This window comes from Vulcanibacillus modesticaldus, assembly GCF_001730235.1.
Classification (GTDB): domain Bacteria; phylum Bacillota; class Bacilli; order Tepidibacillales; family Tepidibacillaceae; genus Vulcanibacillus; species Vulcanibacillus modesticaldus.
This window is the reverse complement of the sequence record NZ_MIJF01000078.1, coordinates 1-57,671: the sequence shown is the minus strand read 5'-3', so window position 1 is coordinate 57,671 and position 57,671 is coordinate 1. Positions and strand designations below refer to the sequence as shown.

50 protein-coding genes and 1 other annotated feature (1 of these 51 running past the window's edge) are annotated in these 57,671 nt (G+C 34.3%); of the genes, 4 read left to right on the top strand and 46 right to left on the bottom strand.

The features are described 5' to 3' along the window. The 11 genes from prmA to gpr form a co-directional block, all read right to left on the bottom strand. Nucleotides 1-211: the start of a 50S ribosomal protein L11 methyltransferase gene (prmA, locus tag BHF71_RS10435; protein ID WP_069657575.1), read on the bottom strand. It extends 725 nt beyond the left edge of the window; 211 of the gene's 936 nt are visible here — the first part of the coding sequence; the start codon lies at nucleotides 209-211; the stop codon falls past the left edge of the window. A 79-nt stretch (nucleotides 212-290) separates the two neighbouring features. Next, nucleotides 291-1,421, bottom strand: coding sequence for a molecular chaperone DnaJ (dnaJ, locus tag BHF71_RS10430; RefSeq protein WP_069657574.1), 1,131 nt, complete (start codon nucleotides 1,419-1,421; stop codon nucleotides 291-293). Nucleotides 1,422-1,561: 140 nt separating this feature from the next. Then, entirely contained in the window at nucleotides 1,562-3,397 is a 1,836-nt protein-coding gene (gene dnaK / locus BHF71_RS10425; RefSeq protein ID WP_069657573.1) for a molecular chaperone DnaK, read from the bottom strand. Between the two features lie 69 nt (nucleotides 3,398-3,466). After that, nucleotides 3,467-4,051 (bottom strand): nucleotide exchange factor GrpE, encoded by a 585-nt coding sequence (grpE, locus tag BHF71_RS10420; RefSeq protein WP_069657572.1) that lies wholly within the window; start codon nucleotides 4,049-4,051, stop codon nucleotides 3,467-3,469. A gap of 11 nt (nucleotides 4,052-4,062) precedes the next feature. After that, nucleotides 4,063-5,610 (bottom strand): TCP-1/cpn60 chaperonin family protein, encoded by a 1,548-nt coding sequence (locus BHF71_RS10415; protein WP_069657571.1) that lies wholly within the window; start codon nucleotides 5,608-5,610, stop codon nucleotides 4,063-4,065. 80 nt (nucleotides 5,611-5,690) lie between these two features. Next, nucleotides 5,691-6,731, bottom strand: coding sequence for a heat-inducible transcriptional repressor HrcA (hrcA, locus tag BHF71_RS10410; protein ID WP_069657570.1), 1,041 nt, complete (start codon nucleotides 6,729-6,731; stop codon nucleotides 5,691-5,693). Nucleotides 6,732-6,863: 132 nt separating this feature from the next. Then, complete coding sequence (gene hemW / locus BHF71_RS10405) at nucleotides 6,864-8,006, bottom strand: radical SAM family heme chaperone HemW (RefSeq protein ID WP_069657569.1); 1,143 nt, start codon at nucleotides 8,004-8,006, stop codon at nucleotides 6,864-6,866. 195 nt (nucleotides 8,007-8,201) lie between these two features. Next, on the bottom strand, nucleotides 8,202-10,013 hold the full coding sequence (lepA, locus tag BHF71_RS10400) for a translation elongation factor 4 (protein WP_069657568.1): 1,812 nt from the start codon (nucleotides 10,011-10,013) through the stop codon (nucleotides 8,202-8,204). 197 nt (nucleotides 10,014-10,210) lie between these two features. After that, nucleotides 10,211-10,555 (bottom strand): DUF3679 domain-containing protein, encoded by a 345-nt coding sequence (locus BHF71_RS10395; protein ID WP_069657567.1) that lies wholly within the window; start codon nucleotides 10,553-10,555, stop codon nucleotides 10,211-10,213. Nucleotides 10,556-10,584: 29 nt separating this feature from the next. Next, complete coding sequence (locus BHF71_RS10390; RefSeq protein ID WP_069657566.1) at nucleotides 10,585-11,739, bottom strand: stage II sporulation protein P; 1,155 nt, start codon at nucleotides 11,737-11,739, stop codon at nucleotides 10,585-10,587. A 78-nt stretch (nucleotides 11,740-11,817) separates the two neighbouring features. Beyond that, entirely contained in the window at nucleotides 11,818-12,870 is a 1,053-nt protein-coding gene (gene gpr / locus BHF71_RS10385; protein ID WP_069657565.1) for a GPR endopeptidase, read from the bottom strand. 242 nt (nucleotides 12,871-13,112) lie between these two features. Here gpr and rpsT point away from each other — a divergent pair, with 242 nt between their 5' ends. Further along, entirely contained in the window at nucleotides 13,113-13,391 is a 279-nt protein-coding gene (rpsT, locus tag BHF71_RS10380) for a 30S ribosomal protein S20 (protein WP_069657564.1), read from the top strand. Between the two features lie 116 nt (nucleotides 13,392-13,507). Continuing rightward, nucleotides 13,508-14,086 (top strand): GNAT family N-acetyltransferase, encoded by a 579-nt coding sequence (locus BHF71_RS10375; RefSeq protein WP_069657563.1) that lies wholly within the window; start codon nucleotides 13,508-13,510, stop codon nucleotides 14,084-14,086. 147 nt (nucleotides 14,087-14,233) lie between these two features. Here the strand turns inward: BHF71_RS10375 and BHF71_RS10370 are convergent, their stop codons facing one another. The 33 genes from BHF71_RS10370 to BHF71_RS10210 all read right to left on the bottom strand — a co-directional run bounded on the left by BHF71_RS10370 (nucleotide 14,234) and on the right by BHF71_RS10210 (nucleotide 53,620). After that, nucleotides 14,234-16,012, bottom strand: a complete 1,779-nt coding sequence (locus BHF71_RS10370) for an acyl-CoA dehydrogenase family protein (RefSeq protein ID WP_069657562.1) — start codon at nucleotides 16,010-16,012, stop codon at nucleotides 14,234-14,236. 44 nt (nucleotides 16,013-16,056) lie between these two features. Beyond that, on the bottom strand, nucleotides 16,057-17,235 hold the full coding sequence (locus BHF71_RS10365) for an acetyl-CoA C-acetyltransferase (RefSeq protein ID WP_069657561.1): 1,179 nt from the start codon (nucleotides 17,233-17,235) through the stop codon (nucleotides 16,057-16,059). Between the two features lie 15 nt (nucleotides 17,236-17,250). Continuing rightward, the gene (locus BHF71_RS10360; protein WP_069657560.1) at nucleotides 17,251-19,653 is read right to left on the bottom strand and encodes a 3-hydroxyacyl-CoA dehydrogenase/enoyl-CoA hydratase family protein; all 2,403 of its coding nucleotides are present in this window, start codon (nucleotides 19,651-19,653) and stop codon (nucleotides 17,251-17,253) included. A 139-nt stretch (nucleotides 19,654-19,792) separates the two neighbouring features. After that, nucleotides 19,793-20,935: an acyl-CoA dehydrogenase gene (locus BHF71_RS10355; RefSeq protein ID WP_069657559.1), complete on the bottom strand. Its 1,143-nt coding sequence runs from the start codon at nucleotides 20,933-20,935 to the stop codon at nucleotides 19,793-19,795. A 50-nt stretch (nucleotides 20,936-20,985) separates the two neighbouring features. After that, nucleotides 20,986-21,837: a 3-hydroxybutyryl-CoA dehydrogenase gene (locus BHF71_RS10350; RefSeq protein ID WP_069657558.1), complete on the bottom strand. Its 852-nt coding sequence runs from the start codon at nucleotides 21,835-21,837 to the stop codon at nucleotides 20,986-20,988. Between the two features lie 36 nt (nucleotides 21,838-21,873). Continuing rightward, nucleotides 21,874-23,052 (bottom strand): acetyl-CoA C-acetyltransferase, encoded by a 1,179-nt coding sequence (locus tag BHF71_RS10345; RefSeq protein ID WP_176717356.1) that lies wholly within the window; start codon nucleotides 23,050-23,052, stop codon nucleotides 21,874-21,876. 17 nt (nucleotides 23,053-23,069) lie between these two features. Beyond that, a complete protein-coding gene (locus tag BHF71_RS10340) occupies nucleotides 23,070-25,151 on the bottom strand; it encodes a (Fe-S)-binding protein (protein ID WP_069657556.1) in 2,082 nt (693 codons plus the stop codon). A 69-nt stretch (nucleotides 25,152-25,220) separates the two neighbouring features. Then, the gene (locus BHF71_RS10335; RefSeq protein ID WP_069657555.1) at nucleotides 25,221-25,685 is read right to left on the bottom strand and encodes an acyl-CoA thioesterase; all 465 of its coding nucleotides are present in this window, start codon (nucleotides 25,683-25,685) and stop codon (nucleotides 25,221-25,223) included. A gap of 78 nt (nucleotides 25,686-25,763) precedes the next feature. Next, nucleotides 25,764-26,750, bottom strand: coding sequence for an electron transfer flavoprotein subunit alpha/FixB family protein (locus BHF71_RS10330; RefSeq protein WP_069657554.1), 987 nt, complete (start codon nucleotides 26,748-26,750; stop codon nucleotides 25,764-25,766). A gap of 20 nt (nucleotides 26,751-26,770) precedes the next feature. Further along, nucleotides 26,771-27,538: an electron transfer flavoprotein subunit beta/FixA family protein gene (locus tag BHF71_RS10325; RefSeq protein ID WP_069657553.1), complete on the bottom strand. Its 768-nt coding sequence runs from the start codon at nucleotides 27,536-27,538 to the stop codon at nucleotides 26,771-26,773. A gap of 55 nt (nucleotides 27,539-27,593) precedes the next feature. Beyond that, on the bottom strand, nucleotides 27,594-28,373 hold the full coding sequence (locus BHF71_RS10320; RefSeq protein ID WP_069657552.1) for an enoyl-CoA hydratase: 780 nt from the start codon (nucleotides 28,371-28,373) through the stop codon (nucleotides 27,594-27,596). A 19-nt stretch (nucleotides 28,374-28,392) separates the two neighbouring features. Continuing rightward, entirely contained in the window at nucleotides 28,393-28,983 is a 591-nt protein-coding gene (locus BHF71_RS10315) for a fatty acid metabolism transcriptional regulator FadR (protein ID WP_069657551.1), read from the bottom strand. Between the two features lie 134 nt (nucleotides 28,984-29,117). After that, nucleotides 29,118-30,809, bottom strand: a complete 1,692-nt coding sequence (locus BHF71_RS10310) for a long-chain-fatty-acid--CoA ligase (protein WP_069657550.1) — start codon at nucleotides 30,807-30,809, stop codon at nucleotides 29,118-29,120. Between the two features lie 203 nt (nucleotides 30,810-31,012). Continuing rightward, entirely contained in the window at nucleotides 31,013-31,954 is a 942-nt protein-coding gene (locus BHF71_RS10305; protein WP_069657549.1) for an FTR1 family iron permease, read from the bottom strand. 99 nt (nucleotides 31,955-32,053) lie between these two features. After that, entirely contained in the window at nucleotides 32,054-33,649 is a 1,596-nt protein-coding gene (locus BHF71_RS10300; protein WP_069657548.1) for a protein O-mannosyl-transferase family, read from the bottom strand. Nucleotides 33,650-33,655: 6 nt separating this feature from the next. After that, on the bottom strand, nucleotides 33,656-34,393 hold the full coding sequence (locus tag BHF71_RS10295) for a hypothetical protein (protein WP_069657547.1): 738 nt from the start codon (nucleotides 34,391-34,393) through the stop codon (nucleotides 33,656-33,658). A gap of 12 nt (nucleotides 34,394-34,405) precedes the next feature. Further along, complete coding sequence (locus BHF71_RS10290; RefSeq protein WP_069657546.1) at nucleotides 34,406-35,152, bottom strand: glycosyltransferase family 2 protein; 747 nt, start codon at nucleotides 35,150-35,152, stop codon at nucleotides 34,406-34,408. Then, the gene (locus tag BHF71_RS10285; RefSeq protein ID WP_069657545.1) at nucleotides 35,149-36,624 is read right to left on the bottom strand and encodes an alkaline phosphatase family protein; all 1,476 of its coding nucleotides are present in this window, start codon (nucleotides 36,622-36,624) and stop codon (nucleotides 35,149-35,151) included. The genes BHF71_RS10290 and BHF71_RS10285 overlap by 4 nt, the downstream gene beginning before the upstream one ends. Then, the gene (locus BHF71_RS10280; protein ID WP_084024505.1) at nucleotides 36,621-37,562 is read right to left on the bottom strand and encodes a lysylphosphatidylglycerol synthase transmembrane domain-containing protein; all 942 of its coding nucleotides are present in this window, start codon (nucleotides 37,560-37,562) and stop codon (nucleotides 36,621-36,623) included. The genes BHF71_RS10285 and BHF71_RS10280 overlap by 4 nt, the downstream gene beginning before the upstream one ends. After that, the gene (locus BHF71_RS10275) at nucleotides 37,559-38,509 is read right to left on the bottom strand and encodes an NAD-dependent epimerase/dehydratase family protein (RefSeq protein WP_069657544.1); all 951 of its coding nucleotides are present in this window, start codon (nucleotides 38,507-38,509) and stop codon (nucleotides 37,559-37,561) included. Before BHF71_RS10275 ends, BHF71_RS10280 begins: the two co-directional genes overlap by 4 nt. Nucleotides 38,510-38,554: 45 nt before the next feature. Next, complete coding sequence (locus tag BHF71_RS10270; protein ID WP_069657543.1) at nucleotides 38,555-39,736, bottom strand: hypothetical protein; 1,182 nt, start codon at nucleotides 39,734-39,736, stop codon at nucleotides 38,555-38,557. Nucleotides 39,737-39,846: 110 nt separating this feature from the next. Beyond that, nucleotides 39,847-41,220, bottom strand: a complete 1,374-nt coding sequence (locus BHF71_RS10265; protein ID WP_069657542.1) for a UDP-glucose dehydrogenase family protein — start codon at nucleotides 41,218-41,220, stop codon at nucleotides 39,847-39,849. A 19-nt stretch (nucleotides 41,221-41,239) separates the two neighbouring features. After that, nucleotides 41,240-42,235, bottom strand: coding sequence for a DNA polymerase III subunit delta (gene holA / locus BHF71_RS10260; RefSeq protein ID WP_069657541.1), 996 nt, complete (start codon nucleotides 42,233-42,235; stop codon nucleotides 41,240-41,242). A gap of 247 nt (nucleotides 42,236-42,482) precedes the next feature. Then, on the bottom strand, nucleotides 42,483-43,196 hold the full coding sequence (locus BHF71_RS10255; RefSeq protein WP_069657540.1) for a zf-HC2 domain-containing protein: 714 nt from the start codon (nucleotides 43,194-43,196) through the stop codon (nucleotides 42,483-42,485). Next, entirely contained in the window at nucleotides 43,189-43,731 is a 543-nt protein-coding gene (locus BHF71_RS10250; protein WP_069657539.1) for an RNA polymerase sigma factor, read from the bottom strand. Before BHF71_RS10250 ends, BHF71_RS10255 begins: the two co-directional genes overlap by 8 nt. A 100-nt stretch (nucleotides 43,732-43,831) precedes the next feature. After that, entirely contained in the window at nucleotides 43,832-46,183 is a 2,352-nt protein-coding gene (locus tag BHF71_RS10245; RefSeq protein ID WP_245683860.1) for a DNA internalization-related competence protein ComEC/Rec2, read from the bottom strand. Between the two features lie 176 nt (nucleotides 46,184-46,359). After that, on the bottom strand, nucleotides 46,360-48,552 hold the full coding sequence (locus tag BHF71_RS10240; protein WP_069657537.1) for a TRAP transporter permease: 2,193 nt from the start codon (nucleotides 48,550-48,552) through the stop codon (nucleotides 46,360-46,362). An 8-nt stretch (nucleotides 48,553-48,560) separates the two neighbouring features. Continuing rightward, nucleotides 48,561-49,088, bottom strand: a complete 528-nt coding sequence (locus tag BHF71_RS10235; RefSeq protein ID WP_069657536.1) for a DUF1850 domain-containing protein — start codon at nucleotides 49,086-49,088, stop codon at nucleotides 48,561-48,563. A 28-nt stretch (nucleotides 49,089-49,116) separates the two neighbouring features. Then, nucleotides 49,117-50,097, bottom strand: coding sequence for a TAXI family TRAP transporter solute-binding subunit (locus BHF71_RS10230; protein WP_069657535.1), 981 nt, complete (start codon nucleotides 50,095-50,097; stop codon nucleotides 49,117-49,119). A 271-nt stretch (nucleotides 50,098-50,368) separates the two neighbouring features. Continuing rightward, nucleotides 50,369-51,661 carry a glutamate 2,3-aminomutase gene (gene eam / locus BHF71_RS10225; RefSeq protein WP_218064939.1) on the bottom strand — a complete coding sequence of 431 codons (1,293 nt, stop codon included), beginning with the start codon at nucleotides 51,659-51,661 and terminating at the stop codon, nucleotides 50,369-50,371. 254 nt (nucleotides 51,662-51,915) lie between these two features. Beyond that, the gene (locus BHF71_RS10220) at nucleotides 51,916-52,374 is read right to left on the bottom strand and encodes a deoxycytidylate deaminase (RefSeq protein WP_069657534.1); all 459 of its coding nucleotides are present in this window, start codon (nucleotides 52,372-52,374) and stop codon (nucleotides 51,916-51,918) included. A 112-nt stretch (nucleotides 52,375-52,486) separates the two neighbouring features. Next, complete coding sequence (locus BHF71_RS10215; RefSeq protein ID WP_069657533.1) at nucleotides 52,487-52,897, bottom strand: CoA-binding protein; 411 nt, start codon at nucleotides 52,895-52,897, stop codon at nucleotides 52,487-52,489. Nucleotides 52,898-53,023: 126 nt separating this feature from the next. Continuing rightward, nucleotides 53,024-53,620 carry a helix-hairpin-helix domain-containing protein gene (locus BHF71_RS10210; protein WP_069657532.1) on the bottom strand — a complete coding sequence of 199 codons (597 nt, stop codon included), beginning with the start codon at nucleotides 53,618-53,620 and terminating at the stop codon, nucleotides 53,024-53,026. 44 nt (nucleotides 53,621-53,664) lie between these two features. Here BHF71_RS10210 and BHF71_RS10205 point away from each other — a divergent pair, with 44 nt between their 5' ends. Beyond that, nucleotides 53,665-53,919, top strand: coding sequence for a DUF2533 family protein (locus tag BHF71_RS10205; RefSeq protein ID WP_069657531.1), 255 nt, complete (start codon nucleotides 53,665-53,667; stop codon nucleotides 53,917-53,919). Nucleotides 53,920-54,173: 254 nt separating this feature from the next. Here the strand turns inward: BHF71_RS10205 and leuS are convergent, their stop codons facing one another. Next, nucleotides 54,174-56,645: a leucine--tRNA ligase gene (gene leuS, locus BHF71_RS10200; RefSeq protein WP_069657530.1), complete on the bottom strand. Its 2,472-nt coding sequence runs from the start codon at nucleotides 56,643-56,645 to the stop codon at nucleotides 54,174-54,176. Nucleotides 56,646-56,713: 68 nt separating this feature from the next. Next, nucleotides 56,714-56,934: a binding site (T-box leader), on the bottom strand. A gap of 174 nt (nucleotides 56,935-57,108) precedes the next feature. Next, nucleotides 57,109-57,399, bottom strand: coding sequence for a hypothetical protein (locus BHF71_RS10195; protein ID WP_069657529.1), 291 nt, complete (start codon nucleotides 57,397-57,399; stop codon nucleotides 57,109-57,111). Between the two features lie 96 nt (nucleotides 57,400-57,495). Between BHF71_RS10195 and BHF71_RS10190 the strand changes: the two genes are divergently transcribed. After that, the coding region (locus BHF71_RS10190; protein WP_084024127.1) for a transposase at nucleotides 57,496-57,671 on the top strand (176 nt) is incomplete at its 3' end.

Genomic DNA, 57,671 nt, shown 5'->3' with positions numbered 1-57,671 from the left:
TCAATGGAAAATAAGCCTTGATCACTACGCCTTCTTCTGGAAAATCTTCAGGAGAAAGTTGATAAACTTCACCATAAGGAGTTTCCCATTCACGCTCTAATATTTCTGGGTCTTCGATGATAACACCACCAGCACCAGCTTCATGCAAAATATTAGCAACAGCCTCAATTGCCTCTTGTGTGGTGTGAATTGAAATTTCAGACCATTTCATACAACATTCCTCCTGAATTTTTATTTAACAAGATATTTTTACAGTTTAATTTTAGATATGTCAAGTAAAAAGTGGGGGATTATTCCCCCATAAATGCTTTTTTCATCTTTTCAAAAAAAGATCGATGTTGTTGGTGAGTTTCTTCACCACTTAGTTTACCAAATTGCCGTAATAGTTCTTTTTGTTCTTCTGTAAGCTTAGTAGGAGTTACAACAATAACCTTAACATGTTGATCTCCTCTACCACCATATCTTAACCTTGGAACTCCTTTTCCTTTCAATCTAAAATTAGTTCCAGTTTGTGTTCCTGCCGGAATCTTTAATTTTACTCTTCCATCAAGGGTAGGCACTTCGATTTCATCACCTAAAGCCGCTTGGGTAAATGTAATCGGTACTTCACAGTAAATATTATCTCCCTCTCGTTCAAAGAAATTATGAGGTTTTACATTTAATACGATAAACAGATCTCCAGGAGGCCCACCATTAACACCAGGTTCTCCTTCTCCACTGATCCTTATTTGAGCCCCATCATCAACACCTGCAGGGATTTTGACGTGAATTTTCTTATATTTTTTAACCCTACCTGAACCATGACATTCTGTACATCTCTCTCTGATAATCTTACCTTTTCCATGACACACAGAACACACCCTGCGATTAACGATTCGTCCAAATGGAGTATTTTGAATAATTTCCTCCTGACCTGTTCCTTTACATCTAGAACAGGTTTCCACTTTGGTTCCAGGTTTGGCACCTGTACCATGACAAACATCACATTCCTCTTCTCTCGGGATCGTGATCTCCGTTTCTTTTCCAAATGCTGCCTCTTTGAATTCTATCGTCATGCTATATTGTAGATCAGCACCTCTTCTTGGAGCATTCGGATCTCTTCTTCTTCTCCCTCCGCCAAAAAACATATCAAATATATCGCCAAAATCGCCAAAGCCTTGATCTCCAAAACCTCCAAAGCCGCCACCACCAAAACCGGCATGTGGATCCTCATGCCCGAATTGGTCATATCTAGTTCTTTTGGCTGGATCGCTAAGAACATCATATGCTTCCTTTATTTCTTTAAATTTAGCTTCAGCATCAGGTTCTTTATTGACGTCGGGATGATATTGACGAGCAAGTTTGCGATAAGCTTTTTTTATCTCATCTTGCGAAGCATCTTTACTTACACCGAGCACTTCATAGTAATCCCGTTTACTCATCTAATTCCCCCGTCCTTCATCAAAAGCTTCTATAATAAAAATCTACTATCAAGCCAAACTTTAATCAAAAAGAGATTTTTCAAACGCTTGATAAAGCTAAAAGTCAAAGCCAAGAATTGACTTTGACTTTTCTAATATTATTACTTTTTATCCTCATCGTCTATAACTTCATAATCTGCATCTACAACCTTATCATCAGCTTTTTTCTCGTTTTCAGCATTTCCTTCTGCAGCTTGATTCGCTTGAGCAGCTTGTTCATAAAGTTTAACAGATAACTGTTGAATAATTTGGTTTAGTTTTTCTGAGGCAGATTTAATCTCTTCAACATCGTTACCTTCTAATGCTTTTTTCAAAGCATCCTTTGCTTCGTTCGCCTTATCTACTTCAGCTTGATCTACCTTACCTTCTAACTCTTTTAATGTCTTTTCAGTTGTATATACTAAGGAATCAGCTTGGTTACGAATTTCAACCTCTTCTTTACGTTTTCTATCCTCTTCTGCATTTGCTTCAGCTTCTTTAATCATTTTTTCGATTTCTTCATCACTTAGACCACTTGAAGAAGTGATAGTAATCTTCTGTTCCTTACCAGTTCCAAGATCTTTAGCAGAAACATGAACAATTCCATTAGCATCAATATCAAAAGTAACCTCAATTTGAGGTACTCCACGTGGTGCAGGAGGAATATCAGTTAATTGGAAACGACCCAATGTTTTGTTATAAGCGGCTAATTCACGCTCTCCTTGCAATACGTGAATATCTACAGCTGTTTGATTATCTGCAGCTGTTGAGAATACTTGTGATTTACTTGTTGGAATAGTTGTATTACGTTCAATTAGCTTAGTAAACACACCACCTAAAGTCTCAATACCTAAAGAAAGTGGAGTTACGTCTAATAATACAACATCTTTAACATCGCCAGTTAAAACTCCCGCTTGAATCGCCGCACCAAGAGCAACTACCTCATCAGGATTTACTCCTTTGTGTGGTTCTTTTCCGATAAAGTTCTTGATAGCTTCTTGAACTGCTGGGATTCGAGTTGATCCACCAACAAGTACTACTTTATCGATATCATTTGGTGTTAGACCAGCATCTTTAAGAGCTTGACGAGTTGGTCCCATTGTTCTTTCAACTAAATGAGCTGTTAATTCTTCAAATTTTGCACGAGTTAAAGTAACTTCTAAGTGTTTAGGACCTGTTGCATCAGCAGTGATAAATGGTAAAGAAATCGTTGTTGTAAGTACACCAGATAAGTCTTTTTTAGCTTTCTCTGCAACGTCTTTTAAGCGTTGTAATGCCATCTTATCTTTGCTTAAATCAATACCATTTTCCTTTTTGAATTCTTCTATCAAATAATCAATAATCGCTTGGTCAAAGTCATCTCCACCAAGTTTATTATCTCCACTGGTAGCTTTTACTTCAAAGAATCCATCGCCTAATTCTAGAATTGATACGTCAAAAGTTCCGCCACCTAAGTCATATACTAGGATAGTTTGATCCTCTTCTTTTTCTAATCCATATGCCAATGACGCTGCTGTTGGTTCGTTAATAATCCGTAAAACTTCTAATCCAGCTATTTTACCAGCATCTTTTGTTGCCTGACGTTGGCTATCGTTAAAATATGCAGGTACTGTGATTACTGCTTGAGTTACCTTTTCTCCTAAATATGCTTCTGCATCAGCCTTTAATTTTTGCAGAATGATAGCAGATATTTCTTGTGGAGTATATTCCTTTCCATCAATATTCACTTTATAATCTGTACCCATATGACGTTTAATTGAAATTACAGTGTTAGGATTTGTAATAGCTTGACGCTTAGCAACTTCACCTACTAAACGCTCTCCATCCTTTGTAAAAGCCACAACAGATGGAGTTGTACGATTTCCTTCTGCGTTAGGAATTACAACCGCTTCGCCACCTTCCATTACTGCAACACAAGAGTTAGTTGTACCTAAATCAATTCCGATTACTTTTCCCATATATAGATACCTCCATTACTAATTTTTTATTTTCTAAAGTTATCCAAATTCAAATATTCTAAAGAAGATCTAAGTATTTACTTTTACCATAGATGGACGAATTACTTTACCTTTAAATTTATAGCCCTTTTGTAATTCTTCCACCACAACACCTGATTCATATTGATCAGATTCTACCTGCATCACAGCCTGATGGATCTCAGGATCAAAATGTTGACCAACCGCTTCAATTGGTTCGAGGCCCTCTTTAACCAATAACTCTTCCAATTGACGGTAAACCATTTCAACCCCTTGAACCAAGGTTTCAAAATTCTGATTTTCTTTACTTGCTTCAATAGCCCTTGCAAAATTATCGAAAGTTGGAAGTAATGCTTCTATCAATTTAGCGTTTGCATATTTTGCTAATTCCTCTTTTTCTGTACGTGTTCTTTTCCTATAATTATCAAAATCGGCTTGAGAACGTAACAGACGATTTTGTAAATCTTCTATTGTTTTCTTCAAGTTTGCCACTTCATCCACTGCTACCTCTTCTTCTGAGGTAACTTCTCCCTCTATTGTCTGATTTTTAACCTCATCATTAGTGTTTTCTTCAGTTTTTTCTACCTTTTCTTCTTCCATAGCTATATTCCCTGTCTTCCTTTCTTTATCACTCATTTGGTCACCTCCTAATCTTGATCGTCGTCTGGACTCCTCATCTTGATTATGGTATGAATCCTTAAGATAGCTTCGGTAATTTCGGCCGCAGCATTAATCGCATGAATTTTTACCAAAGAAGGATCGATAACACCTGCTTCTTCCATATCTATCAACATTCCAGAATCAGCATCAATTCCGATTCCTTCTTTACGCTGTTCCATTTGAGCTATCATTACTTCTTCTAATTTTTCTAGTGGATTAAAACCGGCATTAAGAATAATTTGCGCCATCGGTTTTTTCAATGCTTTAGCAACCGCTAAAACTCCGAAACCTTCCATACCTCTTATTTGATCACGACGATTCTCTATCTCAGCTGCAATAAATGTTTCGATTGACCCACCACCAGGCAGATAACCTCCACGGATTGCTGCCTGAACAGATGAAGCAGCGTCTTTAGCAATCCTTTCCCTTTCTTCAACAATTTCACCTGTAGAAGCTCCTACAAGGATAGTTGCAACTGGTTTGCCTTTACCTTCAATAACCCTGGTTTTCTTTAACTTCTCATCTTCATAAACTACCTTAGCATGGCCTATGTAAGTTTTTAAATCATCCAAGACCTTATTTAAACCAGAGCGCTTGATCGTTTTAGCTCCAGTATGTTCTGCTAAACGCTTTATTTCTTCACTAGTCAAATGTTGAATAACCATTATTCCATGGTCAACACAAAATTCTTCAGCTACTGGGTCAACGCCACGATTTACTGCAATAAATTCGATACCTAATTCTGTAATTTTTTTTAAATTTTGTTTAAAAATCTCTTTGAATTCTAAATATTTGCTGAAGCCAATCTCGGTACCCAATGCTTCCTCATCAATTTCTTCAGGTTCAAAGGCATCTTGAATAACTAACACATTAACATTTTCTACTTTATCGGGCATTTGTGAGTTCATTCTTCTCTTATTTATCATTAAACCAGATATTAATTCATTCTCCGAACCTTCATGAGCAACAATCGAATCGGCCAATTTAAAATTGTCATTCAGCAATTTATCATTTCCAATAAGTTTAGCAGCCCTTACTATCAATTTTGCGATATCTTCATGCTCCCTGCCGGCAACTAAGGCAATCTGATATAAAACTGAGTAATCTTCAATAGATACCGGCCTAGCTAATTGTCGCAATAATTGTATAGCTATTTGGACTCCTTTTTTGATGCCCGATATTACTTTTGGTATCGGAACTCCCTTGTCTACTTGACTAACAGCTTCAGACAATAACTCACTTGACAAAATCGTAGCAGTAGTTGTTCCATCTCCTACTTCGTTTTGTTGGGAGCGGGCAACTTGAATTAACATTTTTGCCGCCGGATGGTTTACTTCGATTTTATTTAAAATCGTAACACCATCATTAGTTATAACAACCTTACCTGCCGTATCCACTAACATCGTATCCAAGCCCTTAGGACCAAATGTTCCTTCAACGGCAGAGGCAATTGAACGAATTGCATTTACATTAGTATGTAACGCAGCTAACTTATCTTCTATCCCTTGTCCGGCATTATTACTACTACTTTGCATTGGTAAACATCCTTTCACAGGAAACAAGGGGGTAGAATCCCCCATTTTATATTAAAGTCTCTGTAATGAATACAATTAATCTATTTATATAAACGGGTGAAAAACTGCGTAAAATCATCTGCTAAATATTCTAAAATCCTGATTACTCGACTGTAGTTCATTCGAGTAGGCCCAAAAATACCAATGGTTCCAATCGATTCTCCATCTACCTCATAAGTAGCTGTGATAACACTACAATTGCTAGCAGTTTCTAGATTATTTTCAGTTCCTATTCTAACTTCAATCCCTTTATTATTTGGTTTAATCAATTGCTTAACTTCATCGGTTCTTTCGAATAGACTAAAAATATCTTTGATAATCTCAAGATCGTTAAATTCTGGTTGGTTTAAAATGTTGGTAGCTCCGCCAACATAAACTTTGTTATCAGAATCCTGATCAAGATCTATAAATAATTGGTCGATTATCGCCATTGAACGCTCATAGTTGTTAAAATTTGTGATAAATTCTTGATAAATTTCCGATTTTATCTTAGATTTAAGTTGATATAACGGTACTCCAACCAGTTTAGAATTTAAAAAATTAACCAATCTCTCTATCTCATCAGATGAAACCCCTTTGGGGATAGTCAGAGTTTTATGCTCTACTTTTCCAGTATTAGTTACAAGAATAACAATAATACTATTATCGGCTAAAGGGATTATCTGAATATGCTTTAATTTAGTGTTAAAAATTTCTGGACCTAAAATTATACTTGTATAATTAGTAATTTCTGAGAGAATTGTTGCGGTTTGTTCAATGACTTGTTCAAACTCATTAAACTGCTCGGTAAAAATTTTTCTGATATTATTTAAAACGTCTTTAGATATTTTTATACCTTGTGGATTGATTAAATGGTCAACATAATAGCGATACCCCTTATTAGACGGGATTCTACCCGCTGAAGTATGGGGCTGGATTAAAAAACCCATCTCCTCTAAATCAGCCATTTCATTTCGGATGGTTGCAGGACTAAAACCAATATCATTTCGCTTAGCAATTGACCTTGAGCCAATCGGTTCTGCAGATTGTATATAATTATCCACAACAGCACTTAGAATTAATTTTTGTCTTTCAGAAAGCACACCATCCACCTCCAATCCCAACAGAAGACTATAAGAAAGTCTCATATTTAACCTTCATTTATTAGCACTCTTACTAAGTGAGTGCTAATATCTAATATCAAAATACCAAATTTAGCCCCGTCTTGTCAATTCCTATAATGAAATAAATTCTGCAAACACTTCATTACCATATATTAAACCCTTATCTGATAATCTTACACCTTCCTCATCTTTAACGAGTAATCCTAAAGCTACTAATTTATCGACTTGTTCATTGAATCTATCTAATAGATTTTCACCAAATAACGTTTTATATTCGCTATACTTGACACCCGATAGCATCCGCAACCCAAGCATCATTGTATCTTCTTTTTTCTCGTCTAATGGGATTAAATATTCATCTACTTTTGGTAATTTACCATCCTCAATTATTGCCTTAAAGTATTGTTTAACACCTCGGATATTTTCATGTCTTACATTGTTTATATACCCATGTGCACCTGCCCCCAATCCGTAATAATCCCCATTTCTCCAATAATTAATATTATGCATACTTTCAAAACCTGGTTTAGCAAAATTACTAATTTCGTAATGGAGATACCCATTTTTTTTCATCTTTTCGATGGTTAAAAGATACATTTGAAGTTCAATTTTTTCTGTAGGTAGGGGTAGAGCATTTTTCTCTGCTAATGTGTGAAATAAAGTGTTCTCCTCTATTTTTAATCCATAAACAGACATATGAGGTATTTCTAAATCAATGGCCTTGTCTAAACTTTCCTCTAACATTTTGATATCCTGTTTTGGAAGCCCAAACATCAAATCAATACTCAAGTTTGAAAAGCCAAACTTCCTTGCCATTTCAATACTCTTATATACATCTTTTTGATTATGAATTCTCCCTAAATATGATAACAATTCATCCTGAAAACCTTGAACTCCCATACTAATCCGATTAACCCCATATTCTGCCATTATCTTTAATTTTTCAGGGTCAAGTGTACCTGGGTTCGCTTCGATAGTAAATTCAATCTGTTCATCCATGTAGTGAAAATATTTAGATATAGAGGATAGTAAATATTCCATCTCCATGGCATTTAAAACCGTTGGCGTTCCTCCCCCAATATAAATTGTCTTTATTTTTTTGGGAGGAAATTGTTCTACTGTCATTTTCATTTCTAGTTCTAATGCTTTTAGATAGTCGCTAATATATTGATCTTGGTAAGCATAAGAATTGAAGTCGCAATAGTGACATTTTTTTACACAAAACGGAATGTGAATATATACAGCATCAGCCATTATTTGACCACCTTTTATTTTGTATAAGTGGTATTTTGTAACGTGCTCACCTTGTCCGTTTTCACTCCCAAAAGCCGCACTTATACAAAATACCACTTCAAATTTGTCTATATTAAAAAAGAAACTACAGTTCCCTAAATGATAGCAAAATCACCCTCACGGGTGACTTTGTCTAAAAGAGTTTATCTTTATATTTTAATCATCAATTTTTAATACAGCCATAAATGCCTCTTGTGGAACTTCCACCGTTCCAACGGACTTCATTCGTTTTTTACCTTCTTTTTGCTTTTCTAACAACTTTCTTTTACGGGATATGTCACCACCATAACATTTTGCCAAGACATTTTTCCGCATCGCACTAATAGTCTCTCTAGCAATTATCTTATTACCAATGGCAGCTTGGATAGGCACTTCAAACATCTGTCTAGGGATTAATTTTTTAAGTTTTTCTGCAATCTGTTTACCTCTGTAATATGCTTTATCCTTATGAGCAATAAAAGATAAGGCATCTACTTTTTCACCATTTAATAAAATATCAATCTTAACCAGTTTTGATGGTTTATATCCTATTAATTCATAATCAAAGGAAGCATAACCCTTTGTATTGGATTTTAATTGGTCAAAAAAGTCATATACGATTTCCGATAAAGGCATATGATAGGTCAAAGTTACACGATTGGTATCTAGATACTGCATATCAACATATTCTCCACGCTTACTTTGACAGATTTCCATAACAGGACCTACATAATCGTTAGGAACCATGATACTCGCCTTTACGTATGGTTCTTCAATACTTTCTATAACACTTGGTTCTGGCATTGCTGAAGGATTATCAATTGTTATCTTCTCACCATTAGTCTTATTTACCTTGTAGATTACGCTAGGTGCGGTTGTTATTAATTGAATGCCAAACTCGCGTTCAATACGTTCTTGAATGATCTCCATATGAAGTAATCCTAAAAAACCACATCTAAAACCAAAACCCAATGCTTGAGATGTTTCTGGCTCATATTTTAAAGCCGCATCGTTAAGCTCAAGTTTTTCTAAAGCTTCCCTTAAATCATTATAATCTTTACTATCTACAGGATATAAACCACAGAAAACCATCGGATTAACTTGACGATATCCCGGTAATGGCTCTTTAGCCGATCTTTTAGCATCTGTTATGGTATCTCCGACCCGCGTATCTTTCACGTTCTTGATTGACGCAACTACAAATCCAACATCTCCAACTTTCAATTCATTTATTGGAGTCATTTTAGGTTTGAATACACCAACCTCTGTTACATCAAATGTTTTCCCGGTTGACATCATTTTGATCTTCATACCAGGTCTTATCGTTCCATTTACCACGCGAATATATGTGATTACACCCTTATATGGATCATAATGAGAATCAAAAATAAGTGCTTGTAATGGTTCATCAGAAGAACCGGATGGCGCAGGTACCTTTTTGACGATCTGCTCTAAGATATCTTCAATTCCAATTCCTTCTTTAGCTGAAGCTAATACAGCGTCAGAAGCGTCTAATCCAATTACATCTTCGATCTCTTGTTTTACCCTTTCTGGCTCAGCACTGGGTAAATCAATTTTATTTACGACAGGTAAGATTTCTAAATCATTTTCTAATGCTAAATAAACATTTGCTAATGTTTGAGCTTCAATCCCTTGAGCAGCATCAACTACCAATATTGCTCCTTCACAAGCTGCTAGAGACCTTGAAACTTCATACGAAAAATCAACGTGTCCCGGCGTATCTATTAAATTTAAAACATATTCTTCCCCATCTTTTGCCTTATAATTTAAGCGAACCGCTTGCAATTTGATGGTAATTCCCCGTTCACGTTCTAATTCCATTTGGTCTAGAACTTGGTCTTCCATTTCTCTTTTTGTTAAAGCACCAGTATACTCTAGAATGCGATCAGCTAAGGTAGATTTTCCGTGGTCAATATGTGCGATAATTGAAAAATTCCTAATCTTCTTTTGTCTATCTTGATCGCTCATGATGCAACCCTCCTAAAACCGTTACAAAAATGCACTGCTTTTTATTATATCAATTATTGATTAGCGACACAATAAAGAATAGCTTTGTTTTCTGAAAAAGAACCAAAACAAACTTTTAACATATCAACAAACAAAAAAAGGGCCTAAAAACCTTTCAACCCTTTTCTTCACTAAATCCAATATCTATTATTTAACATCTATGATTTTAACAAATTTGTAAGTAACTCTAACCCCTTCCTAGTCCCTTTTTGTAAATATTCTCCCAATTCATTACCTAGAACACTTAGAAAATTAATCTTATTAATTGAAACATTATTATTTGTTGATAGCATATCTTTCTTTGGTATTTTTGAAATATAGGTTTTACCTAGAACCATCACTTCAACTTGGTTATCACCTTGTTTAATTTGAAAACTTTTGGAATTCATATCTGGACTGCCAGCCACCCGATAGATCCCTTTTTCTGCCACATTAATACCAAGTATAATTCCAAATAACAACAAAATAACTAGTACCCCAAATTGAATAGTTAATCGAAACAAAAACTCACCCCCTACAATCAATGTTTTACTCACCTAGATGGCTTTGCATTCACCTGTACAGCGTCCCAGTATACATCTGCAATTGCCCTAGCAATAGCTCGTGCTGTACGGAATTCCTCTTCGAGAGAATTATAAACTCCACCAATTTCAATAGTTATGCTGTTTGGAAAGATAGATTGGTTATACTCTCCATTCGTTCCATAAGTTTTCTCCTTTTTAAATATCCCTCTAGATAAACCAGGATATAATTTTTCTAAACTCTGATGTATTTTAAGTGCAAATTCTTCATTTTGCTTGTAATTTTTATTTGCTGTCCCAATTACAAATAGGACTGACCCATATTCTTTTCCATTGATAATTCTTGTTGTCACCTCTTTACCTGATGGACTTCCATCCCGATGAATATCAATTACAATTTGATAATCTTTATTATCTTGAAGTGCAGCTTGTACTGTTTTCAGCGAATACTTATATGACAGACTATAATTTTCTAATTCTGGCCAATAGTCCTTGGTAGACACAACTGCTCCAATCCCCAACCGTTCTAATTCCTTACCTAACTCTTGGCCAACCAAAGTGATGTTTTTAGTGGGATGAAAAGCTTCATTTATTTTTTTGGTATTTAATTCTGGTAAAAAGGACTCTCGATTATGGGTATGGTAGATAAAAACAACTTTTTTATTTTTTTCATTTGTGACTGCAACTGAACTTTGGTCCGTTTGTTCTATTGGATTTGATTCTCCATTATTTAATTGTTGTTGATTACTGACAACCTTGTTTTTTTCAGCTTCAAAAAATTCCTTTGGTGGCATTAATTCATCCCTGTATGTAACCACCTGAATAACCTCTTCATTATTTAAATTCGAAAAGGGAGGGATCTCTTTTTTTATCCAATCATCTGGAGCTAATGGTGCAAAAGAGGTCAATAGTTCTCCAAAGCCCTTTCTCTCTGTTGTTAGATCTTTATTATTAATTAAATTATGTGAAATATATGGTATTTCCATTGCAAATAAATCCATTATTTGTTCTGTAGAAAAATTCAGATAAACTGGATATAAGCTATTTATGTTATTTCTCTTAATTACTTTAGAATATTGCAACATAAAGCTACTTATTATCAAAAATAACAGGCTTGTACACAATGAAAATATTAAAAACGTTTTTAAAACAGAAGGTTGTCTCATCTTTCAATTCTTCCCCCATTTAATTGTTTCGTTATTACTATATGAAGACTTTAAATGGGTTAGAACAGTATTAACAATTTAATGGGTATATGATGAAACATTTTCCTTATCAACAGATCTATGGAGTGCCATATTTAAACCATTAGCAAGAATATTAGCCATATCTTCCATAAAAGTATCAACTTCTTTTGGAGTGACTATAAGGTTATACCCAAGCGGTGATAATACTTCATGAATTAATTGACGTTTTTCATTCTCTGTTAAGGAGCCAATTAATCCTAAAAAGTATTTTGGGTTTTCTGGATCCTTTGAAGCTTTAGTAAAGGGATTTCTTATATCCATTTGATTCTGTAAATGCTGCAACATGAAATCAATCGTATCATTTGTAATCGACACCGCATCAACCACTGTTGGAACTCCAATCGCAATAACCGGTACTCCTAAGGTTTCTTGATCTAAGGCTTTTCTTTTATTACCTATGCCAGAACCAGGATGTATTCCTGTATCCGCTACTTGAATAGTAGAATTAACCCTTTCTAATGAACGAGATGCCAAAGCATCGATGGCGATTACAAAATCAGGATCACTTTTTTCAATAATACCACTTACAATTTCACTTGTTTCAATTCCGGTTAATCCCATCACCCCAGGAGCAATCGCACTTACAGGTCTAAACCCCTCATCAATTTGATCCGGTATCAGTTCAAATAAATGTCTAGTAATTAATAAGTTTTCAACCACTTTCGGTCCCAGGGCATCGGGAGTCACGTTCCAATTTCCAAGTCCAATTACCAATGCTTTTGCATCATCGGATATTCCAAGTTGTTTTAAGTATTTATGGAATTCTTCAGCAAAAAAATATGATAATCGTTCCTGTAACTCGGTGTCATGTTGTTTTAAATTAGGGGCTTCAAAAGTTAAATAATTGCCTTTCGGTTTTCTTAGTGCTTGACTACCTTCTTCTGTAGTAACTGACATTTTACTAAAATGAATTCCATCAATATTCTGTTCTTCAATATGTACACCGGGTATTTCTCCTCCATGCTCCTCGATTGCCATTTGATGTCTTTCTAAAGCAAGATCAGTCCTTACTTGGTACCTACTTAAATCTATCTGATGAGATTGATTCATTTTATCTCCTCCAAATATCGAGTCTTAAGATTATTCTGCTACCAAATTTTCTAGTTTATTCCTAAATAATTATTGAAGAAAACCACCAAGAAACCTTGCTTTTTTCTATCCTCCATGTTAAAATATCAAATGTTGTATTTGTAATACCTACATAGTGTATGTTCAAAAGTAGTAAGTACAAAGTTCTTGAATACTTTTTGAACTACCTTAAATATATAGGTTGCACCAAGGAGGTGAAAGTAATGCCAAATATTAAGTCTGCTATTAAACGTGTTAAAACTTCTAATAAAAGAGCAGAAAGAAATAAAGCACAAAAGTCAGCACTTCGTACTGCTATTAAAAATTTCGAAGTAGCTGTTAGCAATAACGATCTTGAAGCTGCAAAGTCCGCTCTCTTGAATGCAACCAAAAAATTAGATAAAGCGGTAACTAAAGGTCTAATTCATAAAAATACGGCTGCTCGTAAGAAGTCACGCCTTTCTAAGAAATTAAATGAACTTACAAAGAGTGTAAGTGCATAAAAAAGATAAAATAACGACCCATATAGGGTCGTTTTTTATATTGTTTCATAATAAGCAAAATTGTATATAATAGACTGAGTTGAATTTTCTGAAATTATTACATAGGAGATTATCATATGTCACATATAAATGTAGCAGGACCGATAAACAACCAAACTCTAGAAAAATACAAATTTCACGAAACAATGAAATCTTTTCGACCTTCAGATAGACAACATCAAGCCTTACTGAAGATCTCTAAACTTCCCGAAGGGCGTGTGTTTGTTGCCTTAAATAAGCAACAAATCATCGGATATCTGACCCTCTCTCATTCTGATCCTATTGAAAGTTGGTCAAAAGGAAATATGTCAGATTTGCTAGAATTAGGGGTTATTGAAGTAGCTATTCCATATCGAAAGCAAAACGTTGCCAAACATTTATTAAAATTAGCTTTCCTGGATACTAACATAGAAAATTACATCGTGTTTACAACTTTGTACCATTGGCATTGGGATTTAAAAAATACAAACTTAACTATTTGGCAATACCGAAATATGATGGAAAAGTTATTCAGGACTGTAGGATTTAAAGTCTATCCAACAAATGATCCAGAAATAACTTCACACCCTGCAAATACTTTAATGGTTAGAGTTGGAAAAAATGTCCCAAAGGCTTCTGTTAATAAATTTGATTCCCTCAGATTCCAAAACAGTTAACCGAAAAAACGTTTTACACAGGTAAGAACAAAAATGCTAACGCCCCTGTTTCCAAAACTATAGTTTTCCAAACGAAAATAAAAGATTGACCTCAGAATTGATTTTTCTTCTTCTGAAATCAACCTTTTATATTTAAATCACATGATATTAAACTGTATATTTTTCAGCATCGATGATTCTCTTAGCGATCTTTCTCTTTAAGGTAACGGTATTAATAGGGGTGTTACGAGTTAGTTTTTTGTGGATAGATAGCTGAGTTTTGAGCATGTCTCCCTCTTCCATAGCTGCCAAAGTAGTTTTTGCAATATCCGCGATACGTTCAAATGCTTCCTGAACATATACTTGAGTCATATCTAATTTTAGTTCTTCTTTTTCTATACTAGATCTTCCGATAGCTTTAAGTGTTCTTAAGATTGCACTTTCCATAGCATATATCTCAATTATCATATCGGAAATATTTTTTAAGATTTCTTGTTCACTTTCTATCTCTTTTTGATACTTTTGAACTGCTAATCCAGCTACCATTAAGAATAGCTTCTTACTCATGCTTAAAAGATTCTTTTCTTTACTTAATGGCGCATCATCTGGCATAAATGGCATCAAAGTCATTAATTCCTTTTGCAAACGTTCAGCCGCTGCAAGTAATGGAATTTCTCCCTTCATTGCTTTACGCAATAAGGTTGCTGGGATCAATAAGCGATTGATTTCATTTGTTCCTTCAAAGATTCGGTTAATACGAGAATCCCTGTAAGCTCTTTCTACTTCATACTCCTCAATAAAACCGTATCCACCATGGATTTGAACTCCTTCGTCCGCTACAAAATCAAAGGATTCTGAACCATAAACCTTATTGATTGAACACTCGATTGCGTATTCTGCAATTCCACTAGCTACTTTACGCCCTTCGTCTTCCTTATCACCTTCTAAACTACTTAATATATCTTCGATTAGACCACCAGTACGATAGATCATTGATTCATTAACATAAGTGGTAATTGCCATATCTGCTAGTTTTTCTTGAATTAATCTGAAGCTAGCAATAGGTACTTTGAATTGTTTTCTTTCCTTAGCGTACTTAGTAGCTAATTCAATTACCCTTTTTGAAGATCCAACAGTACCTACACCTAACTTATAACGACCGATATTTAGAATGTTAAATGCGATTACGTGACCTCTTCCAATTTCCCCTAAAACGTTTTCTACGGGGACTTTTACATCTTCTAAAATCAACGGACGAGTAGATGATCCTCTGATCCCCATCTTTTTTTCTTCCGGCCCTACGGATACTCCTTCAAACTCCCTTTCAACGATAAATGCAGTGAACTTCTCGCCATCTACTTTTGCATAAACAACAAAAATGTCTGCAAATCCAGCATTGGTGATGAATTGCTTAGTACCATTTAAAATATAATATTTTCCATCCTCACTTAAAACAGCGGTTGTTTTAGCACCTAATGCGTCTGAACCTGAAGATGGTTCTGTTAAAGCATATGCAGCAATTTTTTCGCCAGTCGCTAAGGCTGGTAAATATTTTTGACGTTGCTCTTCATTACCGAAAAATACGATAGGTAATGAACCAATACCAACATGAGCTCCATGAGCTAGCGCAAATGAACCCGACTTACCAAAGTTTTCAGTGATCAATGATGAACTAATCTTATCTAAACCAATTCCACCATACTCTTCTGGTACATCTACACCAAGTAAACCTAGCTCTCCTGCTTCTTTTAGCTTGCCAACGATGAAATCATAATCTTTATTTTCAACAGCTTCAATGTTAGGGATTATTTCACCTTCAACAAAGTCGGAAGTTGTCTTCGCAATCATCTTGTGTTCATCTGTGAAATCTTCAGGAGTAAAAATATCCTCCGGTTGTAATTCGTCGATTAAGAAGCTTCCACCTTTAATAATCCTCTTCTCTTCCATTATTTCCCCTCCGATTGGTTTAATATTTTATTTTATTTAATAACTTACAATATTTCAAAAATTCCAGCAGCACCCATACCTCCACCGATACACATGGATACTACACCATATCTTCCATCACGTCTTTTCAATTCATTGAGTAGACTTACTGTTAATTTTGCACCAGTACATCCTAACGGATGTCCTAAAGCAATCGCTCCACCATTAACGTTAACTTTTTCAGGATCAATTCCTAATTCCTTTACAACATATACTGCCTGAGAAGCAAAAGCTTCATTAATTTCAAATAAATCAATATCATCCATTGTTAAGTTTGCTAATTTCAATGCTTTTGGAATAGCTTCCTTTGGACCGATTCCCATAATATCTGGTTCAACCCCTGCAACTGCATAAGTTACGAAACGAGCAATTGGTTTTAATCCCAATTCTTCTGCTTTCTCTCTAGACATCACCATTACTGCTGCTGCACCATCACTTGTCTGAGAAGAGTTTCCTGCAGTAACTGTTCCATTAACTCTAAATACTGGCTTTAGTTTTGCTAAAGCTTCTAAAGAGGTATCTGGTCTGACTCCTTCATCAGTATCAAAGACTAATTCTTCAGTTACAACTTTTCCCTCTTCGTTTAGATAATTTTTCTTAATTTTTACAGGAACGATTTCATCTTTAAACTTTCCTTCTTTAATAGCTTTTGCAGCTTTTTGATGACTTCTTAAAGCAAACTTATCTTGCTCTTCACGAGATATATTAAACTTTTTTGCAACTTCTTCTGCTGTTATTCCCATTGACATATATGCTTGAGGCATATTCTCCATTAACCAAGGATTAGGAGCGGGTTTGTTTCCTCCCATTGGAATCATACTCATGCTTTCTATTCCACCGGCTATTATTACATCAGCGTTACCTACCATTATTCTTTCAGCAGCGATAGCAATTGTTTGTAAACCTGATGAACAATAGCGATTCACTGTCATACCAGGTACACTTACGGGTAATCCAGCCCTAAGAGCAATATTTCGAGCAACATTCATTCCCTGCTCTCCTTCTGGGAATGCACAACCCATAATTACATCATCTATATCATTAAGATCTAATCCTTTTGATCTGTTTAATAATTCCTCAATTACTACCGCGCCTAAATCGTCAGGACGAGTATTTTTCAGCGTACCTTTTGGTGCTTTTCCTACTGCTGTACGCACTCCAGCTACAATAACCGCTTCTCTCATCTAATAATCCCCCTTTTAATTTCTTAATGGTTTACCTTTTAACAACATGTGTTGCATTCGTTGTTGGGTCTTTGGTTCACCTAATAAGCTTAAAAATGCTTCTCTTTCTAGATCTAATAAGTATTGCTCTGTCACCATAGTATTAGCAGGGACATTACCACCAGATAAGATAAAAGCTAATTTTTCAGCAATTTTTTGATCGTGTTCAGAGATATAACCACTTTCTCTGAATGTATAAGTACCTAATCGTAAAGTATTATATCCTGTTTCTCCAACAACCCTTATCTTCTTAGAACGAGGAGCTTGGTAACCCATAGAATCTAAAGCTAAGACAGCTTTCTTAGCCTCATATAGTTGATGATCCTTATTTACAGAAATCCGATCGGTTTTACGTAAATATCCTAGGTTTTGTGCTTCTCTAGCACTGGTTGAAACCTTGGCCATTGCAATTGTTTCAAAGGCACGATTTACGAATGGTTGAAGGTCAATTTTCATATCATCAGGAATTCCTTCTAAGTTACGATATAGTAATTCTTTTGTTCCGCCTCCCGCAGGAATTAAACCTACACCTACTTCTACTAGTCCCATGTATGTTTCCGCTGCCGCTTGTACCAAGTCGGCTCCGAAAGTAATTTCAGTTCCACCGCCGAGGGTCATAGCATATGGAGCAGCTACAACCGGTTTATCCATATATTTTAATTTCATGCTGGCATTTTGGAACATCTTAACTATTAAGTTTAGCTCATCCCAGTTTTCATCTTCTGCTTCCATAAGGATTAGCATCAAGTTCGCACCAACACAAAAATTCTTCGATTGACTTCCAATCACTAGACCTCGATAATTCTTAGACACCTCTTCAACACTTTTATCGACCATTTGCATAAAATCAAGTCCAATTGCACTATTAGGTGAATGGAAATCTAGTAACGCTACATCATCACCCATGTCTATTAAACTAGCACCAGCATTGGAAAAAATGACGCGATTTTGTTCCCTTAATTCATCAATATTGATAATCTGTTGGTTTGGCACTATCTCCTCATTTTCACCCTTGATTGAGAAATAGAACTTTTTAGTTTCAACCTTTTCGTAGAAACTTTTCTTACCATTTTCTAAAAGTTTTGTTACAAATTCCGGTATATCCTCTCCTTCTTCTTTCATCCTGACAACAGATTTTTCAACTCCGATCGCATCCCAAATCTCAAAAGGACCTAATTCCCAGTTAAATCCCCATTTCATAGCATTATCTATATTTACGATATCATCCGAAATCTCACCTAATTTATTTGCTGAATAAAGTAATACTTTCTTTAAAGTATTCCATGCAAAAATACTTGCATTATCTTTGCCGTAAATAAGTGTTTTCAATTTATCTTTTAATGTTTTTCCTTGTTTAGCCATTTCAATGGATGGCGATTTTAGTTTGATCTTTGGTACATATTCCATTGTTTTGTAATCTAAAACTAATATTTCCTTACCTTTGTCAGTTTTGACCTTTTTATAGAAACCTTGCCTGTTTTTATCACCAATTAAGCCTTTATCAACCATCTCATGGACGAAACTTGGCATCATAAATGTTGCCTTTTCTTTTTCATCATCAGTATTGTTCACAACATTATTTGCAACGTGAACAAAAGTATCTAATCCAACCATGTCTAAAGTTCGGAAAGATGCACTTTTTGGCCGTCCCATTAATGGACCAGTAATCGTATCAACTTCATCCACCCTTAGCCCCATCTTTTCCATTTCATGGATTGTAACCATCAGTCCGTAAGTACCAATTCTATTAGCAATAAAGTTAGGAGTATCTTTTGCTAAAACAACTCCTTTACCTAAAACCTTTTCGCCAAATTCCATCATGAATTCCAAGATTTCTGGATCTGTTTCTTTTGCAGGGATAATTTCTAATAATTTCATATATCTAGGTGGATTAAAGAAATGAGTTCCTAAGAAATGTCTTTTGAATTCCTCTGATCTTCCAGCGATCATTTCGTTAATAGAAACGCCAGAAGTATTGGAACTAACGATTGAACCTGGTTTTCGATATTTTTCAACAGTTTCAAATAATTTCTTTTTGATCTCTAAATTTTCAATTACAACTTCGATAATCCAATCTGCTTCAGAAAGGTAATGCAAATGATCCTCTAAATTACCAATTGTAATTAAATCAGCATCTTCCTTTCGATAAAGAGGCGCTGGTTTAGCTTTAACCAATGCTTTCTTAGCATTAGCAGCTATACGATTTCTTACAACATCATCCTCTAGTTTTAAACCTCTTTTTTCTTCTTCAGGAGTTAGCTTGTTGGGTACAATATCCAGCATATACGTTGGAATCCCTACATTAGCCAAATGTGCCGCTATACCTGCCCCCATAACCCCTGAACCTATAACAGCAGCTTTTTTAATCTTTCTTTTCATAAACAAACCTCCTATCCTGTATTTTTCTGAAAATTCAGCATTCATTTCAATAGCATTAAGATTGTGAAAAGGGAAAAATTAGATTATACTCTGATGGGAATTTCACCCATCAGAGTTAAATTTATGTGAAGTTATATTATTACTCATTTAATAATTGTTTTGCGATTACAATTCGTTGGATTTGATTTGTTCCTTCATAAATTTGGGTAACCTTGGCATCTCTAAACAATCTCTCTACTGGATAATCTCGTGTATAGCCATATCCTCCAAATATTTGGACGGCTTCGGTTGTAACTTCCATCGCTGTATCAGATGCAAATTTTTTCGCCATTGAAGCTAATTTTGTTGTTTTTCCACCATTTTGACGAACCATTGCAGCGTTATATACCAATAATTCAGCCGCTCTAATTTTTGTAGCCATATCTGCTAACTTAAATTGAATTGCCTGTTGTTTTGCGATTGGCTTACCAAATTGAACTCGCTCTTTCGCATATTCAATTGAAGCTTCTAAAGCTGCTTTAGCAATTCCTAAAGCTTGAGCGCCAATCCCAATACGCCCTCCATCAAGATTAGACATAGCAATTTTGAATCCTTCACCTTCTGCACCAAGTAAATTCTCGACCGGAACTTTTGCTTGATCAAAATGAAGCATCGCTGTGTTTGAACCATTTAACCCCATTTTTTTCTCTTTCTTACCAACGGAAAATCCAGGAGTATCTTTTTCTACGATAAAAGCAGAAATCCCCTTAACTCCCTTTGATGAATCTGTCACAGCAAAGGTTATATAAACTTCAGCTATTCCAGCATTTGTAATGAAAACCTTGGTCCCATTTAAGATATAATAATCTCCTTGTTTAATAGCCGTCGTCTTTATACTTGCCGCATCTGAACCCGCACTTGGTTCAGTGAGTGCAAAAGCTCCAATTATTTCTCCACTAGCTAAACGGGGAATATATTTCTCTTTTTGCTCTTTTGTTCCAAAATTCAAAATTGGCAAAGTTCCTACGGAAGTATGAACAGCTAAACTTACTCCGATGGCGGCACTAGCTTTGGATATTTCTTCGATGGTAGAAATATACGATACAAAATCTGCACCGACTCCACCCCATTCCTCAGGAATAGGAATACCTAGCAACCCAAGCTTCCCCATTTTTTTAACGATTTCAATAGGGTACTCATCTTTCTCATCAATATCTTTTGCAACTGGAGCTATCTCATTTTCAGCAAAATCCCGAACCATTTGTCTAATCATGTTTTGCTCATCAGTAAACTTAAGTTCCATAATTTCTCCCCTATTCACAAAACCTTTAAGTGATTATTAAAGCACAAAAATTATTCATATACGTAGAACCCACGTCCAGTTTTTCTTCCTAACCAACCAGCTTTGACATATTTTCTTAACAGTGGACAAGGACGATATTTTGAATCCCCTAATCCTTCATGTAATATTTCCATAATTGATAAACACGTGTCTAATCCAATAAAATCAGCCAATTCCAATGGACCCATAGGATGGTTCATTCCTAATTTCATTACTTGGTCAATTGCTTCAGGGGTAGCCACTCCTTCATAAACAGCATAAATAGCTTCATTAATCATTGGAAGTAAAATTCTATTTGATACAAATCCAGGAAAATCATTAACTTCAACAGGAGTTTTACCCATTTGTTTAGCTAATTCTTCAACTACTTGATACACTTCATCTGTTGTAGCTAATCCACGAATGACTTCTACTAATTTCATTACTGGAACAGGGTTCATGAAATGCATTCCAATGACCTGTTCAGGTCTGTCAGTAACTGCTGCAATTTCTGTTATCGGTAAAGAAGAAGTATTACTAGCAAGAATAACTTCTTTAGAAGTTACTTTATCTAATGTTTTAAATATCTTAGATTTGATCTCCATGTTTTCAGAAGCAGCTTCTATAACAAAGTCTGCCTCTTTTGCATCTTCCAAGTTTACAGTCAGCTTGATCCTAGAAAGAATATCTTCTTTTTCTTGTTCTGTGATTCTCCCTTTACTAACATTTCGAGTTAGATTTTTGTTTATGGTATTAAATCCTTTATTAACAAATTCATCTTTAATATCATGCAGTATTACTTGGTAACCCGTTTGAGCAGCCACTTGCGCAATACCACTTCCCATTTGTCCGGCTCCAACAACCATTATTGTTTTTATATCCATCCTCTCTCCCCTTTCTTTTTTAGAATCAATGCCACGTCAATCAACCTTAACTAAAATCGCGTCACCTTGGGCAGAGCCACTACAAATTGCCGCTATTCCTAGACCTCCGCCTCTTCTGCGTAATTCGAATATTAAAGTCATTAGAATCCTTGCACCACTAGCTCCAATCGGATGTCCTAATGCTACGGCCCCTCCATTAACATTTACTTTTTCTAGGTCGTAATCTACTATTTTCTTACTGGTTAAGACTACTGATGCAAATGCTTCGTTAATTTCAAATAAATCTATCTGATCTAACTTATATCCCGTCTTATTTAATAGTTTTTTAATAGCGAATCCTGGTGCCGTTGCAATATAAGGTGCCTCTAAACCAACTTCTGCATGCCCTAAAATGGTTGCTAACGGCTTAATTCCTGAATTTTCTGCCTTTTCACCGGACATAAGAACAAGAGCTCCCGCTCCATCGTTAATACCTGGAGCATTTCCGGCTGTAATCGTTCCATCCTTTGCGAATACTGGAGGCAATTTAGATAGTTTTGCTAAATCTGTATCTCTTCTAGGTGCTTCATCTGTGTCAACTATAATTTCAGCTTTTTTCGTTTTTACAGTAACCGGAATGATTTCTTCAGCCAATTTACCATTGTCGATAGCTGCGATTGCTCGCTGATGACTTCTTAAAGCCCATTCATCCTGATCCTGGCGGGAAATGCCATATTCTTTGGCAACGTTACTACCATGAACAGCCATATGAACATTTTCAAATGAACAAGTTAATCCGTCATATACCATCAAATCCTGCAACTCGCCATTTCCCATCTTCAAACCAAATCTAACATTAGGTAAGGCATAAGGAGCATTACTCATGCTCTCCATACCACCGGCAACAATTACATCAGCATCACCACTTCGGATGATTTGATCGCCTAGGGTAACACTACGTAAACCTGATGCACAAACCTTATTAATAGTTTCTGTAGGAACATTCCAATCTAGCCCAGCCTTTCTAGCTGCTTGCCTAGATGGGATTTGACCCGCACCACCTTGTAAAACCATTCCCATGATTACTTCATCAATTTGATCATCCTTAATATTTCCCCGATTAATTGCTTCACGGATCGCAATTCCACCTAAGTCAGCAGCCGATAAACTCTTCAAAGCTCCACCCAATTTACCAAATGGAGTTCTAGCCCCACTGACAATAACTGTTTTTCTCAATTTTCCTTCTCCTCTCATCAAAGGGATTTTTCTAATAATTCCACAACATCTAAAGTATTAACTTCTTCCTCAACGCCTTTCGCCTTTGTTCCATCTGACATCATTGTTAAACAGTATGGACATGCAGTTGCAATCGTATCAGGGTTACAAGACAACGCTTGTTCAGTTCGTAAGATATTTATTCTAGTTCCTTCCTTTTCTTCTAACCACATCATCCCTCCGCCTGCACCGCAACACATTGCATCTTGTCTATTTCTTTCCATCTCTTTAAGTTCGATTCCCGGAATTGAATTCAGAATTAGGCGCGGTGCATCATAAATGTCGTTATAACGTCCTAGATAACAGGAATCGTGGTAAGTAATGGTCTCTTTAACCTCTTTTTCCGGTTTAATCCTACCCTCTTCAATCAATTTTGCTAAAATTTCTGTATGATGATATACTTCCGCTTCTAATCCAAATTCAGGATATTCATTTTTAAAGGTGTTATAGGCATGAGGGTCAATAGTTATTATTTTTTTAACATCATATTTTCGGAAATTGGATATATTTTCTATAGCCAATTCTTGATATAAATATTCGTTACCTAAACGTCTTACAGAATCTCCTGAGTTTTTTTCGTCATTTCCTAATATTGCAAACTTAATTCCTGCCTTGGAAAGCACCCTAACCAATGATTGAGTAATCTTTTTACTACGATTATCAAATGAACCCATAGAACCTACAAATAATAAATATTCAAATTCATCAGTTTCTTTTACGGTAGGAACTTTTACGTCTTCTATTTCATCTCTCCAATTAATACGTTCTTTTCGGTTAATACCCCATGGATTACTTTGACGTTCAATATTATTAAATGTACGTGTAACTTCAGGCCTCATTTCACCCATTGTTAGAACAAGGTATCTTCTGAGGTCGATTATTTTTTGAACGTGTTCATTGGAAACAGGACATTGATCTTCACAGTTACGACAAGTTGTACATGCCCAAATTTCTTGCTCAGTGATTACTTCGCCAATTAAATTAAGCTCGGCTCCAATATTTGATTCCAACGCATTTGCACCATCAGTAGCTACTGCAGCTTCTTGGCGTGCTGTAGCAATCGGATAATTACGCGGTGTTTTAAATATGTTTCCCGGTGCCCATGGAACAGTATTAGGTGCTATTACGCTTCCTTTGTCTGTTAAATGATCTCGTAACTTTATGATTAACTCTCTTGGTGATAAAGTCTTGCCAGAAGCAGTAGCAGGACACATTGAAGTACAACGTCCACATTCAACACATGCATATAAATCTATCAACTGTTTTTGAGTAAAATCTTCTATCTTACCTACGCCAAATTCTTCTTGTTCTTCATCTTCAAAGTCAATCGACGATAACTTTCCAGGAGAATGTAAGCGCTTCAGGTAACTGTTAATAATCGCAAATATTTCATGAGCTTGCTTATGTTGTGGTAAATAAATCAAATATCCCAATATGATTAATAAATGTGACCACCAACCGATATAAAAGATCACATATGCAGTAGTTTCCGAAACCCCTTCAAACAGCCAAAAGAAAAGGGTTGATAAAGGCTTATAAACTGAAGGCTCTTCGTTGAATAAAACCATCTCAACTCCGCCCGTAACAACTATTGAAAGCATTAAAAATCCAAGAAACCAATACACCAGCCCCGCACGAAATGTTTGTTGTAAACGAGGTAGTTTCTCGATATATCTACGATATGTTGCGTATATAACAGCTAAAATTACCAATCCAACCAAAATTTCCTGGGAAAGTGTAAAGAAATTATAATATGGTACAGGAAGTTCGAACCCATGGACAAAACCTTTTATTATTAGCTCGATTGTACCAGCTTGCACGAGTATCGCTCCATAAAAGAAGATAACGTGCATAATACCACTTTTCTTGTCTTTCAATAATTTTTTTTGTCCTATGACTAAAGACAAAATATTTTTTAATCGTGCCTTGGTGTTTTTTTCTAATTTCTCTGGTTTTCCTAACTTAATATAAGTAATACGAGCATGAATGACTTTATAAAAAACCCATAGAGCATAGGCTGTTACAACTAAAAATGCAATAAAATTCAAATAATACAGCATTATCTCTCCACCCCCATCTATACAAGCTAAAATAATTAGAACCCCATCATTCTCATTAATGGTGATTTGCTAATTAATTTTTTCATATTCTACAATTTTCTCTTTGATAAACGCTGGTAAAGCCTCGCTCTTACCAGTTTGTTTGTTGATATGAACGATCGTTCCTTTTCCAACTGCTGCTAAAATCCCCTTCTTCTTATCTTTAATCGCATATTCTAAATCAAAACTACTCTTCCCCATTCTTGCTATTCGAACATATACATCTATTAATTGTCCATAATGTAACTGAGATAAATAATGACATTCTAGATTTGCTGTGACTATTAGATTATTTGGTGACTTCATTAATTCATCTACCAACCCTAAGTGTTCTAAATAATCCAACCTAGCTTGTTCAAAATAGGTAAAATAACTTACATTGTTTACATGCCCATAAGCATCTGTCTCACTAAACCGAATTTTTATAGTTGTTGAAAATCGAAAACCTTGTAACCAATAATTAATATCTGATTTTATGAATTCAGGGTATCCCATAATCTATCATCAATCCTTCTGATACGAAATTTCGATAAAAAAGAGCCTCACCATAGAAAGGGAGACTCTATTGGTGATCTACGCACTTTCACTCTTTAGTTTCTTAACTTCCTCAACTAACATCGGAAGTACTTCGAATAAATCGCCTACAATTCCATAATCGGCAACTTGGAAAATAGGAGCCTCGGGGTCCTTATTTACTGCCACGATTATTTTTGAATTAGACATACCAGCTAGATGCTGAATAGCTCCTGAAATACCTAATGCAATATATAGGTCAGGAGTAACTACTTTACCTGTTTGACCAACCTGCAAAGAATAATCAGCATATCCTTCATCACAAGCACTACGTGAAGCACCAACTGCAGCATTTAATAACTCAGCAAGTTCATATAATTTCTCAAAGCCTTCTTTACTTTTCGTTCCTCGTCCACCTGATATAACAATATTAGCTTCAGTTAGGTCGACGCCTTTACTCGCCTTTCTAAGGACATCCTTAATTTGAACCCTCAAGGATGATTCTGATGGAGTATATGATAATTCGATCATTTCAGCAGTCCTAGATGAATCTGGTTCACCCATGGAAATATTATTCGGACGAATTGTTGCTAAAATGATATCATCTTTTGATACCTTTTTAACAAACGCTTTGCCTGCATATATAGGACGAGTAAATACGATTTTACCATCTACTAAATCCACTGCTGTACAATCCGAAATCATTCCCACTTCAAGAGCTTGAGCAATCTTTGGCGCAAAATCTCTACCATTTGCTGTATGCCCTATTAAAATAACATCTGGCTTAAATTCATTAACTACTTGCATAAACGCTTCTTTATATATTTCGATCAAATATTGATCCAATGAAGAATGATCTAACACATATACTTTATCGGCACCATGATGTGCTAAAATGTCAACAAACTGACTACTCTGTGTCCCAAAAACCGTAGCTGCGATCTCTCCGCCTTCCGCCACCAATTTTGCTACAGAAAGTGCTTCTAAGGAAACATTTCTTAATCGTCCTTCTCTTCCTTCTGCAAATACTAATACTTTTTTACTCACCTGTCTCTCCTCCCCCACATTTATAAGACTTTGGCTTCATTGTGTAATAGTTCAATTAGTTCTTTTGCTTGTTCACCTAATTCTCCGGATAAAATACGTCCTGCTTCTTTCTTTGGTGGTAGAAAAATATCTATTTCTTCTGTCTTAGCTTGAACTGATTCAGGTGAAATTTCTAAATCACTAGCCGATAAATGCTTTAATGGCTTCTTCTTAGCCTTCATAATTCCTGGTAAAGATGGATATCTCGGATCATTTAAACCTTGTTGTGAGGTGATTATAGCTGGTAAATTTGTTTCTAATATCTCTGTATCTCCCTCCACATCTCTATGGACAGTAACTTTAGAATTATCTACTTCAATCTTTACCGCTGTACTGATAAAAGGTATATTTAATATTTCCGCTACACGTTGTGGAACTTGACCTGAACCATTATCAACAGCCACATACCCACCTAAGATTAAATCAAAGGATTGATCTTGAATCACCTTTGCAAGTACTTTAGCAACACTATACTCATCACCAAATAAATCTGGATCATCGACTAAAATAGCTTTATCAGCACCCATTGCTAATGCAGTACGGATTGATGATTCAAAGCGGTCTGGTCCTAAAGAGATAACCGTTACCTCTCCACCGAGCTCCTCTTTAATCGTAATTGCTTCCTCAACAGCGTACTCATCGTAAGGGTTGATAATAAACTCTACCCCTTCTTCACTAACTTTGCCATCCTCCAAAACTATTTTTTCTTCTGTATCAAAGGTTTGCTTCATCAATACTAAAATATTCACAGTGGCTCCTCCTTTTTATAAGTTGCTCAAAATCATTCTTTATTTATCTAAGATCCTATTTATCTTTAAAATTTGGAGTTCTCTTTTCTAAAAATGCTTGCACGCCCTCTTTTTTATCCTCAGTCATACATATTTCCCCAAAAAGATTTGCTTCGATCTCCAATCCTTGTTCTAAGGTAGTTTCTATCCCTTGATAAATTGCTTCAATAGATTTAGCAATTGCTATCTTTCCTTTTGAAGATATTATTTTAGCTAATTGTTTAGCTTCATCGACCACCCTATCACTTGCTACCACCCTATTCACAACTCCTATACGGAATGCTTGATCAGCAGAATATTGATCTCCTGTTAATATCCATTCAAGGGCAATAGCTTTATTCGTTAGACGTGCTAACCTTTGGGTTCCTCCATAACCCGGAATTAAACCAAGATTAATTTCTGGCTGGCCTAATTTGGCAGATTCTGCTGCAATTCTTAGATGACAAGCCATTGCTAACTCCATTCCTCCACCTAAACATGCACCATTAATTGCTGCAACTACTGGCTTTCTCATCCCTTCGATCTTGTTGAAAATCCTTTGTCCCAGTAAAGCTAACTTTTTACCTTCATCCTCTGAAGATATGGTGTTAATCTCCTTAATATCTGCACCAGCTACAAAAAATCTTCCTTCTCCGGTTAATACTACAGCCTTAACTCTTTGATCCCTAATAGCTTCGTCTAAAGCACTGTCTAAGTCTTGTAATGTTTTTTTTCCTAGCGCATTCACAGGAGGATGGTTGATCGTAATTATCGCTACACTACCGTCTAATTCATATTTCACTCTTTCTAACTGCATAATTTTCCTCCTTTAATATTTAACTTTTTCTTTCTATCCCATTGGCAATCAAAAAATAAATAGGATCAACAAGTTCTAATAAATCATATTTCATATCTTTCATAACCCATGAAGAAACTGTCTCATCCAAAATACCAAAGATCATCTGCCTCATGAGACGAACATCGATCCCATCGTGAAACTTACCTTTTTGAACTCCAAATTCAACAAGTTCTTCGATTAGCCGATGATACTTTTTTAAACTCTTTCCAATATCATTTCGAATTCTACGATTAGACTGACGAATTTCAATCTGGGTAACTATTGCAAGATTATGATCTAAAGCAAATATTTTAAAATGCATATATATTAACTGATATAATTTCTCCTCAGGCGTATCTACTAGGTCGATTTTTTGTTTAACTTTTGTGGCAAATTCGTCCATTCTAGTATGAAACAAAGATACAAGGATATCATCTTTATTCTCAAAGTATAAATAGATTGTTCCATCAGCAACTCTCGCTTCGCGAGCAATTTTTGTAACTTGTGAGTTGTGATAACCATTTTGGGCTATTACTTTAACTGCCGCGTCTAAAATTGCTTCAAATTTTTCTCCTGTTTTTTTTGCCATTTTTTCCTCCACTCTTGACAAATCTAATACTAATGAATGACTATTCATTCATTCACTTCAAGAATATAATAAATTTTATTTAAAATCAATATTTTTTTTATTTTTAGAATATTTTAATTATATTTGTTTTACTATTAACCAACCTTCCCTTTTTCCTTTTCTTCTTCGAGTAATGCTCTTCTTAATACCTTTCCTACTAGAGTTTTGGGTAATTCAGTTCTGAATTCATATAATCTAGGAACTTTATATGCAGCTAAATGAGTTCGACAAAAATCATCAAGCTCTTTTTCTGTAACTTCTATTCCTTCTTTTAGCACGATAAATGCCTTCACAGTCTCCCCTCTATAAGGATCTGGAATACCAACAACAACCGCTTCTTGAACAGCAGGATGCTCAAACAATACTTCTTCAACATCTCGAGGATAAATATTATAACCTCCTGCGATAATCATATCTTTTTTACGATCAACTATATAAAAATATCCTTCATCGTCAACCGTTGCCATATCACCGGTTAACAACCATCCATCTTGCAAAACCTCATTTGTCTCTTCGGGTCTATTCCAATAACCCTTCATGACAGTTGGACTCTTTACAACGAGTTCTCCAATTTGACCTTGTTCAATTTCCTCACCAGTTGCTGGGTCGACAACCTTTGCCAAAGTATCCGGCCACGGTAGACCAATGCTTCCATTTTTTCTTTTATCCCAAATAGGGTTACAATGGGTAACAGGTGAAGCCTCGGTTAATCCGTAACCTTCAACTATCCTAGCACCAGTAATTTTTTCGAATTTTTCCTGAACTTCAAGAGGTAGTGGTGCAGATCCACTAATACATGCTTCAAGTGATGATAAATCATATTCATCTATTTCAGGATGATTGATCAGAGCAATATACATTGTAGGCGCCCCTGGGAAAAATGTAGGCCTCTCTTTTTGTATCAGCTCAAGAACATCTTCAACTTTAAATCTTGGAACCAAAATCATCGATGCTGCTCTATAAATACTTAGATTCATAACTATTGTCATACCAAAAACATGAAATAAAGGTAATACACCAAGAAATCTTTCCTTACCCTTTTCAGAACGATACATCCAATAACTTGCTTGTACCGCATTGGTAACCAAATTATAATGGGTCAAAATAACACCCTTTGAAAGACCAGTTGTACCACCAGTGTACTGTAATAATGCAATATCTTCTCTAGGGTCAACTTCAACCTGAATTGATGTTTTCGGCTGTATTTTAAGCAGTGACGAATATTTAAAAACTCCCTCTGTTTTAGGTATTTTTATATATTGCTTATCTTTAATTAGAGAAAGAGGGTATAGAATATTTTTAGGGAAAGGTAAATAATCCTTAATGCTTGTTACAATGATGTTTTTCAATGAAGAAAGCGGTTTCACTTTAGCCACTTTAGGATAGAGCAGATCTAATGTTATTATCGTTTCTGCTCCCGAATCAACCATTTGATGCTCTAATTCCCTCTCTGTATATAAAGGATTTGTTTGAACTACAGTAGCCCCTATCATTAACGTACCATAATAACTAATAACTGCTTGAGGACTATTTGGAAGCATAATAGCAACTCGGTCGCCCTTCTTTACCCCCATACTTTTTAGTGCATGTGCAAATTGGTAAGTCTGTTCCAAAAGAGATTTATATTTTATCCTTTTACCCATAAAAAAAATGGCATCATTTTCAGGAAATTCAGTTGCAGTATCAATAAGCAATTGCGCTAAAGATACTATAGGGTAATCAATTGAATGAGGAACTTCTTTTGGGTAAGATGACAGCCATATCTTTTTTTCAACACCTTCACTCACGTTAACTCCTCCTTTTTATGATTCTATATACCTGTCTATATTGTAATAAATTAAACGGAGTTTTTGTATATTTTTTTCTGAATAATTTTAATCTTTTTTTGTTTCAGTATAGTCTAAATGTTTTTTCGATATGAAACTTTGGTGATAAACAAAAAAGTTACCCCTAAAAAGAGGTAACTCATAAAAACAATCTATCAGACAAATCAATTTAAACTTTTTTTGAGATTATTAGTTTTATTCCTTTTAATGCTAAAACTTCTTTTGAGATTATCAGTTTTATTTTTTTTTATGTTAGAATTACGAATCCATAAAATTATTACTACAAAATAACCTAAATATGCCAACAATTCTTCAATAGAAGGATTATGGGAGTACCCAAACATCGCCTTTAAGAATATCCCAACTTCTCCACTAATAAGAGGCTTAATTCCAGTATCTCGATAATACTGTGCCCCGTCAATTGGATGTTCCGGTAAAATTTCAATAATATTATAAACCTCAGGCATCGCACTTCCAATTATTCCTAGATCTTGCATTAAAGCAATACCTTGAACCAATAAGCCTGCAGCAATCATCATTATTAGCACACCTGTAAGTTGGAAAAAGCGTTTCAATGGAAAACGGACCAAACCTTTAAACATAATTGTGACAGTAATTGCTGCCAAAACTATTCCAAATAACGCTCCATAGCTTTCTAATGCTTGTGTAATATCTCCACCAGTTATAGCGGCAAAGAAAAATACAGTTTCTACTCCTTCACGCAAGACAACCAAATAAGCATGTGTAACCATCCCAATAACACTACCAGTTGAAATGATATGAGATAGTTTTTGTTGGGTTTTATTATCTAAATCTCGGCTATTTTCATTCATCCAAAATATCATCTGGGTTAATAATACGCTGGAGATCAACATGATACTAAGTTTCATATAATTTTCACTGCCCATAACCGTAAAGCCAGTTAAAATAACTTGGAAGATAAATGCTACTACTAAGCTAGATAAAACAGCTCCTATCGCTCCAGTATAAACCCACTTAAGATACTTTTTTTGATCCATCTTTTTAAGATAAGTTGTAATAATTCCAAGAATAAGAAATGCCTCGATTCCTTCTCTGTAAGTAATTAAAAACGCCTGAAAATCCATCTTAAGTTCCCCCCGATGTCAACATGCTGACCAACCATCATCATATAACAGATGTTAAAATCCGATATTGATAATCATTATTATTTGTTTGAGTTAATTTTATTGCATTTCATTATCATTGTCAATTAGTGTTATAGAACTTCTACTCTTTTTTAAAAAGTTATATAAATCTGAGTTTGCTTGATACAATACTATCCGATTATATGTGGGATACAAAAAGGAATTACTTTCTATTTTCCATACTGGTTTCAAAAATTGTAGATACTTTTTCTTATCTGTGAACCCATCTAAAACCGCATTAGTAACTAATATCAATCTATTTTCGCCATACAGTAATATCTGATTTTCAAAATCATCTTCTTTTCTCAAGCGCACTGTACTGAACTTAGGATATAAATAATTGATAACCCTTTCTTCTTCCCAAGTAAAAATAGTCGTTCTATTTTCCTGATAATTATCATTAATCCAATTAGCCATCTGAAACATCGGGGATGGATATGATGCATATTGATTTATTATAGGAAATGATATCATAAATGAAAAGGCGATTAAGCCAACTGCCCATAACTTCCAGTATTTATTAATTGACAGCTTAACCAACAATATAATTACTAAAAAGATAAAAGGAATAAGGATTGCAATATGTCTTGATTTTTGTAAATTTTGGCCGATAATAACCCAAATACTATATGGCACTATGCTAAGAACCAAGAAAATAATCTCATATAAATGTCTTTTTTTAAAATTATTTATACGTTTTAAGACCTGATCTTTACTTTTTAAGATCAAAAGTAAGATAGCAATTATTACCCAAAAATATAAATATAAACTGGAAGTCACTGAGTCTTTCCACCCTAAACCTCCGATACTTAAAATAATCAAAAACAAGAAATCTCTGATTCTAGTTATTAGTGAACCTTCAGAAATTAAAGTTCCTCCCCAGTCCGTGAAGTGTCCCTTTGTAAAAGATAATCCTAACTCTAAATAAGCCATTACTCCACCTTCAATAGATGAAATTGGTAACAACCATAATAAAATTCCAATCCCTAATGATAAGCCGAATAATATACTATTTCTAATTAAAGTAGAAAAAACGATTTTATTATCAAATCTATTTACACTTGATAGATAAAGGGGAATTATTAAAACAAAGGCAAATGGATAATAAGATATTCTTACCCCCATCGACAATCCAAAGATAAAAGCAGCAAGAACTCCAATCCACAAATGTTCTTTTTCCCCTAGGTCATAATCTTTAGATTGAGAAATAATCCATAAAACAATCCAAACAAGCGCAATTCCCATACTATCTGACATAGGTTGAATTGATATCAACCAAAGTAAAGGTGTAAAAATTGAAAGAAGAGCCACAAATAACGCAACACCATGTTCAAACAATTTATTTATCGTTAAGTAAATAAAAATGATAGTAATTACTCCATAAATAGAACTGGTAATACTTAAAGATAAAAATGAATCAGAGAAAAAACTATTCACCAGTTTCGCAATTATGATAAACAAAGGATAGCCGGGAAAATGAGGACGCATATAAAAAATATCAAAACGTTCTACACCTAATGCAAAATCAACAGCATCCCAGCTATCCACATACCTACCAATAAATAAAAAACGGAATGAAGCTATTATAATAAGAGTAATAGAAGTTAAGAGGATTTTTTTGTTTCTTGTCGTCAATCTAAACTACCCCTTACGAGTGAACAATACAATTGCAACTATTATTACAAACAAAATTATAGAGAGTGGAACCCAATTACCCCATGATCTTGTCTCTTCCACGTCAATGTTAGTTAAACCAGTTCCACCTGTATGTCCCAGATAACCACCCTCAGTTTGAAAAAAGTCTTTTAATTCAGCTAATATATACTCTCTATTTTTATCAAACATTTCACGATTTGGCTCTATTTTACCCACTCCAAATAATCCCGGATTTCCAAGTGATTCTAAAGCCTTATCAAAAGCTTGATAAATTGATTGATCTAGTTCAGGATTCTTAATAGCAACTTCTGGTGATAATGCTACATATGTAGCACGAGCTTTAGCCAATAGTATTTTGGCTTGAGGATAATCATCAAAACTTTCTTCGATATTAAAAAATCTTCTACCAATATTTCTAATTAAAACATCCTTCATTTCATTGATAATCATATCGGAATCACGATTAGTTATTCCTTGCTGGATAATGTTTGTTTTTTCAGGGCCAAATTCTTTTACCATTTCATCTTTTATACTATCAAAAATTGCTTGAACCGCTGGGTAATCTGGTGATGCTTTTAGTAAGGCCGCAATCATGTCTGTATACGCTGTTGCTATTACTTCCTCATTCGGATTTCCGTATGAATATGCACTAACATAATTAGGTGTCAAAATTGTAAGTAATGAAAAAACCAACGTGAATAAGATAAAAAAATTCTTTTTCATCTCAAAACCTCCTCAATTATAATTTTTTTTAAGTAAATGAGCATTCTTATTAACTTCTACTTTTGTTACAGGCCTTCTTATCTCTTTAATAATGGCTGGAATAACTTTAAATATGTAGTTAAAATTAATGAAAGATTTTCCTTTCTTTCGTACTTGATAGGTTATAGGAACTTCTTTTAATCGAAATCCTTTACGTACTAGATTAAGTGTTAACACTTGAGCATAATTATAATCGTGGATTATTTCTGCATGTTCCATTGCCTGTTTTGAAAAAGCCCTCATCCCAGACTGTCCATCATAAATCCTTTTTCTTAAGATTATCGACTGTAAAAATGTAAAGAAATAATTCCCTAGACGTCTATATAACTTCATCCCACTAATCGTACCTAAAAATCGAGAACCCATTACATAATCAGCTTCCCCTGCCAAAATAGGGGCTATAACCTCTGGTATTTGCCATGCCGGATATTCATTATCTGAGTCAATATATACAGCAATATCTGCTCTAAGTCTTAATGCTTCAGCTAACCCCATTCTAACTGCAGCCCCTAAGCCTCGGTTTTTTGAAAAAGAATAAATGTAGTCAGCTCCAGCCTCTTTAGCTTTCTCAACCGTATTATCCGTAGAACCATCATCTACTACTAAAACTTTAACTTCAACTCTTGGGTCAAAATTTCTAGGGATTTGCTTAAGAACCTCAGCAATCGATTCTTCTTCATTATGGGCGGGTAAAAAAACAATAATTCGTTGTTGTTTCATTGCTGTACGTTCCTCTCATCTCTTTTAATTGCCTCTATTAGTACTGGCCCTCGACTCTGATCAGGAAATGGAGCGCCTAAAAGATAAGCAATAGTTGGAGCAACAGATACTAGAGAATGACGTTCTTCGATTCTTTTTCCTTTTTCAATCCTAGGACCATACATAATGAAAGGAACAAATCTTTCACCTTCATCTAGATGACCATGACCACCTATCCCATCAGATTGACCATGATCTGCAGCAATAATCAAAGTTGTATCCTCCATCATCCCTTGGATTGTTAACCAGTCAACAAATTCTTTAATTAGACGGTCAGCCTCTTCTATCTTTTGTCGGTATTCATGATATAATGATCCGCGACTATGACCCGTTTGATCTGTACTTATCATCTGAATCGCTAGTAAATCTGGATTTTGTTCACTCATGATTTGTTTAGCTCGTTCAATGATATTACGATCCGCTACATCATTATTCATCACTGCTGTAATACTCTCAACATCTTCAGCCATTACGTCAAGTAAATGAGCAATCCCAAGTAATCGCCCCTTTTTTCCTACTTTTCTTAAAGAATCAAAAACCGTTTCTACTTTAACACCCAGATTCCAAACCAAATTGGATTTAATTCCATGATACTTTGGATAAGTACCAGTAAAAATAGAGGAAAAACAAACAACAGTTCTCGCAGGATAAACAGTCTCCATTTGTGTATATTCTGTCCCATTATTTCGTAAATAATCTAAAAATGGAGTATCCGCCTCGGCAAAACGGTCTTTTCTAGCCCCATCAATAATAATCATAATTACCTTTTTGGTTAACGGATAAGATGATGGCATAACATTATTTGTATATCCATTAATTTCCTTCGGTTGCCAATCAAATAGGAAACGGTGTAATACAAAACTATATAAAAATACAAATCCACTAAACAGGAATATAATTTCCCAATCTATCATGAAAAAAGAGTTCCCGTTATAAAGAAGACGATAATAAAAATCCCATAGAGATAAAAGTAATAGAAACTTTGGTAATTGTTCTTGGGCATTTCCACTAGTAGAATCACTATTTTTCAAAACCAACTTCCAAAAACGGGTAAAATTCAACCAAGATGTCCCAATACGCAAATGGTAATAAAATGTTCCCCAAAAAAAGACGGTAAAGAAAAAATATAAACCGATAGCAAATAACGCAAGCTTAATATTAAAATCGTTCCAAATTAATAGATAAACGATCAAAGGAATCCACAGATAGTTTCTTAAAAACAAAGGATAGTCAAAAAAATAATAAATTATCAATATAGGTAAAATAGTAAGAAAACCTAATCCCATTGATGTCCAAAATGTAGACTCTTGAATACTATTTAGATGAAAGAGGATAAAAGTACCAATAACAAAAATTGGTGTAAAAGGCTTACCTTCATTTAACAAATTCCACCCTCTCGCCGCAATTATTTCAAACCAAGAGGCTTTCTTCATGACATATCCCCTTTCTTCTTCCGCCATTCCATTAGCTGCTTAATATTGATTGGATATTTAATCAAAAGATATATCCCTACAAGGTAAGAAAATAAAAATTTAAAACCATGTGTTATTAAGGAAATACTGTAGGCTTCATTTATTGACAATCCTTGACTAACAAGAGCGATATTCATTATGCTTTCATAGTTTCCTATTCCACCAGGGGTAAAATGAAATATCTGTCCAGCGATGGTAATACTATTAATCCAAATACCTTGAAAAACAGATAAAAATGATCCCGATAGGTTGGCCACTGTGAATAATATCATCCCTTCTAGCAGCCAACTAATACTAATTAATAAAAGTATATAGACACCTTCAATACTCATCAACAACCTTTTAATCATCTTTAAGTGCCTATAAATAAAATCAAACTTTTCAACAAACCTACCTCTAATAATGAAAAAATAGACGATTAAAGCAATGATACTAATAACCAAAATAATGTTAATAAAAAATGATAGTGATATATCAAAACCAATAAATATCGTTCCTATGCTTGCAATCATCCCTAAAATAAGCATATCTAATAATCTCATCACTATAACAGAATGAATTGATTCGTCCCAATTCATTTCCTTTTCCTTCATTAGGATTCCTGCTCTAACAACATCGCCAATCTTCACTGGCAACAAGTGATTAATGAATAAACTATAAAATAGCGCATTGAGATATATTGATATAGGAATATCTTTCTTGACGTATATTTTCCAAGCAATCGCCCTAAAAACAAAAGCCATTCCGTAACTTAAAAACATTCCCAAAAACCAAAGCGGGTGTTTGAGAATATTAGTAGTTTGTTTGATGATTACTTGAATATCAAAATAACGAATAGTAAATATAATGAACAATAATATTAAGGTGATACTTATAATTCGGATAATGATTTTTTTCATAGATATTCTTTATGTTCCTTTGCCCAAATTATTGTCTTATCTAAACCTTCAGAAATATCCACTTGTGGTGAAAAATTGAGCATTTTCTTTGCTTTACTTATATCTGACCAAGTCATTTTCACATCTCCTTGGCGCGGTGTTAACATTTTTACCTTCATCTGCGGAAAATGGATTTTTAATTTTGCTAATAATTGGGTGATTTTAATTGGAGTACCATAGCCAAGATTATAAATTTCTTTCTTTCTTGGATTATTTATCACAGCTTCGATTCCCATAACTATATCATCTATGTAAGTATAGTCCCGTGCAGATTCTTGATCATATATGTAGATTTCCTCGTTATTTAATAATTTTTTTATAAATTTTGGAATCGCCATATCAGGACGACCCCAGGGTCCATAAACGGTGAAAAATCGCAGGATACTCAAGTCAAATCCATAAAGACTCTGATATACATGACAAAGAGACTCACCACCTACTTTAGTCGCCGCATAAGGTGAAGCAACTTCACCATTTACCATCTCTTCTGAAAAAGGGACTCCATCCCTATTACCATAAACCGATGAAGAAGAAGCAAATATTACATGCTTAACATTAGTTTCACCAGCCCATTTTAAAACATTTACCGTTGATTTCATATTATTTTCCAAATAAATCAATGGTAATTCAATGGATTTTGGGACTCCAGGCATCGCAGCCAAATGAACAACCGCATTAAACTGATGAGTTTGAAAAATTTTCTTAACAGCTTCTTCATCCGTTAAATCGACATGATAAAAATTAATATCTCCTACCTGTCTCACCCTATTTAACTGGGCTATTTTTCTCTCTTTTGAATAATAAGAATTTAAATTATCGACGATGGTTAAACTGTGACCAATTTGTAATAAATGAATAGCCAAGTGACTACCAATAAAGCCTGCACCACCGGTTATTAAAAGTTCCAATTAATTCACCTCAAATTAGAAAGCCGCTTATAAGCGGCTATAATTTTACTGCAACTGATTTAATATTTCAAGTACTTCAGAACCATATAGTTCTACAGCTTCTATATCTTGATTAGAAATTGCTTCAAACCATTTTTCAGCACTAGTGAAAACCTCACTTGCTTTTTCACTTCCAAGTTTATTAGTTAAATCTATTTCAATCGCCTTTAAAAATACATTTCCTTCCATCGCCGTTTCTTTTGCTTTAGTTATATTCCCTTCCTCTAAAGCCTTTGGAGCTTTTGCGTAATAGCCTTTGATTTTTGCTAAAATAGCTTTTGTAAATAAATCATTTACTTCATTTGCGTTGATTGTAGTTGGGTCAGTAACTGATAAGTCAAAAATTCTGTCCAAATTCTTAGCCGCTTCTTCATCTCCTCCAGCTAATGAACCTTTAATGGCTTGTAAAAATCCCCAACCTTCTGCTTGTTCAGCTTGTAATTCTTCCTTATCTTCACCTTCTTTAGCTGCCTTTTCTATTTTCTCGGCATAAGAGTTAGCAGCTAAGTAGTAACTACGGTATATTGTTTTATCAGTGATTTGTTTATAAACAGAGTAATCGTCAACATTACCTTCACTTAGAGCCTTTTCTTGAAGATTTAAGCCATTTTCAATTTGTGAAACCATATCAATTTGATAATATCCATCACGTTTAGTAGCAGTCGGAATAAAGATATTTTTAGCTAAATATTTGATTTCTCCAAAAGTACTTACCGCCTCATCTGTACTTCCTTGTTCCATAGCTTGAACAACTAATTTATGTAATGCTTTTTGTTTTTGATAGAAATACGATTGTGTAGTTTTATCTATTATTTGTCTAGCAATATTAGCATCCATTTGTCCTGTCTTACCAGCTTCAATTGCAGCAAGTATTACCGTATTTAGTTCATCATTGATTTCTTGAATAGATGCTTGTAATTCGGCCCCATATTTATTAGAAACCATTTCCCAATTAACAGCATTACCTTCTTTTGCATTATTTAATTCAGCTTTTATTTCTTGATAAGCTAATACCTCTTTTTCTACCTTATTTTCTACTTTGTCTTTGTCTACTGCTGGCTGTTCGACTACTTGCTCACCCTGTTCAGTAGATTCATTATCTGAAGAATTTTCAGTAATTCCAACAGTTAACACGATTCCAATAATAATTAAAATTGATAATACCAATATTGATAATTTAAATTTCATTAGTATCCTCCCCAGTTGATAATAATTTTCATTTACTACATATTAAATTATACTGACATTGATATTCATTGTCAATGAAAAATTTATAAATAGAACTGCAATTTAGAAGATTACAGTTCATATGTTTTCCTCCCAACACCTATATAAATATATCCAGCTTTTTCAAGAAATTTTCTATTTAAAACATTTCTACCATCGATTATTATTTTTTCTTTCATCGATGAACCTAACTTTTCAAAAGGGATGTTTTTAAATTCCTCCCATTCTGTTAATAAAACTATTCCATGACTATTTTTAAATAATTCGTCAAGGTGACTAGCATAGGTAACCCTTATATTAGGAAATTGCTTTTGGAATTTATCTGAAGCAACTGGATCAAATACTTTTATATTCACTCCTAGATCAAGTAATTTTGAAATAATATCGATCGAAGGAGCATTTCGTAAATCATCTGTATTTGGTTTGAAGGTAAGACCTAATATCCCGATCGTCTTCCCGATGATAGGGTGTAGTAATGTTTGTAATTTTTTTATGACCCATTCCTTCTGAAATTGGTTTACATTAATAGTAGCTTGAACCAATTGCATATCTAAACCAAATCTTTTCCCAGTTTGTAATATCGCAGAAGTATCTTTCGGCAAACAGCTACCACCCCAACCGATGCCAGCATTTAAAAAGTCTAATCCTATCCTTCTATCCAATCCGATACCTTTAGCAATTTCGGTGATATCTGCCCCCACTTTTTCAGCTAAATTAGCAAATTCATTAATAAAGGAAATTTTCATCGCCAAAAATGTATTGGCAGCATATTTAATCATCTCAGCACTTTTACTATCTGTTATAAGTACTTCAGGTAACCTGATTATATTGGGTTTATCAATAAAATTAGGTTGAGAAAAACTCTGTTCAATTATCTGTTTATATAACTCTTTGAGTAATAACGATCCATTTAAATCGTCTGTTCCGATTATAATTCGATCAGGATATAAGAAATCCGCTAGCGCCCTTCCTTCACGAAGAAATTCTGGATTAAATACAACCGTTGCTTCTTTGTTTATACCTCTATCTCTTAATTCTTGATCAATAATTCGTTTAACTCCTTCAGTTGTTCCAATAGGAACTGTTGATTTAATTACTACAACAGGTATTTTTTTTCTATTCACTCTTTCACCGATTTTTTTTGCCACTTCTTTAATTTGTGATAGATCCACATTCCCATCATCTCCTAGTGGAGTGCCCACGGCTATGATGATAATATCTATATTAGGTTCAATATCCTCCCAGGAATAAGCAAAGGTGAGATTGTGGTAAGCTATGTTTAACATTTCAGTTAATCCATTTTCAAAAATAGGAATTTCTTTTCTCTTTAAACTTTTAATCTTCTCTTTATCAATATCTAACAGCGTAACGTTATGATTCAAATAAGCTAAGGATATTCCAATAGTCAACCCTACATATCCACTACCTATAACAGTAACTTTCATTTTGATTGCTCCTAATCTTTTAATTACTCATTAATCCTTTAAGATGAAACATAAACATTTCTAGTGATAATATTTTGTTCTTTTTTCCTGTTTTGATCTCATAATCAATTTCAGCTAATTTTTTTAAAATATCCTTTAGTTGAGCCTCACTAAATTTTGCTGATTGTTTTATAGCTAGTTTAATACTATACGGATGTACACCTAACTGTGTTGCTATTTGTTGTTGTGAATAGCCAATACGATACAATTCCTTAGCATGTAACATGATTCTAAACTGCCTAGCTAATAATGCGATCATTTTTATTGGCTCTTCTTTATTTTTTAGTAAATCATAAAATATTTGAAATGCTTGTTCTAATTCCATATTGGCTATCCGTTCAATTAACGAAAAAATATTTTGTTCCAATACCCGCGAACTTAATTCCTTTACAACTTCGATATCAATTAAACCGTCTTTCCCAACATAAATAGCCATTTTACTTATCTCTTGAGATAGCAATTGTAAGTTATTTCCGATTATATTAATTAACATCTCAGCTGCTTCATCCAATATACTGGTATTATATGTTTTAGCCTTCATTTTAACCCAATCAACTAATTGTGTACCGGATAAGACTGAAAAGGATTCAACATTTCCTAGTTTCTTAATAAGCTTTACTATTTTTCTTCGTTCATCCAATTTTTCACTAGGAACCCAAAATACAATTGTACTATATTCAACAGGTTGTTTTAACAACATCTCTAAGGTATTTGTATTGTGTTCTATCCCTTTAGAGATTTTTTGCCCTGTAAAAAGAAAGGCATTTTTAGCGATTATCAATTTATGGTCGGAACCAAAAGGTAATATTTCTGCTTCTTGAACAATTTCTTCGACTGGTGTAACCATTAAATCATATGTAACAACATTAAATTCCCTTTCATTAGGAGGAATTAATGAATGAATTAATCTATTTATTTCTTCCGCAATTAAATAAGATTCACTTCCATAAAACAAGTGAACTGAAGACTTCTCCATAAAAAAACCCCCTTTATATCACAATTTCCATTATAACATTTAATTATTTAGTCTAATAATCATAATCGAAATCCCTTCTAAATTGTAAAAACCGTGGGAAACCCACGGTTTATTTTCCATACAACTTTGATAGGAAGAAAATATTATCACACTTATGTAAACGCCCAATGAAAAGATCTAGGATCTTCCCATTGGACGGGAAGCAGATGTTGTACTATACTATACGCACTCGACTACATAAGTGTGATTAATTTTCCAGCTTTTCTTCTGTTAAATTGACTAAATCGATAAGATACTCTGTTATCAATTTATTATCTTTAGAATACACCGAATAGACAAGTTGATTGTCGCCCTCAAATCTCCATTTTAACGACAAATCACTTTCCCATTTTTTTGAATTAAAGATAATTTTCCCACCTTTATAGATTACAAGCTGATTGTTTTCATTGACCACACGATAAGGAATAACTACATCACTAGTGATACTTACGGCAGTTTCATCTTCACCGATAACATTATTTTGCTCAGAAAAATTCGTTATTTTCTCTGGCGAAGTTCTAGCATACATTTCACTGCTATCCAATGCAGATTCATAGTTATTATTCTTCAATTTAAAGTCATTATCTTCTAAAAAAGGTGAAAAAGGCAGCATAAAAAAGATTAATACTGCAGCAGCTACTACTCCTGTTATTTTAGACCATTTATTTATCCATTTTGTCTTCTTGTTTTTATCTTTAATCATAATTGTATCATCATTAAACAATTGATCGACAATACTTTCTTGAAGTTTAAGATCAGGTAAACTAGATAAATGATCATCTAGTTTTTTTATTTTCTGTTGATATTCTTGACAATCCAAACAACTAAATAAGTGCTCTTTTAATTGTTTCTGTTCTAATTCATTTAATTCTCCATCTAAATTTTGACTAATTAACATCTTGGCTTCTTGACAATTAATCATCCCTTAACCCTCCCTTCGAGTACTCGCTTTGTAGTTTGTCTCTACCCCGAAAAAGGTATGATTTTACAGTATTTATTGGTAAGTCAAGTATTTGGGCGATTTCTTGATAAGAAAAATCATGGAGATACCTCAAAATCATTACAGCTTTAATCTTTTCTGGAAGAAGCATTATTTGAGTAATTAATTCTTCCATCATTACTTTATTTTCGATCTCTTGCTCGATATTTAATTTGCTAGCTAAAACCATTTCCGAACCTTCAATGGATACAAAATTCTTATTTTTTCTAAATTTGTCCATACAAATATTTGTAACTATCCTTTGTACCCAAGTATTAAATTGGGATTTATCTTGAAAAGTATTTAACTTAGTATAGACTTTAATTAGCGCTTCTTGAGCAACATCCTTGGCATCATGTTCATTTCCCATGAAATAGAACGCTGTTTTATAAATGGGTTTTTCAATACTTTTTAGTAAATCGACTAATGCCTTCTTGTTCCCAGCCTTAGCTAATTGAATCAATTGTTGTTGATTCACATTTCCGACTCCTCTCTAACTTTACTGACGATTCGACTTTACTAATTGTTGCTACTTTAAAATTTATATCCTTTGCCTTTTTTTGTCAGTGAATTACTGGTTAATTTTCGATTGTCCTTTCAATCTTATAACCTTTTGAATCTATCTGAACCGTAATTCCTCCATCTAGGTCAGTTCTCCATACTTTACTATACTTTTCTAATCGAGTAAGTATTTCTTTAGATGGGTGATTATAACGATTGTTTTTTCCTACTGAAATTATGCTGTCTTGGGGCTTAAGCTTTAACAACCACGAATTAGTTGAAGAAGTAATACTTCCATGGTGTCCAACTTTTAAAATATCTACAGGTTCTATAATAAATGTTGTTATTAGCTGTTCCTCCCCTAACTTCTCAATGTCCGCTGAAAACAACAGTTTAGTATTATACATATTTAAAAAGATAGCAAAAGAATGATCATTTTCCTTGTTAGAACTAGGTATGTCTATAGGGGCAAATGTGATTTGGGTATCCTCATTTATCTTAGCTGTTTTTACTCTATCAATATATTCTATTTTAATTTTATTCTCAATCAATTTTGTTAGTAGTTTTTCACCTGAAACAGTTCGAGGAAAGCCCTTTTCAACGACAAAATTATCAATCTCAATGTTGTCAGCTATAAATAAATATCCACCAAGATGATCGATATCTTCATGGGTCAAAATTGCTATATCAATCTTTTTAACCCCTCGGTATTTTAAATAAGGTAGAATAATATTCTTTCCTGTGTTAAACGGATTTTTCCTGAGTTGCCAATTTTCTTTAGGTATTGATAACCTGCCTCCACTATCTATTAAAATATTTTTATTGCCTTTTGCTTGTATTAAAATACTATCACCTTGTCCAACATCAATAAAAGTAATAAATCCTTCATTTTTTGGAAATAACCACCATAGAACTATCATCGCCAAAATCACTAACATTGTTTTCTCAATCTGAAATATGTATTTTTTTAATTTAAATGGTATAAAAGATTCTTTAATTCTTTTCCTCAGCAATAGCCAAGTTAGGTAAATATAGAATACCAATACCCAGAAAAAAGAATGGAAACCTCCATAAAAGTGAAAAAATCTTAAATCGGCTGTAATTTGAATTAAACTGAATAACCAGTCTAGCAACAATGACATTACCTTAGCAAATAAAAGTCCAAGGTAAGGAAAAAATAAGGCAAATAACAATAAAATGATTCCAAAAGGTAAAATTACGATACTAAAAATTGGGACGATTAACAAATTTGTCAACCAAGAAATCGTAGAGTATTGATGGAAATAATAGAATGATAGAGGAAAGGAGGCTAGCTGCGTAATAATAATTAAAGAAACAGATTTTTTTATTCCCTCATTTTTTATATGTAGATTACCGTAAACTATAGGTAGACCCCACAATATATAAAAAGTAATAACAAAAGATAGTTGAAATCCTACATCAAATATCCACATCGGATTATAAAAAGACATTAACATCAAAGCTATTCCAAAACTTTGTAATGCTAGAAATGATCGTTTAAAAATTAAACCATAAAACATTAATATTGCCATAACAGTTGCTCTGACAACAGATGGACTTGCCCCTGTAAAGAACATATATCCGATCAATAAAAAACTGACGATATAGGCTGTATTCTGTTTTGTAATTCTAAGTTTACCAAAAAGCCAAAATAACATTAACGTTAAAATCGAAAGATGAAGTCCCGAGATTGCCAAAAGATGACTTAAACCAAGAATAGAAAAATCATTAAAAAGCTCATTTGCTAAATCATCACGTTCACCCAATAAAATTGACTTCATAAAACCTGCTTGTCTACCACCAAATAAACTATCAATGATGTTTGATAAACGTCTTTTATATCTATCAATACCTGTAAAAAAACCATTTTCAGTTGCTACTTCTATCATAGCGATATCATAAACATTTAATTTCCAGTATATCCCTTTCCTTGCTAGATATTCTCGATAATTAAATTCTCCAGGATTTCTTGAATTTATAACTTTACCCATCACCCCATATAATCGAATACCCATGCCCGTTTCCCAATTCTGAACTTGTATTTGCTCATTCTCCGCTTGAAGAAATAAATTGATTAGTAGTTTTTCTTTAGTATTGATCCGATATTCTTGTCCTTCCAAACTATATGTAATTGGTTTAATAATTAACTTTACTAAATCTCCGTCTAAAGTCGGTTCAGAGTCAATATAACCCCTGATCCCTACGTATTTCCCTTCAAGTTGTTTATCTAATACATTATTAAAAATGGATTGGTGATCAGTTTTATACCAATCCATTCTAACAATCCCTAACAGAAAAATACTAACTATTAGCATAATAAACCAATTTTTTGATTTATGATGATAAAAAATGATTGATAATCCGAATAATAATATTCCAATTACTAAACTAAATAATATTATTACCATGGGTATTAATTCCAATGACCCTATATATAACCCGAGAACAAAAACTACCGCTAAAAGTAATAAGGGGTATTTCATACTAATCTTTCCTTACATTAGATTTTGATTTTAATTCCCTAAAATGAAAGCGACCCTAAGTTTTCTACCTTAAGATCGCTGAAAGAAATTTGTCAAATTTTCTACTGACTTAATGTTACGGTTTCTCGAGTGCTGAACTTTTGATAAATAAAAATTGTTCCTACAACCAATAACCCAAATAAATCAAAAGTCCAATTAGCATAAACAAGCCCTAAACCAGCTGCAAGTAGTAAAATCCTTTCAATAAATGTTAATTTCTTTTCAATAAATCCTATCACCGCAGTGCCAATCCCATACATACCAATAAAAGCTGTAGCAATGGCCAATAAAAGAGATATGATTGAACTATCTGTAGCTATTAAAAGTAACTCCGGTGATAGCACAAATAGATAAGGTACCAAGAAACCACCAATGGCTATCCTAACTGACTCAATTCCAGTCTTAAAAGGATCACTTTTAGCAATTCCAGCCCCTGCGTAAGATGCTAGGGCAACTGGAGGAGTAATATCTGCAATTATTCCAAAATAAAATACAAACATATGAGCTGCAATTACTGGGACTGTACCAAATTCTAACAATGCAGGTGCTGTCATCGTGGCCATGATTACATAGTTTGCTGTCGTAGGTAAGCCCATACCTAAAATAATACTAGCAATCATCGCAAAGAACATCGTCAATAACAACTTATGATTAGCTAATGTTAAGATCGCTCCAGCTATTTTTAATCCTAAGCCGGTTAGAGTGATTACTCCCGAAATAATTCCAGCAGTCGCAACTGCTGCAATGATAGGTAGAGCCGTTCTAGTAGACTCTTCTAAAATCTCAAAAATTACTTTTATATTGATCCTATATTTTAATTTATTATATTTTCCAAGAATAAAGGCAACCACCATTACGAGAAGATTCATTATTACCGCAGTAAAAATTCCCCATAAAGCTGCCCTCATTGCCGATAGACCAAGAGCTAAGATTACAAAGATCATAATAATAGGTATCAGTAAATAACCTTTGGTAATTAACAAATGGGAAACTTTTGGCAATTCTTCTCGAGGTAATCCCATAATATTGAGACGTTTCGATTCATAATGAATTACAAAAAATTGAGCAGTAAAAAACAATAATGCCGGTATGATCGCCGCTTTAATGATTTCATTATAGGGTAGTCCCGTGAATTCAATCATCAAAAAGGCTGCAGACCCCATAATTGGTGGGGTAATCTGTCCACCAGTAGATGAAGCTGCCTCAACCGCTGCAGCAAATTCGGGTTTATATCCTGACCTTTTCATCATTGGAATGGTAAAGGCACCATTCCCTACTGTATTAGCAACCGAACTACCAGTAATCATCCCGGAAAAAACACTGGTTAAAATCCCTACTTTTGCAGTACCACCTGTCATCCATCCAGTCATGGCCACGGCCAAATCTGTAAAATATTCTTCAAGTCCTGTTTTACGTAATATTACACCAAACATCAGGTATAAAAAAATAAAAGTGGCAGAAATAGAAACAGGAATACCGAATATTCCTTCAGTACTAAGAAATGAATGAGAAATTATCCTTTCAATACTAAATCCCCGATGCTCAAATACGCTAAAGGGGATGTAAGGACCTAAATAGGCATAAGCTAACATTATCGCTGCAACAGCAACGATGGGAGTACCTATAACCCTTTTAGTAGCACCTAAAACCACAAGTACACCCGTTGCCGCCACTAAATAATCAATGTCACTATACATTCCAACCCTTGCTATTATCCCTTCATAGGCGAAAAATTGATATAGCCCTGTCGCAAAACCAAAAAAAGAAAGGACCAGATCCGAGAATGGGATACCCAAATAATCTCGATTATAGTACTTTGACAACTGTAGCATAAGAAGGATCAGTAGTGCACCGATCATCGTTAATAATCTTATTTCACCAATTACGAATAAAAATATTGTAATCAGCATAAGTAAACCAGAATAAAACCAACTTCCTAAAGTTACCTTTATTTGATTCTTTTTCGTTCCTGGATAGAGTAAAAAAATAAGTCCCATTGCTATAGCAACATGAAAACCACGTTGCTGATTTGAAGGAAGGGTCCCATATATTGCTGTATATAATTGAAAAAGACTTAACAATACAGCTGCCGCGAAGACGAACCATCTCCAATAAAATGGTAGATTCTTGCGATAATTATATCCAGCGTCCATTTCTTCTAATATATGTTCAGTCGCCTCTTCGGCTTCTACTATATCCTGTTCAGTTTTTTCATCTATTATCTTCTCTAGTATTTCATCTATTTTCTGAGACACTACTTAAATCACCCCTTTACCAAAGCCTTTAACAAAGGTAGCACATAGAATTCAACATATTCACCGCCTGTTACCAATGACAAGAAACGTATCCGTTCTCCGTCTGCAAATACCAGGGTATGGTCTGCAATAACTTGTCCAACCCTTAGTGGCACTTTATCAAAACTCCGATCCTCGTAGAGTATTTTGTAATAACCATCCTCAGGGATGAATTTGGTCTCCTCATTGCGTAGTTTTTCAGGACCAACTGGAAGATTTGCTCCAAAGGAGTCGTAACGCATCTCTTTGAGCGCTAAAGTATTTTTGTCCTTAACAAAAAAAACTTCGAACACAGGTTGAGCAGTTACTGAATGGATATATTCTAAAGTGAATGTTTCATCGATTTTCAGGACTTTTTTAAATACTATTTCACCAGTCTCATATTTTCTAATTTGAAAAACTACATAATTATTAGATAAATATATGGTTATTATTACAAATATCAGGATGATCGAAATAATTATATTGAGATAATGAGCACCGTTTCCGGTGCTCAATTTTTTTATCCTCATTACCGATCACACACTAATCAAGGATACCGATTTCCTTATAGTATTTTTCTGCACCAGGATGGAGTGGTACAGGTGCAATACCTTTAATTGCGTTATCTATACTAATTTGATTACCCCTTGCATGTGCATTAGCGATTTCATCTTTACGCTCATACATGACCTTAGTCATCTGATAAACTAAATCTTCTGGTAGGTCCTTTGATACATATAATACTGCCCATTGTGATACCGTAAATCCGACTTCATCTTGTCCTTTATAAGTTCCAGCCGGAATTTCATATGGTGAAAAAGTAGGATCTAACGCTAATAATTTCTCTAGACCTTTACCTTCGATATTTACAATCGTTATTGGGGTAGAAGTCGTAATATCAATTACATTAGCTGCTGGAACAGCTAAAACAGCAAAAGCAGCGTCAAGTAATCCATCCTTTAACTTACTAGCTGCATCAGAAAAAGTATCCTGGAATTTTTGAATATCCTTATCAGGATCTATTCCATACGCTTTTAAGATGTTTAAAGCTGCTGCTGCAGTACCACTTCCGGCAGGTCCAATCGATACTCTTTTACCCCTTAAATCTTCAATTGTTTTTATTCCACTATCTTTGGGAGCAACTACTTGCATAACTTCAGGATAAATTACACCAACAGCAGCAAATTCCACTTTATTCCCCTCAAAAGGACCTGTTCCATTATGTGCTGCTATTGCAGGACCATTCATTGCCATTGCTAGTTCAGTTTCACCGGAAGCTATTAGGCGAATATTTTCAACTGAAGCTCCTGTTGACTGCACTGTAACATTTAAACCATCAATATATTTGTTCCATGTTTCTGCGATAGCACCACCTAATGGATAATAAGTTCCACCAGTTCCCCCTGTAGCCATTAAATATCTAGTAACTCCTTCATTCTCACTGCTAGTGTTTAAAGAACATCCTACCGATATCACTGAAAATACTAAAAATAGGATGAAAAGTGAGATAAACTTTTTTTTCATCAAACGACCTCCTCATTTATCTTTTTTTTATTTTTAACCCGAAAAAAATCAGGTTAAAAAGCTACAAATTAAGATTTATCACGGAAAAAGTAATTTATCTTAATTTTAACATAATTTATAATTATATGACAATTACTTGTTCATTAATATATTCATAAAATGAACTCTATTAGAACATCAGCTTCCGTCTGCCATTTCTAAAAAAAAAAGCCGACTCTATATAATGTATTGAGTCAGCTCCTTTTTGTTTTAAATATAGTATTAAAATTTATTATTTATCATCGTCAACATTTTCTGGTCCAGAGTTTGGATAATCAAAAACTCTTCCTTCCCAAGTTCTGATCTTAACTTTATCTTTTCCTTGAGAAATTAAGTATTCTGGTAACATTGGAGTCTTACCATAACCCTTTGGTGCATTAATTATATAAGTTGGTATTGCTAGACCTGAAGTATATCCCCTTAAGCTTTCCATTATTTCTAATCCATCCTCTACTTTAACATTAAAGTGAGTTGTACCAGTAACTGGCTTTGAATGGAAGATATAGTATGGACGTACACGAATTTTTAGTAATTCATGGTTAAGTTTCTTCATCACATGTTTATCGTTGTTAATACCATTTAACAGTACAGCCTGATTACCAAGAGGTACCCCTGCTCTTGTAAGTAAATCTGTTGCCTTTGCGGCCTCTTCTGTAACCTCTTGAGGATGATTAAAATGAGTGTTGATATAAATAGGATGATGCTTAGATAAGATTTCACAAAGCTCTGGTGTGATTCTTTGTGGTAAAGTAACTAGTGTTCTTGTACCAAAACGTATAATTTCAACGTGAGGTATAGAACGCAACTCAGTTAAAATCCAATCGATACGCTCATCACTCATCATAAAAGCATCTCCACCAGTTAGAAGCACATCACGTATCTCTTCATGCTGACGAATATAATCAATTGCTTGTTCCAAAGCTTCTTTTGGTGTTCCACTATCAACTTCGCCAATATTTCTCCGACGTTGACAATGTCGGCAATACATACCACATTGATTAGTAACATTGATAATCAGACGATCAGGGTAACGTCTAGTGATATGGGGTACAGGAGAAGTAAATTCTTCACCCATTGGATCATCTTCACCATGTGTATCTAATAGTTCAGCAATTGAAGGAATACTTTGTTTACGAATTGGATCATCAGGGTTATCAGGATCAATTATGCTTAGATAATATGGAGACAATGCCCATCGATAGCGTTTACCTACTTCTGCAATTTCCTCTTTTTCCTTTTCAGTTAGCTTAAATACTTTTTCAAGCTGTTCTACAGTAGTAAAACGATTGCGTAACTGCCACTTCCAATCACCCCAATCTTCTTCCGTAGCACCAAGGACTTCCATTATTCTTTTTTTGCGCTCTTGAATCTTCTCCTTTTGATTAAAACCAGTTGGAATGCTATCCCTAATATCAAGATAATCTTGAATGGTAGCTTTTAGTTCCTCAGCCCTCTCATTGGCTAATTTTCTCTTTTCTTCTTTAGAAAGATTACGTAAATTTGGATCATTGAAATCTTTAATCACTATATTTTCACCGCCTCTTCTTTTTAAAAACCATTTTAATTTGAGCATTGTTATATTATTAGAATATTACTTAAGCAAACGATTCGTACATTTATATCATAAAAAAAAAGATTAACATTTAACTTATTTGGACTGCCAAAAAAATCCTCTACCACCTGTAGCGTAGAGGATTGTCTAATCAAATTATATATTAAAATGACTGTTCCTTCAAGGTATTCTAACTTAATGTTAGATATCTAACCCTTTGTACCAACCTATTCCCTCTTATATTGCCGATATGAAATATTCGCTTCATCAAAAAGTATGCCAACTTTTTCGTGGTCTTTCTCATATAACCGCTCATAAACAACTTCTTTAATTCCACTATTCGCTAACATCTTCGCACAATTATAACATGGTGAATCAGTCAAATAAACAGTTGCACCTTCTCTATCTACTCTGTCAGTAAATAGCATCAAGTTAACTTCAGCATGAATTGTTCTAATACATCTCTCTTTAGTTTCACCATTTTCATTATAATGTTCGATCAAACAACCTTGTTCGTAACAATCGGCAACCCCTGATGGACTACCATTATATCCTGTTCCCATCAGTTTTTTATCCTTTACTAAGATGGCACCTACATGTCTTCTTGGACAAGTTGCCCTCTCAGCAACTGTAAACGCCAATTCCATAAAATACTCGTCCCAACTCTTACGATAGTAGGAACCCATTTATTATCCTCCATCCTATTAATGTTTTCAATCCTAGTAATATTATAGTACAGTTTCCTTAACAAAAACAAAATCATCCCCTCGGATGATTTTATTCAAAGGAAAAATATGATTAAAACAAACGATTATGTTCTATCTTCACACAACGATCCATAACAACCTTTAAACCATTGTCTGATGCCAGCTTAGCTGCTGACTCGTTAACAACTCCAAGTTGGAACCAAATAGATTTAGCACCAATTGCTATCGCTTCTTCAACAATTGGCATCACTTGGTCTGGTTTGCGGAAAACATCAACCATATCGACTTGTCCCTCGATTTCTTTTAGAGAACCCACAGCCTTTATACCTAATACTTCATCAACGGTTGGATTTACCGGAATAATTTCAAATCCCTTATCTAACAAATATTTTGCTACCCTATAGCTATCACGTTCTGATTTGTTAGATAGACCAACAATAGCAATGCGTTTAGATTCCTGAATTAATTCTTTAATTTGATCATCTGTTTTTAAAAGACTCACATTTACCACCCTTTATTAATACGTACTTAGATTTAAACCAAACTCCTTATAGAGTATTTTAATGTAATTGGATAGGGAAATAAAGTATATTTTAAATTGCTAAAATTATACTTTTTTGTTTTATTTCTAATTCAAAGTAATTTCATCTTTTATTTGCGCAAAGATTTTTGCTCCAATTCCTGGAACTTTCATTATCTCCTCGATGGTTTTAAAACTCCCATTTGTATTCCTGTATTCAATAATTGCCTTAGCTTTCGCTTCACCAATGCCGTCTAACATCATTAACTGATTAATATCTGAATTATTTATGGAGATTTTACCCATATTCAAATTAATAGGATTGGATGCAAGCTTTTCTCCTGTCTTAGGGATATAAATTACCATTTCATCACGAACCTTCATTGCCAAATTAACTTGACTAAGGTCTGCTTCTTCAGTAACTCCACCAGCAATCGTAATAACATCTTGAATTCTATCATTTACGTCCACTTGATATACTCCTGGTTTATTAACCTCCCCTTTGATGTCAACAACCACATCCTGTTTTTCTTCATTTACAGTATCTTTTACTTTAATCCCAATCTTTGCTGTTTCTTTTAATGGATCAACCTCTACAAATAATGGAGGTTCTTCTTTTTTTAAAAAAATATATTGAACAATCATAAAAAGTAGTAAAATAAAAATTAATCCAATGGCGATTTTTCTTTTTAGTGTTAAATACATTAAAGGACTCCCTTCGATTAAAACATTTTATTGAGGTGAAAAAAGTGAGTGTACATAATGAAATATCTAAACAAGTTGAAGAAAAAGTTCAGGCAATAAAAAAATATCAACAAATGGATGAACAACGTGAGAGGATAATTTCTCAATTGATTGAAGATTACAAAGCTGGAAAAATGATTAATCTAGCTAAACTTAACAGTTGGACGAAGGAAATGAATCAATTTGCAATTAAACATCAACTTCCAACGAGAAAAGAAGTAACGATTGAAATGTTCAAAAATTTTATAGAAAAATTATAATTCGATACCTTATGATTTTATTTCATAAAGATTTCGACAACTTTCTCGTTTTTCCTTTTTTTAGTTATGAAAAAATAGTAGTGTTTTGTATAAGTGCGACTTTTGAGAGTGAAACGGACAAGGTGAGCACGTTGCAAAATACTACTTTTTACGTATTTGCAAAAATAATAAAGGTAATATTCTTAAAAGATAAGAGGTTGCTAAGATTTTTATCTTAAACAACCTCTTTAGTATTACAATAACTAATATTATTTTTAAACAACTACGATGTTAACCAATTTTCCTGGTACAACGATCACTTTTCTAATTTGTTTACCTTGGGTCCATTCAGATATTTTTTCTAGCCCTAAAACTTTCTCTTCTACTTCTTCTTTGGATAAAGAAGTTGGAATAACGATTTTGCCACGAATCTTACCATTTACTTGGATAACGATCTCTACTTCATCTAACACCAAGTATTCTTCGTTATATGTTGGCCAACTCACATTGTGAATGCTATCCTCGTGTCCCATCATTTGCCACAATTCCTCTGTAATATGTGGTGTCATTGGTGCTAGTAAAATTACAACTTTTTCAATGGCTTCTTTTAATAGAGCTTTGTTACCGTCTGCTGGATAGCTATAAATTTTGTTAACCAATTCCATAATCGCACTGATAGCTGTATTAAAGTTATTTCTTTCATCAATATCTTCAGTTGCCCGTTTAATTGTAACATGAATCATTCTACGAAGTTCTTTCTCTGCTTCGGTTTCCACTTTTAATTCATGGGTTTTAGTGATGGTATCTAAATGTTGCTGTACCATTCTCCATACGCGGTTTAAGAAACGATGACTTCCTTCAACACCTGTATCGGTCCAATCTAAATCCCTATCAGGTGGAGCAGCAAATAGAATGAATAGTCTACCGGTATCAGCCCCATATTTTTCGATAATTTCATTTGGACTTACAACGTTACCCTTTGACTTTGACATTTTTGAACCATCTTTAATAACCATTCCTTGAGTAAGTAAGGATTTAAATGGCTCTTGGTGTGAAATTAGTCCTGCATCATACAATACCTTGGTAAAGAAGCGAGAGTAAAGTAAATGTAGTACAGCGTGCTCAATACCACCAACATACTCATCTACTGGCATCCACTTGTTTACTTCCTTAGAATCAAACGGTTTTGTATCTTCATGTGGGCTTATATATCGGAAATAGTACCATGATGAATCGATAAAGGTATCCATTGTATCTGTTTCTCTACGTGCTGGTTTGCCACATGAAGGACAAGTGGTGTGAACAAAAGATTCCGAAGTTGTTAATGGATTATTCTTACCATCAAACACCACATCTTCTGGTAGAACTACTGGTAGTTGGTCTAATGGTACTGGAACTGTTCCACAATCATCACAATATACGATTGGAATCGGAGTACCCCAATATCTTTGACGAGATATCAACCAATCACGCAAACGATAAGAAACGGTAGGCTTTCCTTTACCATTTTCCTTTAAGTGCTCACTAATTTTCTTAATTGCTTCTCTGTTCTCTAAGCCATTGAAAATATCTGAATTTACTAACATTCCATCACCAGTATAGGCGGTTGTCATCTCATCTAGAGTAGGTTTTTCCTCTGATTTAGGCTGAATAACGATTTTAACAGGAAGATCATACTTTTTAGCGAATAAGAAATCTCGCTCATCATGGGCTGGAACTCCCATTACCGCTCCTGTACCGTAATCCATTAACACATAATTTGCTACCCAAATCGGAATGTTTTCTCCAGTTAGAGGATGTTTGGCATAACTTCCTGTGAAATAACCAACTTTTTCAACATCAGTCGCAGTTCTAGCTATCTCACTTTCTTTCTTTAAGTCTTCAATAAATTGCTTAATTTTCTCCTCATTTTCCTTACCAGCAATTAGATTTGGTACTAATGGATGTTCAGGAGCTACTACCATATATGTAACACCAAACAATGTGTCAGGGCGTGTTGTAAAAACAGGAATCTTAGCATTATCAAGCTCTGGAACGGTAAATACTACTTCTGCTCCCTCACTCTTACCTATCCAGTTCTTTTGCATCATTTTTACTTTATCTGGCCAACCATCTAACTGATCCAAATCTTGAAGTAGTCGTTCTGCATAATCTGTTATCTTTAAGAACCATTGGCTTAACTCTTTTTTAGTTACTTCATTATCACATCGCCAACATTTACCGTCTTCAACCTGTTCATTAGCTAATACAGTATTACAGCTTGAACACCAGTTTACAGCCGCTTCTTTTTTATATGCTAAGCCCCTCTCGTAGAAGAGTAAGAATAACCATTGGGTAAATTTATAATAATCTGGTAAGCAAGTTCCCACATAACGATCCCAATCGTAGGATACCCCTAATCTTTTTTGTTCACTACGGATGCGCTCCATATTCTTTAGTGTCCATTCTCTTGGATTGATTCCTCTTTGAATAGCAGCATTCTCGGCAGGTAAACCAAAGGCATCAGCTCCCATTGGATGAAGAACTTGATAACCTTTCATTTTCTTAAAGCGAGCAATAACATCTCCGATGGTATAAACCCTTACGTGTCCCATATGTAATCCATCACCAGAAGGATAGGGAAATTGCTCTAATGCGTAAAATTTAGGTTTGGAGTCATCTTCATTTGTTTTAAAGGCATTTGTTTCTTCCCAAATCTTTTGCCATTTTTGTTCTACTTCTGCAGGATTATAGATTTTTTCATCCATCTTTGAAACCTCCTAAGTTTAACTAAAATGATGAAATACAATCAAAAAACCTCCCATCCCCAGCATTAGCTAGGGACGAGAGGTTAATAATCTCCCGTGGTACCACCCTAATGATATTTTCATCTGAAAAATACCACTCGAATCTTTAACGCAGATTTACGATAGAAGGTACTTGATTTCCCTTCTATGGTTTAAAGGCGAGTTCACAAGTTATGATTATCGGTTTGCACCAACCACCGACTCTCTACAAATCATTGAACTTGCTACTACTCCTTATCATAACCTTTTGAAATATCGCATTTGATAAATTTATCTATGATTATATTCAATTATGACGCCTAATGTCAATAGGTGTATATCTATTTTTTAAATTCATATATTTTGTAATCATTCTTCAAATATTACCCGACCAGATCTCAAATTACTCAATAAGATAATCACTTTTATAATCACTCTTGTACAATTATTCTCCATCTATTGACAAGCCATATATTCTTATAGGTTGCTTAAATGAATCTTTTTGGAGAAAATACCAGATTCTTTTATCACCTTCTGTATCAATAATTCTTGCTTCTTTATAATTATCACCTTTAATAATTACTTGCTTTATTCTTGGATTATTTATTACACCATACAATATATATTTATTTTCTTCTCTGTTTTCAGAACCTTGCCATGTAAGCCCCTCGTCTGAATATAATTGACTTGTACCAAAGGTATAATAAACTACCAATTCGCCATTATTTTTTTTCATAAAAGCTCCACTTAGTCCTATGTTTGGAGTTAGTATAGTTTTGTGGACACACCTTAGTTAAGTCTAATACAATAATTTTGAGAGGATGTGTCCTATATGAAAAGAAAAGGTGTAGCAAAAAAATATACTGAAGATTTTAAACAAACAATAGTGGAACTCTACAATTCTGGAACTCCAGTAAAAAAATTAAGTAGCGAATATGGTGTATCTGAAGTAACGATATATAAATGGATTAGGTCCTATACCCCTGTAGGTGAAGGAAAGGATTCCTT

Coding starts and splice junctions, on each gene's coding strand:
- dnaJ (WP_069657574.1), bottom strand. CDS start 1,421: ATGAGTAAACGGGATTACTATGAAGTGCTCGGTGTAAGTAAAGATGCT.
- dnaK (WP_069657573.1), bottom strand. CDS start 3,397: ATGGGAAAAGTAATCGGAATTGATTTAGGTACAACTAACTCTTGTGTT.
- grpE (WP_069657572.1), bottom strand. CDS start 4,051: ATGAGTGATAAAGAAAGGAAGACAGGGAATATAGCTATGGAAGAAGAA.
- BHF71_RS10415 (WP_069657571.1), bottom strand. CDS start 5,610: ATGCAAAGTAGTAGTAATAATGCCGGACAAGGGATAGAAGATAAGTTA.
- hemW (WP_069657569.1), bottom strand. CDS start 8,006: ATGGCTGATGCTGTATATATTCACATTCCGTTTTGTGTAAAAAAATGT.
- lepA (WP_069657568.1), bottom strand. CDS start 10,013: ATGAGCGATCAAGATAGACAAAAGAAGATTAGGAATTTTTCAATTATC.
- BHF71_RS10390 (WP_069657566.1), bottom strand. CDS start 11,739: ATGAGACAACCTTCTGTTTTAAAAACGTTTTTAATATTTTCATTGTGT.
- gpr (WP_069657565.1), bottom strand. CDS start 12,870: ATGAATCAATCTCATCAGATAGATTTAAGTAGGTACCAAGTAAGGACT.
- rpsT (WP_069657564.1), top strand. CDS start 13,113: ATGCCAAATATTAAGTCTGCTATTAAACGTGTTAAAACTTCTAATAAA.
- BHF71_RS10375 (WP_069657563.1), top strand. CDS start 13,508: ATGTCACATATAAATGTAGCAGGACCGATAAACAACCAAACTCTAGAA.
- BHF71_RS10370 (WP_069657562.1), bottom strand. CDS start 16,012: ATGGAAGAGAAGAGGATTATTAAAGGTGGAAGCTTCTTAATCGACGAA.
- BHF71_RS10365 (WP_069657561.1), bottom strand. CDS start 17,235: ATGAGAGAAGCGGTTATTGTAGCTGGAGTGCGTACAGCAGTAGGAAAA.
- BHF71_RS10360 (WP_069657560.1), bottom strand. CDS start 19,653: ATGAAAAGAAAGATTAAAAAAGCTGCTGTTATAGGTTCAGGGGTTATG.
- BHF71_RS10355 (WP_069657559.1), bottom strand. CDS start 20,935: ATGGAACTTAAGTTTACTGATGAGCAAAACATGATTAGACAAATGGTT.
- BHF71_RS10350 (WP_069657558.1), bottom strand. CDS start 21,837: ATGGATATAAAAACAATAATGGTTGTTGGAGCCGGACAAATGGGAAGT.
- BHF71_RS10340 (WP_069657556.1), bottom strand. CDS start 25,151: ATGCTGTATTATTTGAATTTTATTGCATTTTTAGTTGTAACAGCCTAT.
- BHF71_RS10335 (WP_069657555.1), bottom strand. CDS start 25,685: ATGGGATACCCTGAATTCATAAAATCAGATATTAATTATTGGTTACAA.
- BHF71_RS10320 (WP_069657552.1), bottom strand. CDS start 28,373: ATGCAGTTAGAAAGAGTGAAATATGAATTAGACGGTAGTGTAGCGATA.
- BHF71_RS10315 (WP_069657551.1), bottom strand. CDS start 28,983: ATGGCAAAAAAAACAGGAGAAAAATTTGAAGCAATTTTAGACGCGGCA.
- BHF71_RS10305 (WP_069657549.1), bottom strand. CDS start 31,954: ATGGATTTTCAGGCGTTTTTAATTACTTACAGAGAAGGAATCGAGGCA.
- BHF71_RS10295 (WP_069657547.1), bottom strand. CDS start 34,393: ATGAAAAAGAATTTTTTTATCTTATTCACGTTGGTTTTTTCATTACTT.
- BHF71_RS10290 (WP_069657546.1), bottom strand. CDS start 35,152: ATGAAACAACAACGAATTATTGTTTTTTTACCCGCCCATAATGAAGAA.
- BHF71_RS10285 (WP_069657545.1), bottom strand. CDS start 36,624: ATGAAGAAAGCCTCTTGGTTTGAAATAATTGCGGCGAGAGGGTGGAAT.
- BHF71_RS10280 (WP_084024505.1), bottom strand. CDS start 37,562: ATGAAAAAAATCATTATCCGAATTATAAGTATCACCTTAATATTATTG.
- BHF71_RS10270 (WP_069657543.1), bottom strand. CDS start 39,736: ATGAAATTTAAATTATCAATATTGGTATTATCAATTTTAATTATTATT.
- BHF71_RS10265 (WP_069657542.1), bottom strand. CDS start 41,220: ATGAAAGTTACTGTTATAGGTAGTGGATATGTAGGGTTGACTATTGGA.
- holA (WP_069657541.1), bottom strand. CDS start 42,235: ATGGAGAAGTCTTCAGTTCACTTGTTTTATGGAAGTGAATCTTATTTA.
- BHF71_RS10255 (WP_069657540.1), bottom strand. CDS start 43,196: ATGATTAATTGTCAAGAAGCCAAGATGTTAATTAGTCAAAATTTAGAT.
- BHF71_RS10245 (WP_245683860.1), bottom strand. CDS start 46,183: ATGGTAATAATATTATTTAGTTTAGTAATTGGAATATTATTATTCGGA.
- BHF71_RS10230 (WP_069657535.1), bottom strand. CDS start 50,097: ATGAAAAAAAAGTTTATCTCACTTTTCATCCTATTTTTAGTATTTTCA.
- BHF71_RS10220 (WP_069657534.1), bottom strand. CDS start 52,374: ATGGGTTCCTACTATCGTAAGAGTTGGGACGAGTATTTTATGGAATTG.
- BHF71_RS10210 (WP_069657532.1), bottom strand. CDS start 53,620: ATGTATTTAACACTAAAAAGAAAAATCGCCATTGGATTAATTTTTATT.
- leuS (WP_069657530.1), bottom strand. CDS start 56,645: ATGGATGAAAAAATCTATAATCCTGCAGAAGTAGAACAAAAATGGCAA.
- BHF71_RS10195 (WP_069657529.1), bottom strand. CDS start 57,399: ATGAAAAAAAATAATGGCGAATTGGTAGTTTATTATACCTTTGGTACA.